At 61.8% G+C, this 55,365-nt stretch carries 56 protein-coding genes and 1 pseudogene (2 of these 57 cut by a window edge); 28 read left to right on the forward strand and 29 right to left on the reverse strand.

Annotation, left to right across the window (positions count from 1 at the left end):
• A protein-coding gene (alr, locus tag AC244_RS00495; RefSeq protein ID WP_053246909.1) for an alanine racemase crosses the window boundary here: on the reverse strand, positions 1–183 show its start. It extends 957 nt beyond the left edge of the window; only the first 183 of its 1,140 coding nucleotides appear in the window; the start codon lies at positions 181–183; its stop codon lies off the left edge, out of view.
• A 155-nt stretch (positions 184–338) separates the two neighbouring features.
• Here alr and AC244_RS00500 point away from each other — a divergent pair, with 155 nt between their 5' ends.
• From AC244_RS00500 to AC244_RS00510, 3 genes are all read left to right on the forward strand, one after another.
• Positions 339–1,196 carry an AraC family transcriptional regulator gene (locus AC244_RS00500; protein ID WP_053246910.1) on the forward strand — a complete coding sequence of 286 codons (858 nt, stop codon included), beginning with the start codon at positions 339–341 and terminating at the stop codon, positions 1,194–1,196.
• Between the two features lie 123 nt (positions 1,197–1,319).
• Positions 1,320–1,973 carry an AzlC family ABC transporter permease gene (locus AC244_RS00505; RefSeq protein ID WP_053246911.1) on the forward strand — a complete coding sequence of 218 codons (654 nt, stop codon included), beginning with the start codon at positions 1,320–1,322 and terminating at the stop codon, positions 1,971–1,973.
• The gene (locus AC244_RS00510) at positions 1,970–2,275 is read left to right on the forward strand and encodes an AzlD family protein (protein ID WP_053246912.1); all 306 of its coding nucleotides are present in this window, start codon (positions 1,970–1,972) and stop codon (positions 2,273–2,275) included. Before AC244_RS00505 ends, AC244_RS00510 begins: the two co-directional genes overlap by 4 nt.
• 18 nt (positions 2,276–2,293) lie before the next feature.
• Here AC244_RS00510 and AC244_RS00515 read toward each other — a convergent pair whose 3' ends face one another.
• Positions 2,294–3,796 carry a replicative DNA helicase gene (locus tag AC244_RS00515; protein WP_025426442.1) on the reverse strand — a complete coding sequence of 501 codons (1,503 nt, stop codon included), beginning with the start codon at positions 3,794–3,796 and terminating at the stop codon, positions 2,294–2,296.
• 331 nt (positions 3,797–4,127) lie between these two features.
• Here AC244_RS00515 and AC244_RS00520 point away from each other — a divergent pair, with 331 nt between their 5' ends.
• The 3 genes from AC244_RS00520 to AC244_RS00530 all read left to right on the forward strand — a co-directional run bounded on the left by AC244_RS00520 (position 4,128) and on the right by AC244_RS00530 (position 7,357).
• Positions 4,128–4,571: a MarR family winged helix-turn-helix transcriptional regulator gene (locus AC244_RS00520; protein ID WP_053246913.1), complete on the forward strand. Its 444-nt coding sequence runs from the start codon at positions 4,128–4,130 to the stop codon at positions 4,569–4,571.
• A gap of 134 nt (positions 4,572–4,705) precedes the next feature.
• A complete protein-coding gene (locus AC244_RS00525) occupies positions 4,706–6,274 on the forward strand; it encodes an MFS transporter (protein WP_152975842.1) in 1,569 nt (522 codons plus the stop codon).
• A gap of 18 nt (positions 6,275–6,292) precedes the next feature.
• Positions 6,293–7,357, forward strand: coding sequence for an HlyD family secretion protein (locus AC244_RS00530; protein ID WP_053247619.1), 1,065 nt, complete (start codon positions 6,293–6,295; stop codon positions 7,355–7,357).
• 73 nt (positions 7,358–7,430) lie between these two features.
• On the opposite strand, the gene rplI is transcribed toward AC244_RS00530, so the two are convergent.
• The 6 genes from rplI to AC244_RS00560 all read right to left on the reverse strand — a co-directional run bounded on the left by rplI (position 7,431) and on the right by AC244_RS00560 (position 11,765).
• Complete coding sequence (rplI, locus tag AC244_RS00535; protein ID WP_053246914.1) at positions 7,431–8,006, reverse strand: 50S ribosomal protein L9; 576 nt, start codon at positions 8,004–8,006, stop codon at positions 7,431–7,433.
• 33 nt (positions 8,007–8,039) lie between these two features.
• On the reverse strand, positions 8,040–8,993 hold the full coding sequence (locus tag AC244_RS00540; protein WP_053246915.1) for a hypothetical protein: 954 nt from the start codon (positions 8,991–8,993) through the stop codon (positions 8,040–8,042).
• Positions 8,994–9,187: 194 nt separating this feature from the next.
• The gene (gene rpsR / locus AC244_RS00545) at positions 9,188–9,436 is read right to left on the reverse strand and encodes a 30S ribosomal protein S18 (RefSeq protein ID WP_025426448.1); all 249 of its coding nucleotides are present in this window, start codon (positions 9,434–9,436) and stop codon (positions 9,188–9,190) included.
• Positions 9,437–9,463: 27 nt separating this feature from the next.
• Complete coding sequence (gene rpsF / locus AC244_RS00550) at positions 9,464–9,910, reverse strand: 30S ribosomal protein S6 (RefSeq protein ID WP_025426449.1); 447 nt, start codon at positions 9,908–9,910, stop codon at positions 9,464–9,466.
• A gap of 284 nt (positions 9,911–10,194) precedes the next feature.
• Positions 10,195–10,707 (reverse strand): ClbS/DfsB family four-helix bundle protein, encoded by a 513-nt coding sequence (locus AC244_RS00555; RefSeq protein WP_053246916.1) that lies wholly within the window; start codon positions 10,705–10,707, stop codon positions 10,195–10,197.
• A gap of 14 nt (positions 10,708–10,721) precedes the next feature.
• Entirely contained in the window at positions 10,722–11,765 is a 1,044-nt protein-coding gene (locus AC244_RS00560; protein ID WP_053246917.1) for an aldo/keto reductase, read from the reverse strand.
• Positions 11,766–12,014: 249 nt separating this feature from the next.
• Between AC244_RS00560 and fabD the strand changes: the two genes are divergently transcribed.
• The 7 genes from fabD to gmk all read left to right on the forward strand — a co-directional run bounded on the left by fabD (position 12,015) and on the right by gmk (position 18,991).
• Positions 12,015–12,959: an ACP S-malonyltransferase gene (fabD, locus tag AC244_RS00565; protein WP_053246918.1), complete on the forward strand. Its 945-nt coding sequence runs from the start codon at positions 12,015–12,017 to the stop codon at positions 12,957–12,959.
• A gap of 27 nt (positions 12,960–12,986) precedes the next feature.
• Positions 12,987–13,724: a 3-oxoacyl-[acyl-carrier-protein] reductase gene (gene fabG / locus AC244_RS00570; RefSeq protein ID WP_053246919.1), complete on the forward strand. Its 738-nt coding sequence runs from the start codon at positions 12,987–12,989 to the stop codon at positions 13,722–13,724.
• A gap of 336 nt (positions 13,725–14,060) precedes the next feature.
• A complete protein-coding gene (locus AC244_RS00575; RefSeq protein WP_003531676.1) occupies positions 14,061–14,297 on the forward strand; it encodes an acyl carrier protein in 237 nt (78 codons plus the stop codon).
• Positions 14,298–14,518: 221 nt separating this feature from the next.
• Positions 14,519–15,784, forward strand: coding sequence for a beta-ketoacyl-ACP synthase II (gene fabF / locus AC244_RS00580; RefSeq protein ID WP_053246920.1), 1,266 nt, complete (start codon positions 14,519–14,521; stop codon positions 15,782–15,784).
• A gap of 364 nt (positions 15,785–16,148) precedes the next feature.
• Positions 16,149–17,336 carry an endolytic transglycosylase MltG gene (mltG, locus tag AC244_RS00585; protein WP_053246921.1) on the forward strand — a complete coding sequence of 396 codons (1,188 nt, stop codon included), beginning with the start codon at positions 16,149–16,151 and terminating at the stop codon, positions 17,334–17,336.
• 104 nt (positions 17,337–17,440) lie between these two features.
• Positions 17,441–18,328, forward strand: a complete 888-nt coding sequence (locus tag AC244_RS00590) for a YicC/YloC family endoribonuclease (RefSeq protein ID WP_053246922.1) — start codon at positions 17,441–17,443, stop codon at positions 18,326–18,328.
• A 3-nt stretch (positions 18,329–18,331) separates the two neighbouring features.
• Positions 18,332–18,991, forward strand: coding sequence for a guanylate kinase (gmk, locus tag AC244_RS00595; protein WP_053246923.1), 660 nt, complete (start codon positions 18,332–18,334; stop codon positions 18,989–18,991).
• Positions 18,992–19,194: 203 nt separating this feature from the next.
• On the opposite strand, the gene rsmA is transcribed toward gmk, so the two are convergent.
• From rsmA to lptF, 6 genes are all read right to left on the reverse strand, one after another.
• Positions 19,195–20,022 carry a 16S rRNA (adenine(1518)-N(6)/adenine(1519)-N(6))-dimethyltransferase RsmA gene (rsmA, locus tag AC244_RS00600; protein WP_053246924.1) on the reverse strand — a complete coding sequence of 276 codons (828 nt, stop codon included), beginning with the start codon at positions 20,020–20,022 and terminating at the stop codon, positions 19,195–19,197.
• The gene (gene pdxA / locus AC244_RS00605; protein WP_053246925.1) at positions 20,022–21,050 is read right to left on the reverse strand and encodes a 4-hydroxythreonine-4-phosphate dehydrogenase PdxA; all 1,029 of its coding nucleotides are present in this window, start codon (positions 21,048–21,050) and stop codon (positions 20,022–20,024) included. The genes rsmA and pdxA overlap by 1 nt, the downstream gene beginning before the upstream one ends.
• Before the next feature lie 16 nt (positions 21,051–21,066).
• The gene (locus tag AC244_RS00610; RefSeq protein ID WP_053246926.1) at positions 21,067–22,008 is read right to left on the reverse strand and encodes a peptidylprolyl isomerase; all 942 of its coding nucleotides are present in this window, start codon (positions 22,006–22,008) and stop codon (positions 21,067–21,069) included.
• 185 nt (positions 22,009–22,193) lie between these two features.
• Complete coding sequence (locus tag AC244_RS00615) at positions 22,194–24,545, reverse strand: LPS-assembly protein LptD (RefSeq protein WP_053246927.1); 2,352 nt, start codon at positions 24,543–24,545, stop codon at positions 22,194–22,196.
• Positions 24,545–25,627: an LPS export ABC transporter permease LptG gene (gene lptG, locus AC244_RS00620; protein ID WP_053246928.1), complete on the reverse strand. Its 1,083-nt coding sequence runs from the start codon at positions 25,625–25,627 to the stop codon at positions 24,545–24,547. Before lptG ends, AC244_RS00615 begins: the two co-directional genes overlap by 1 nt.
• Positions 25,624–26,793, reverse strand: coding sequence for an LPS export ABC transporter permease LptF (lptF, locus tag AC244_RS00625; RefSeq protein WP_053246929.1), 1,170 nt, complete (start codon positions 26,791–26,793; stop codon positions 25,624–25,626). Before lptF ends, lptG begins: the two co-directional genes overlap by 4 nt.
• Positions 26,794–27,118: 325 nt before the next feature.
• Here lptF and AC244_RS00630 point away from each other — a divergent pair, with 325 nt between their 5' ends.
• Both AC244_RS00630 and AC244_RS00635 read left to right on the forward strand, forming a co-directional pair.
• Positions 27,119–28,609, forward strand: coding sequence for a leucyl aminopeptidase (locus AC244_RS00630; protein WP_053246930.1), 1,491 nt, complete (start codon positions 27,119–27,121; stop codon positions 28,607–28,609).
• 41 nt (positions 28,610–28,650) lie between these two features.
• Positions 28,651–29,100 (forward strand): DNA polymerase III subunit chi, encoded by a 450-nt coding sequence (locus AC244_RS00635; protein WP_053246931.1) that lies wholly within the window; start codon positions 28,651–28,653, stop codon positions 29,098–29,100.
• Positions 29,101–29,178: 78 nt separating this feature from the next.
• Here the strand turns inward: AC244_RS00635 and AC244_RS00640 are convergent, their stop codons facing one another.
• Positions 29,179–30,105 carry a Gfo/Idh/MocA family protein gene (locus tag AC244_RS00640; protein WP_053246932.1) on the reverse strand — a complete coding sequence of 309 codons (927 nt, stop codon included), beginning with the start codon at positions 30,103–30,105 and terminating at the stop codon, positions 29,179–29,181.
• A gap of 227 nt (positions 30,106–30,332) precedes the next feature.
• On the opposite strand from AC244_RS00640, the gene AC244_RS00645 reads away from it, so the two are divergent.
• Positions 30,333–31,175, forward strand: coding sequence for a GNAT family N-acetyltransferase (locus tag AC244_RS00645; protein ID WP_053246933.1), 843 nt, complete (start codon positions 30,333–30,335; stop codon positions 31,173–31,175).
• A 42-nt stretch (positions 31,176–31,217) separates the two neighbouring features.
• Here the strand turns inward: AC244_RS00645 and AC244_RS00650 are convergent, their stop codons facing one another.
• Positions 31,218–33,107: an ABC-F family ATP-binding cassette domain-containing protein gene (locus AC244_RS00650; RefSeq protein ID WP_053246934.1), complete on the reverse strand. Its 1,890-nt coding sequence runs from the start codon at positions 33,105–33,107 to the stop codon at positions 31,218–31,220.
• Between the two features lie 325 nt (positions 33,108–33,432).
• Between AC244_RS00650 and AC244_RS00655 the strand changes: the two genes are divergently transcribed.
• From AC244_RS00655 to AC244_RS00665, 3 genes are all read left to right on the forward strand, one after another.
• Positions 33,433–33,720: a hypothetical protein gene (locus tag AC244_RS00655; RefSeq protein ID WP_053246935.1), complete on the forward strand. Its 288-nt coding sequence runs from the start codon at positions 33,433–33,435 to the stop codon at positions 33,718–33,720.
• Positions 33,721–33,789: 69 nt separating this feature from the next.
• A complete protein-coding gene (locus AC244_RS00660; protein WP_053246936.1) occupies positions 33,790–34,068 on the forward strand; it encodes a hypothetical protein in 279 nt (92 codons plus the stop codon).
• 88 nt (positions 34,069–34,156) lie between these two features.
• A complete protein-coding gene (locus AC244_RS00665) occupies positions 34,157–34,627 on the forward strand; it encodes a MarR family winged helix-turn-helix transcriptional regulator (protein ID WP_053246937.1) in 471 nt (156 codons plus the stop codon).
• 221 nt (positions 34,628–34,848) lie between these two features.
• On the opposite strand, the gene AC244_RS00670 is transcribed toward AC244_RS00665, so the two are convergent.
• Positions 34,849–35,484: a GGDEF domain-containing protein gene (locus tag AC244_RS00670; protein WP_082366694.1), complete on the reverse strand. Its 636-nt coding sequence runs from the start codon at positions 35,482–35,484 to the stop codon at positions 34,849–34,851.
• 320 nt (positions 35,485–35,804) lie between these two features.
• Between AC244_RS00670 and AC244_RS00680 the strand changes: the two genes are divergently transcribed.
• On the forward strand, positions 35,805–38,465 hold the full coding sequence (locus AC244_RS00680) for an AMP-binding protein (RefSeq protein WP_053246940.1): 2,661 nt from the start codon (positions 35,805–35,807) through the stop codon (positions 38,463–38,465).
• Here the strand turns inward: AC244_RS00680 and AC244_RS00685 are convergent.
• The gene (locus AC244_RS00685; RefSeq protein WP_053246941.1) at positions 38,406–38,918 is read right to left on the reverse strand and encodes a DinB family protein; all 513 of its coding nucleotides are present in this window, start codon (positions 38,916–38,918) and stop codon (positions 38,406–38,408) included. The genes AC244_RS00680 and AC244_RS00685 overlap by 60 nt on opposite strands.
• A gap of 141 nt (positions 38,919–39,059) precedes the next feature.
• Here AC244_RS00685 and AC244_RS00690 point away from each other — a divergent pair, with 141 nt between their 5' ends.
• Together AC244_RS00690 and ndk are read left to right on the forward strand one after the other, a co-directional pair.
• Complete coding sequence (locus AC244_RS00690) at positions 39,060–39,749, forward strand: glutathione S-transferase family protein (RefSeq protein ID WP_053246942.1); 690 nt, start codon at positions 39,060–39,062, stop codon at positions 39,747–39,749.
• Positions 39,750–39,852: 103 nt separating this feature from the next.
• Positions 39,853–40,275 (forward strand): nucleoside-diphosphate kinase, encoded by a 423-nt coding sequence (gene ndk, locus AC244_RS00695; RefSeq protein ID WP_053246943.1) that lies wholly within the window; start codon positions 39,853–39,855, stop codon positions 40,273–40,275.
• A gap of 76 nt (positions 40,276–40,351) precedes the next feature.
• Here ndk and AC244_RS00700 read toward each other — a convergent pair whose 3' ends face one another.
• Both AC244_RS00700 and AC244_RS00705 read right to left on the reverse strand, forming a co-directional pair.
• On the reverse strand, positions 40,352–40,852 hold the full coding sequence (locus AC244_RS00700; protein ID WP_414735878.1) for a hypothetical protein: 501 nt from the start codon (positions 40,850–40,852) through the stop codon (positions 40,352–40,354).
• Positions 40,853–40,857: 5 nt separating this feature from the next.
• Positions 40,858–41,418: a CGNR zinc finger domain-containing protein gene (locus tag AC244_RS00705; RefSeq protein ID WP_053246945.1), complete on the reverse strand. Its 561-nt coding sequence runs from the start codon at positions 41,416–41,418 to the stop codon at positions 40,858–40,860.
• Positions 41,419–41,485: 67 nt separating this feature from the next.
• Between AC244_RS00705 and AC244_RS00710 the strand changes: the two genes are divergently transcribed.
• Positions 41,486–42,382: a branched-chain amino acid ABC transporter permease gene (locus AC244_RS00710; protein ID WP_053246946.1), complete on the forward strand. Its 897-nt coding sequence runs from the start codon at positions 41,486–41,488 to the stop codon at positions 42,380–42,382.
• A gap of 28 nt (positions 42,383–42,410) precedes the next feature.
• Here AC244_RS00710 and AC244_RS00715 read toward each other — a convergent pair whose 3' ends face one another.
• The 5 genes and pseudogenes from AC244_RS00715 to AC244_RS00735 all read right to left on the reverse strand — a co-directional run bounded on the left by AC244_RS00715 (position 42,411) and on the right by AC244_RS00735 (position 46,740).
• Positions 42,411–42,875, reverse strand: coding sequence for a molybdenum cofactor biosynthesis protein MoaE (locus AC244_RS00715; protein ID WP_053246947.1), 465 nt, complete (start codon positions 42,873–42,875; stop codon positions 42,411–42,413).
• Positions 42,876–42,879: 4 nt separating this feature from the next.
• Entirely contained in the window at positions 42,880–43,140 is a 261-nt protein-coding gene (moaD, locus tag AC244_RS00720) for a molybdopterin converting factor subunit 1 (protein WP_053246948.1), read from the reverse strand.
• Positions 43,137–43,724, reverse strand: a complete 588-nt coding sequence (pgsA, locus tag AC244_RS00725) for a CDP-diacylglycerol--glycerol-3-phosphate 3-phosphatidyltransferase (RefSeq protein WP_053246949.1) — start codon at positions 43,722–43,724, stop codon at positions 43,137–43,139. The genes moaD and pgsA overlap by 4 nt, the downstream gene beginning before the upstream one ends.
• Before the next feature lie 230 nt (positions 43,725–43,954).
• Positions 43,955–45,838, reverse strand: a pseudogene (uvrC, locus tag AC244_RS00730) (excinuclease ABC subunit UvrC); the annotation flags it as partial.
• Between the two features lie 137 nt (positions 45,839–45,975).
• Positions 45,976–46,740: an SDR family oxidoreductase gene (locus AC244_RS00735; RefSeq protein WP_053246951.1), complete on the reverse strand. Its 765-nt coding sequence runs from the start codon at positions 46,738–46,740 to the stop codon at positions 45,976–45,978.
• 365 nt (positions 46,741–47,105) lie between these two features.
• On the opposite strand from AC244_RS00735, the gene AC244_RS00740 reads away from it, so the two are divergent.
• Positions 47,106–47,744 carry an outer membrane protein gene (locus AC244_RS00740; RefSeq protein WP_053246952.1) on the forward strand — a complete coding sequence of 213 codons (639 nt, stop codon included), beginning with the start codon at positions 47,106–47,108 and terminating at the stop codon, positions 47,742–47,744.
• A 48-nt stretch (positions 47,745–47,792) separates the two neighbouring features.
• Here the strand turns inward: AC244_RS00740 and AC244_RS00745 are convergent, their stop codons facing one another.
• The 4 genes from AC244_RS00745 to AC244_RS00760 all read right to left on the reverse strand — a co-directional run bounded on the left by AC244_RS00745 (position 47,793) and on the right by AC244_RS00760 (position 50,570).
• A complete protein-coding gene (locus AC244_RS00745) occupies positions 47,793–48,383 on the reverse strand; it encodes a glutathione S-transferase (RefSeq protein WP_053246953.1) in 591 nt (196 codons plus the stop codon).
• A gap of 101 nt (positions 48,384–48,484) precedes the next feature.
• A complete protein-coding gene (locus tag AC244_RS00750; protein ID WP_152975807.1) occupies positions 48,485–49,201 on the reverse strand; it encodes a ribonuclease T2 family protein in 717 nt (238 codons plus the stop codon).
• A 2-nt stretch (positions 49,202–49,203) separates the two neighbouring features.
• Positions 49,204–49,650, reverse strand: a complete 447-nt coding sequence (locus tag AC244_RS00755) for a hypothetical protein (RefSeq protein WP_053246955.1) — start codon at positions 49,648–49,650, stop codon at positions 49,204–49,206.
• A gap of 47 nt (positions 49,651–49,697) precedes the next feature.
• On the reverse strand, positions 49,698–50,570 hold the full coding sequence (locus tag AC244_RS00760) for a 23S rRNA (adenine(2030)-N(6))-methyltransferase RlmJ (protein WP_053246956.1): 873 nt from the start codon (positions 50,568–50,570) through the stop codon (positions 49,698–49,700).
• Between the two features lie 69 nt (positions 50,571–50,639).
• Between AC244_RS00760 and AC244_RS00765 the strand changes: the two genes are divergently transcribed.
• The 4 genes from AC244_RS00765 to mprF all read left to right on the forward strand — a co-directional run.
• Positions 50,640–52,775 (forward strand): molybdopterin-dependent oxidoreductase, encoded by a 2,136-nt coding sequence (locus AC244_RS00765; protein WP_053246957.1) that lies wholly within the window; start codon positions 50,640–50,642, stop codon positions 52,773–52,775.
• Positions 52,776–52,790: 15 nt separating this feature from the next.
• A complete protein-coding gene (locus tag AC244_RS00770; protein ID WP_053246958.1) occupies positions 52,791–53,684 on the forward strand; it encodes a cation diffusion facilitator family transporter in 894 nt (297 codons plus the stop codon).
• A gap of 48 nt (positions 53,685–53,732) precedes the next feature.
• Complete coding sequence (locus AC244_RS00775) at positions 53,733–54,329, forward strand: NUDIX domain-containing protein (RefSeq protein ID WP_053246959.1); 597 nt, start codon at positions 53,733–53,735, stop codon at positions 54,327–54,329.
• A 103-nt stretch (positions 54,330–54,432) separates the two neighbouring features.
• Positions 54,433–55,365, forward strand: the beginning of a protein-coding gene (mprF, locus tag AC244_RS00780; RefSeq protein ID WP_053246960.1) for a bifunctional lysylphosphatidylglycerol flippase/synthetase MprF. Its footprint extends 1,677 nt past the window's final position; only the first 933 of its 2,610 coding nucleotides appear in the window; its start codon is at positions 54,433–54,435; its stop codon lies off the right edge, out of view.

The raw sequence follows: 55,365 nt of genomic DNA on the forward strand, positions 1-55,365 counted from the left end.
GGCGCCGGCGGCATAAAGCGCGGGCGCCGCCTCGTCGATGCCGAGGCCGTAAGCATCGGCCTTCAAGACGGCAGCGGCACGAGCCTTGCCCGAGCGGGCATTCATCGAGCGCCAATTGTCTGCCAATGCGTTGAGGTCGATCGTGAGCCGGTTGGAGGCGGAGAGAAATTCTGGACTGAGCATGCCTGGCACTCTGCGTGGACGATGAAAAGAGCAATACAGCCAACCACGCTTGCCCGCAAATGCCCTGCTGTCGCATCGCGGCGTTCGGTTGGACCGGACGGGCGAAGAGCACTTTTGTGCAAGACGCGTGTCGTTGCGGACGCTAGGATCGCGGCATGCACACGATTTCGCAGGAACAGGCCATCGATGCCATGCCGCTGGAAGGCGCGGAACGGACCCGATTCTGGCGGGATCCCCGGTTCGATGGCATGGAATGCCTGACAGCCACCTTCATCACGCACGAATTTGCGCCGCACGCGCACGACACCTTCAGCATAGGCGCGATCGAAGCAGGCTCGCAGATCAGCAAGATCAGGGGCGAACGGTCGCAAGCAGGCCCCGGCGACTTCTACCTCATCAATCCCGACGAGATCCACGATGGTCATCCCGGCGGCAGCGGCTATCGCTATCGCATGGTCTATCCGAGCACGGAACTGCTGGTGAACATCCTTGAGGATGTCACGGGGCGGCCGTTCAAGGGAACGCCGTCCTTTTCCAGGCGCATGCTGCGTGATCCGGATCTGGCCCAGTCCTTCTATCACGCACACAAGGCGCTTGAACACGCGACTGGCGCGCTCGAAGCCGAGGAACGCATGTTCGGTGTGCTTGCCACCATGTTCGAGCGGCACGGCAGCACGATCATCGTACCGGTCGAAACGAAGGAACAGTCTGCGGTGCAGCGGGCGCGCGATTATCTCACCGAGAACTACACGCAGGACATCGGCCTCGAGGAACTGGCGAGGGTCGCTGGCCTCAGCCGCGCCCATCTGATCCGGGCCTTCCGGCGGCAGTTTCACATCACGCCGCATGCCTTCCTGACCGACAAGCGCGTGCGGGCGGCAAAGACGCTGCTGCGGCACGGCTGGTCGGCCGTCGACACGGCCTATCAATGCGGTTTTGCCGACCAGGCGCATTTCAGCCGCCACTTCAAGGCCCGAACCGGCGTCACGCCCGGTGCCTTCCGCGCCGGTTGATCACTTTCGTTCAATACGCCTCGTCCTGGCGCGTTTAGGTGTGCTCCGTTCGTTATCGGTCGGGAGGCATGAACTTTGAGCGACACGGGATTCATTCCAAACTTTCGAGCCGGGGCCACGGCGATGGCGCCGCTCATCGTGGCGGTCATGCCGATTGGGCTCGTTTTCGGCGCCGTTGCCGCGGGCAAGGGGCTATCGGGCGCGGAAGTGACCTTGATGAGTGCGCTGGTTTTTGCCGGTGGCTCGCAATTCGTCGCCATGGACATCTGGACGCATCCGGCGTCCTGGGCGGCGCTGGCGTTTTCGGCCTTGCTGGTCAATGCCAGGCATGTGTTGATGAGCGCGTCGCTCGGAGCCAAGCTGCAAGGATTCTCCGGTCCGGCGAAATACGCCTCGATGCTTTTGCTTGCCGACGAAATATGGGCGATGGCCGAGATGCGTGCGAAAGAGGGCAAGCTGACGCCAGCCTGGTTCGCAGGCGTCGCCGTGCCCTTCTATTTCGTCTGGGTGACGACGAGCCTTGCCGGCGCCTTGCTGGGCGCTTTCCTTGGAGATCCCAAAGTGACGGGGCTTGATTTCGCTTTTCCCGCGGTTTTCATCGTGCTGGTGCTCGGTTTCTGGAAAGGCCGCGAGACCGGGGCGGTGCTGGCGGCCAGTGCCGCTGCAGCAGTGCTGACGCACCAGTTTCTCCCAGGCGTCTGGTACATCGCCGCCGGTGCTGTCGCCGGGGTCGCGGTCGCGCTGTTTGCCAGCCGCAGTCAGGAGGTGCGCGCATGACGGTTGATCCGAACACTCTTCTCGCCATCGTCGCGATGGCAATCGCGACCATTGCCACCCGCATCGGCGGGCTGGTGCTCATTCGGTTTGTGACGATCGGAGAGGCGCAGCGGCGAGCCCTGGAGGCGATACCGCCGGCCGTATTGATGGCGGTGATCGCGCCGACGGCGCTGGTCACCGGGCCGGCGGAAACGATCGCTGCGGTGGTAACGGCCCTCGTCGCCATGCGGTTGCCTTTGCTCGCCGCAGTCGCGGCCGGCGTTGTGACCGTGGCGATCCTCAGAATGGCGTTGGGGGCGTAAAGACGCCCCCAGCCGTTCTCAGTGTTCTTCGTATTGGGTGAACGACGGGTCGGCCAGATCGGTAAAGCGGGTGAATTCCGACTGGAAGGCGAGCTTGACCGTGCCGGTCGGTCCGTGACGCTGCTTGGCGATGATCACGTCGGCCGTGCCCTTCACCTGCTCCATCTTCATCTTCCACTCGTCGTACTTCGGATCGAACTCGTCGCGGGGCTCGAGGTTCTTGACGTAATATTCTTCGCGGAACACGAAGAGCACGACGTCGGCGTCCTGCTCGATCGAGCCCGATTCACGAAGGTCAGAGAGCTGAGGGCGCTTGTCTTCGCGGCTTTCCACCTGACGGGAGAGCTGCGACAGCGCGATGATCGGCACGTTCAGCTCCTTGCCGAGCGCCTTCAGACCGGTGGTGATCTGGGTGATTTCCTGCACGCGGTTGTCGCTGGACTTGCCCGAGCCGGTCATGAGCTGGATATAGTCGACGACCAGGCAGTCAAGACCGCGCTGGCGCTTGAGGCGGCGCGCGCGGGCGGAAAGCTGGGCGATGGAGATGCCACCGGTCTGGTCGATGAATAGCGGCACTTTCTGCATCATCTGTGAGCAGGCGACCAGCTTTTCGAAGTCAGCTTCGGAGATGTCGCCGCGGCGGATCTTCGAGGAGGAGACTTCGGTCTGCTCGGAAATGATACGCGTGGCGAGCTGCTCGGACGACATTTCCAGCGAGTAGAAGCCGACGACGCCGCCATTCTTGGCCTTGAACGAACCGTCCGCCTGGACCTCCGGGTCGTAGGCGGCGGCGATGTTGTAGGCGATGTTGGTGGCAAGCGAGGTCTTGCCCATGCCCGGACGTCCCGCAAGCACGATCAAGTCCGAACGCTGCAAGCCGCCCATGCGGGCGTCGAGCGACAGGATGCCGGTCGAAATGCCGGACAGGCTGCCGTCGCGTTCGAACGCCGCACCGGCCATGTCGATGGCAAGCGCCACTGCGTCGTTGAAGGATTGGAAGCCGCCGTCGTAGCGGCCAGTTTCGGCAAGCTCGAACAGGCGTCGTTCCGCATCTTCGATCTGGCCCTGCGGCGGCATGTCGAGCGGTGCGTCAAAGGCGATGTTGACCATGTCCTCGCCGATGGTGATCAGCGAGCGGCGCAGCGCCAGGTCGTAGATTGCACGGCCGTAGTCTTCCGCATTGATGATCGAGACGGCGCCGGCCGCAAGGCGCGCAAGATACTGCGCGACCGTCAGGTCGCCGACCTTTTCGTCGGCTTTCAGAAAAGTCTTGATCGTCACAGGGTTGGCGGTCTTGCCCATGCGGATGATGTCGCCGGCGACCTCGTAGATGCGGCGATGCAGGGGTTCGAACAGGTGGACCGGCTTCAGAAAGTCCGAGACGCGATAGAACGCATCGTTGTTGACGAGGATAGCGCCAAGCAGCGCCTGTTCGGCTTCAAGGTTGTTCGGCGCCTCGCGGTAGTGCTGGTCCGACTGGTCCTTGCCGATAGGGGCGAGCTTTCGCGCTGCGTCGTTCATGGTCGTTCGTCTCTACCTCTTCTGGTGTGCACCCGGTTTGATGTCTGCGTCTTTGCGGGTCAAGTGCAGCAGTGCCACAGTCGTTGGCCATGTGACGCGGCCCATTGCCTTTGCCCGTTGTTCGACTGATCCACAGGCCGGCGCCGCAAAAGCGCAAAAAATAAAATCTGCATGAAAAACGACATTGACGCTGCGAATCGCTGCGACCCGCGATTGCACCGAATTCTAGCGCCGTTTGCCGTTCCGCTCAAAACGCCGTCTTGAAAGTTTCCACCACATAGATTAGATAGTGGCAAAATAATTAGCATGCTACTAATATGGAAAAGGTACTATGTATCAACCCATCGTGAACCGCGAATTGTTCGACGCCTTGTCGATGGTCAATCGCAAGCTGCGGGCTGTCTTCGATGCCCGCGTCAAGGAGCGCGGCCTGACCCTGGCGCGGGCGAGGGCGCTGTTTGCCCTGACCAAGAAGGACGGCTTGAACCAGCGCGAGCTGGCCGACGAACTCGACATCGAAACGCCGACGATCGTGCGGCTTCTGGATGGCATGGAAAAGCAGGGTTTCATCGAGCGTCGGGTCGAGGTGTCGGACCGCAGGGCCAAGCAGATCCACATGACCGAGCTTGGACGAACCATTGCCGACGAGATCCTGAAGCTTGCCGATGAGATCCGGGCAGAAGTGCTGCAGGGCGTCGACGCTGACGAGGTCGCGGCCGCCCTGAAGGTCGTTCGCACCATCGCCGACAACGTCCAATCGCTCGCGAAGGAATGATGTCGATGAGTGCCGCCGCAAGCGCTGCAGCAAACGCCAACAGGGGTGCCCTTGTCGAAGACGAGGCGGAGGTGCCCGCAGACGACCCCACGCCTCAACAAGTACCGGCGGCGGCAGCACCAGCGCCACAGCCGATGAGTGTTACCAGGTCGGCGATTTACGTGGTCTGCTCGGCACTGCTGTTCCTAACCCAGGGCCTCGGTATGAACCTGGCGCTGGCCAATCTCACCCAGGTTCAGGGATCGCTTTCCGCGACCTCGATCGAGGCGGCGTGGCTTTCGGCGGCTTACATGGCGCCGAATGTCTCGCTCTCGATCGCGCTCGTCAAAATCCGCGCGCAATACGGCCTGCGGCGGTTTGCCGAAATCGGCATCGTCGGCTTCGTGATCGTCTCGTTGATGAACGTCTTCGTTTCCGATCTGCATTCGGCGATCGTCGTTCGCTTCATCAGTGGCATTGCGGCCGCGCCGATGTCGACGCTCGGTTTCCTCTACATGCTGGAGGCCTTTCCGCCGGCGCGCAAGCTGACGGTCGGCCTTGCCCTGGCGCTGACATGCACGACCATTTCGGCGCCGATCACCCGGTTGATTTCGCCGACGCTGATCGAATACGGCCAATGGCATGGGCTCTATACGCTCGAGATGGCTCTCGCGCTGATGGCCCTGCCGATCATCTACCTGCTGCCGCTGACACCGGTGCCGCACGCCAAGATCATCCAGCGCACCGATATCCTGAGCTACCTACTGGTGGCCCTCGGCTTTGGCTGCATCGCTATCGTGCTGACGATGGGCCGGCTCTACTGGTGGTTCGAAGCGCCATGGCTCGGCGTGCTTCTGGCCGTCGCGATCGTGGCCCTGACGGCGGTGGTACTGATCGAACTCAACCGCGAGCTGCCGCTGATCGACGTTCGCTGGCTCGCCTCTAGGGAGATCCTGCACTTTACCGCCGTGCTGCTGATCTTTCGTCTGGTCGCGTCCGAGCAATCCGCCATCGCCGCAAATTTTTATCAATTGCTCGGATTGCAGTTCGAGCAGGTCGCGACGCTTTACTGGATCATTCTTGGCGCATCGATCGCCGGTGGCATCCTGTGCGCCGCGCTGATGAAGCCGGATCATGCCGAGTTCGTGCATGTTCTGGCCCTGAGCCTCCTGGCGGGCGGTGCCTATATCGACAGCCAGGCGACCAATCTGACGCGACCCGAGCAGATGTATCTCAGCCAGGCGATGATCGCCGCTGGAACCGCCCTGTTCCTGCCGCCGGCCATGGCCAGCGGTTTCAAGGCGGCGCTGATGAAGGGGCCGAGCTACATTCTCAGCTTCATCGTCATCTTCCTCTTTACCCAGAGCATCGGCGGACTGATCGGCACCGCGACCTTCGGCAGCTTCGTCACCCTGCGGGAGAAGTTTCACTCCAATGTGCTGGCCGAGCAGATCGTGATGTCGAACCCGGCCATCGCCCAGCGCATCAGCCAGCTGGCTGCAAGCTATGGCCGGGTGATCGGCGATCGGGCCTTGTTGAACGGCGAGGGCGTCGCGCTGCTGGGGCAGCAGGTGACCCGCGAGGCGAACATTCTCGCATACAACGATGCCTTCCTGCTGGCGTCAGTCATCGCCCTTTGCGCGCTGACCGGCCTGCTGGCGCATATCCTTTACAAGCGGATTGCGGCGCGCATGGCGCCTCCCGCAACCGCCTTATCTTCTTGACGAACAGAGTTGACGACCATGCTGAAATTCTTGCGCTCACCGACCACCATCATCGTGTTGCTCGCTGGCCTCTCGGGCCTGACCCTGGTGCTCTATGCCTGGCGTCTGCCGCCGTTCCACAGTTCCGTGGAGATGACGGAGAACGCCTATGTCAGGGGTTACCTGACCATCATGAGCCCGCAGCTCTCCGGTTACGTCGCCGAGGTTCCGGTGCACGACTACGAAGAGGTCAAGGCCGGGCAGTTGCTCGTTAGGATCGACGATCGCATCTACGCGCAGAAGCTGGCCCAGGCGGAGGCGACACTTGCCGCCCAGAAGGCGTCGCTCGCCAATTCACGTCAACAGGAATTGTCCGCCAAGGCGGGCATCGCTGCCAGTGACGCACAACTGGACAGCGCGAAGGCGGCGCTCAACAGGGCGAGCGCATCCTGGGGCAGGATCCGGCCGCTGGCGGAAAAAGGCATCTCGACGCGCAGCGACGCCGATCAGTCGCGCGCGGCGTTCGAGCAGGCAGAAGCCGCCGTCAACCAGGCTGAAGCCGGGCTGGAGGTTTCTCGCCAGGCGCTGGCCACCACGCTTGGCGCCCGTGCCGGTCTGCAGGCGGCCGTCGCCGGCGCCGAGGCGGCCGTGGAACTGGCGCGGATCGATCTCGAAAACACCCGGATCGTCGCCCCTCGCGATGGCAAGCTCGGCGAGATCGGTGCGCGCCTCGGCCAATACGTCACCGCCGGCTCGCAATTGCTGGCCGTCGTGCCGCATGACGTGTGGGTGCTCGCAAACTTCAAGGAAACGCAGCTCGACGGCATGAAGACCGGTCAGCCGGTGACCATTTCGGTCGACGCGCTGCAGAAGAGCATGCTGACCGGGCATATCGAGCGCTTCTCGCCCGCCGCGGGCTCCGAGTTCAGCATCATCCGCCCGGACAACGCTACCGGCAACTTCACCAAGGTCGCCCAGCGCGTCGGTGTCCGGATCGCCGTCGATCCCGGCCAGCCGCTCGCCGATCTGTTGTCGCCGGGCCTGTCGGTTGTCGTGCGCGTCGATAAGGACGCCGCTCCCGTCGCTGAGCTTGCCCATAGCTGAAGCCGAGCCGACGGCAAAGAAAAAGCCCGGATCCAAGGATCCGGGCTTTCGCATTCAGAATGGCCTGTAAGGCTTATTCTTCTTCGCCTTCGAATTCGGCTTCCGGGTTGAAGAAGTCTTCCGGCTTCAGCGCATCTTCGTCAACGCCGTAGATGGCGTCGGCCGAGGTCAGGCTTTCGCCCTTGGACTGGCGCTCAGCTTCTTCAGCCGAACGGGCAACGTTGACTTCAACTGCGATTTCGACTTCCGAATGCAGGTGCAGCGTGACGTTGTGCAGGCCGATCGACTTGATCGGGTGGTTCAGGTCGACCTGGTTGCGGCCGATGTTGAAGCCGGCGGCAGCCAGGACTTCGATAACGTCGCGAGCAGCAACCGAACCGTAGAGCTGGCCGGTTTCGCCAGCCGAGCGCACGATGATGAAGGACTTGCCGTCGAGCTTCTCGGCAACCTTCTGGGCTTCCGACTTGCGCTCGAGGTTACGGGCTTCGAGCGTCGAGCGCTCGGATTCGAAACGGGCCTTGTTGGCAGCGTTGGCGCGCAGTGCCTTGCCGAGCGGCAGCAGATAGTTGCGTGCGAAGCCGTCGCGAACCTTTACGGTTTCGCCCATCTGGCCGAGCTTTGCGATACGTTCGAGAAGAATGACTTGCATGTTCGTTTCCTTTCAGAGTTCAGGTTTCGTAGGTCAGTTTTTTTCCACCGGGGTGACCGCGATGGTGCGTCGCGTATCGGTCAGGCCCGTGAGGAGGAAGAAGATTGCCGGGATCGTGAACACGAGCACCGACAGGTATGCGATCCACAGCACGGGAAGCCGCCAGGACTTGCCGCGCGTGCGGAAATGGAAGGATGCAAAGCCGGCGAGCAGGAAGCCTGCGCCGAAGGTTCCGCAGACCAGCGCGCCGATTGTCGCCGGGGCGCCGCCCACAAAGGTCAGGACCAGGCCGCCGAGAAAGATGAAGATCGCGTTGCGGTGCATGCGCAGCGTCGACGGAATGTCCTCGCGCGGGCGCAGCGACCGGCCCGACATCTGCACGATGCGGGTGGCGACATAATAGGCGGAAAACAGCATCACCACCCAGACGGCACCCTGGATGAGGGGTAGCGCCAGCGTGAAGATCGACTTGATCTGGGCAATTGCTGCGGCGTCCGGATTGTAAAGCGGTTCCTGCGCCTTCACGGCCTGGATGACGATGTCGACCATGCGGTCGGACACACCAGAATCATATCCGACGATGAAGCCGACGATGATCATGCCGGCGGTCACCAGACCGGCGAGGTGGCTGAGAATGTCGGAAAGTGGGTACCAGGCAAGCGCGCCGTCCGGGCCGCCGAGTTCGGTGGCCGGGCGCGCCAGATTGGCCAGGTGGCTGAGCCAGCCGGCCGGGATCAGCGTCACGACGAGGATCAGCAGCGCGAAATAGGGCGACACCAAAGCGGCAGCCGTAGCGCCGGCGCTGACGATGGCGGTGATCGCGGCTGCATTGCCCCAGCCGAGGCCGGCAATGAGAATGGGGAGCGCCGAAGCGGCATAGAGAACGATCGCAAGCGACGACTGCGTGTTCGCGCCCATCGACAGGAGGGCAGCGGTAAAGCCGGCGAGAACGCCGGTCAGCAGCGATGTCTTGTTCAAGTTCTTCACGTTTGCTGTCCTGCTTCGTGCAGTTAGGGGATGGCCAGGCTCAGCCCCAACATGGGATTTCTGCGTGTTTCCACACAGGGTTCCGATCCGCGCCCAACGCGGAAGGGAGAGGGCAAGGCGATCACGTAAAGAGAGCGCCTTGCCCTTGAGTCGGTTTCCGTTGAGTCAGGCGACCAACGGAAGGTCAGCCGTTGTTACGAAACGACGTAGGGCAGCAGGCCGAGGAAGCGGGCGCGCTTGATCGCCTGGGCGAGTTCGCGCTGCTTCTTCTGGGAAACGGCCGTGATGCGGGAAGGAACGATCTTGCCGCGCTCGGAAATGTAGCGCTGCAGAAGACGGATGTCCTTGTAGTCGATCCGCGGAGCGTTTGCGCCCGAGAAGGGGCAGGTCTTGCGGCGACGGTGGAACGGGCGACGAACCGGAGCGGAAGAAACTTCAGCCATTGTCTTTAATCTCCTAAAGCTTCTTGATTACGCGCGGTCTTCGCGCGGACGACGCGGGCGGTCTTCGCGGTCGCCACGGTCCGGACGCGGACCACGGTCGCCGAAGCCACGCTCCGGACGGTCGCCATCGCGGCGCGGACGGTCGTCGCGGTCGCGCTTCTGCATCATGGCAGACGGGCCTTCTTCGTGCTTCTCGACGGCGATCGTCATGTAGCGCAGGACGTCTTCGTTGATGCGCATCTGACGCTCGATTTCGTGAACAGCCGCTGCCGGAGCATCGATGTCCATGAGAACGTAGTGAGCCTTACGGTTCTTCTTGATGCGGTAGGTGAGGGACTTGAGGCCCCAGTTCTCGACGCGACCGACCTTGCCGCCGTTTGCTTCGAGCACGCCCTTGTACTGCTCGACGAGACCGTCGACCTGCTGCGGCGTGATGTCCTGGCGGGCCAGGAATACGTGTTCATAAAGAGCCATTGTGGCTTACCTTTCTTGCGTTAATCAGCCCGGACATCGGCGGCTAAGCCTCAACGACTGTTCTTATTGGCTGACAGGCAGCCGGCAAGAAAGTGTTGTATCGAGACGGTCGAGAGCGGAGACACGGGAGGCCGGAAAGACTTGCAATCCTAACGGCTCCCCTCGAGGAAGCCGGCCCTCCGTTCAGCCACCAGCCAGAAGACCGGGCATTTCGAACAGCGCGCTTATACGCATATTTCAGCGAAAGGCAAGGCTTGCTCGGCCTTTTCGCCTCGCTTCGCCCTCTAAGCGGCTCCTATGACCTTCTTCCACTTGCGCAAGCGACCTCGGGCATTGGCATAGGGCGAGGACGTGTTGAACTGAATCATCCGGCCGAGCGGCCATTTGTCATACCACGCCTGAGCATAGAGCGCTTGATCGTCACGCGCCTCGATCAGGGCGACCAATGCCGCCTTGCTGCCTGCAAGGCGAGACAGGAGTTCAGAGGGCGGGAGCGCTCGGTAGTCGCTATAGAATTTCTGCGCGAGCCGACCGAGTTCGTTCCACTTGAACCCCGTCTCCGGAAAATCGACGGGCAGACCTTGTTCGTCCCGTTCGATCCACTTGATCACCAGTTCGCCCCAGCCGATGAGGTAGGCGACGAGGTCGCCGACGCTCATCATCGTGCCCTTGGCGTGGCCATCGAGCGATGGCTCGGCGAATCGCTCCGGCGGTATGCTGTCGAGTTCGCGTTCGAGCTTGGCGAACTCCGTCTCGATCGCGCTCAGAAGTTCGGCTTTCGTCCGGGGCACGGCCATTTGCTGTTTCGCGCTCAGATCGGCATGGGATAGAGCCGGTGCAGGCGGCGAATGCCGTTCATGACGTCCTGAGACAGCGTCATTCCCGCCGCGCCGAGATCCGTCTTCAACTGCTCCATCGAGGTTGCGCCGATGATGACGGAGGCCATGAACGGACGGGCGAGGCAGAAGGCGATCGCCAACTGCGCTGGGTCGATCCCGTGTTCGCGGGCAAGCGCCACGTAGCCGGCGACGGCCGGCTCCTGGTGCGGCGTGAAGCGGCCGCCGAGGTCGCCGTTGATCGCGAGGCGCGACCCCGTCGGCCGGGCGCCGTCAAGATACTTGCCGGTCAACAGGCCGGCGGCGAGCGGAGAATAGGCGAGCAGCCCGACATCCTCATGGTGCGAGAGTTCGGCAAGGTCGAGATCGTAGGCTCTGTAGAGAAGATTGTATTCGTTCTGGATCGAGGCGACACGCGGCAGGTCGCGCCGCTCCGCCATGTCGATCATCTTCATCGTACCCCAGGCGGTGTCGTTCGAAAGGCCGATCGCGCGCACCTTGCCTGCCTTCACCACTTCGCCGAGCTTTTCGAGGATAGCCTTCAGGTCAGCGGCCACATGGGCCTTGTCCTGCCTGGCGGGCTCATAGGACCAGGCGTTGCGGAAATGATAGTGGCCGCGGTTCGGCCAGTGGATCTGGTAGAGGTCGATATAATCCGTCTTTAGCCGCTTGAGGCTGGCCTCGACCGCCGCACCGATACCTTCCGGGGTGATCGGGCCGCCGTTGCGGATGTAAGGCCGGCCGGAGCCGGCGACCTTGGTGGCGACAACGACGTCGTCGCGACGGCCACGCTTTGCCAGCCACTCGCCGATGATGCGCTCGGTATTGCCGTAGGTCTCGGCGGAAAGCGGCGTCGTCGGATAAAGTTCGGCGGTGTCGATGAAGTTCACGCCCTTGTCGAACGCGCAGTCGAGTTGTTCGTGCGCCTCGGCCTCCGAGTTCTGGGAGCCCCAGGTCATTGTGCCCAGGCAGATTTCGGAAACCTTGATGCCGGTCCGGCCAAGCGTGTTGTAACGCATTGAGTGGTGATCCTTGTGAAAGGCGAGCCTCGACCAGGGAGGAAAGGGGTGCCCGCGCCAGAATTGGGTGAAGGCCGCAAGCCCAGGGGACGGTCGATCGGGCAGGGCGGCGATGCGCGGCAAACTTACGCCTTGATTGGCGAAGATCAAGGGCAAAAGGCCGTGCGAAGCCCGCAAAGCCGGGCCTGCGCGCTTGACTCGCCGTTCAGGAATGTGAATGGAGAGGAAAACTAGGGAAGGGACAATCCCATGAGTATTGCATTCACGTTCCCGGGCCAGGGCAGCCAGGCTGTCGGCATGGGCAAGGATCTGGCGGACGCGTTTCCGGAAGCAGCGGCAGTGTTTGCCGAGGTCGACGAGGCGCTCGGCGAGAAACTCTCCGAAACCATGTGGAACGGCCCCGAGGAAACGCTGACACTGACGGCCAACGCCCAGCCCGCGCTGATGGCCGTATCGATGGCGGTGATCCGGGTGCTTGAGGCCAAGGGTCTCGATCTCAAGAGCAAGGTCTCGTTCGTGGCTGGTCATTCGCTCGGCGAATACTCCGCGCTCTGCGCCGCCGGAACCTTCTCGATCGCCGACACGGCGCGCCTGCTGCGCATCCGCGGCAACGCCATGCAGGCGGCCGTGCCCGTAGGCAAGGGCGCGATGGCGGCAATCATCGGTCTTGAGCATGCGGATGTCGACGCCATCTGCCGCGAAGCCTCCGCGCTTGGTTCCTGCCAGATCGCCAACGACAATGGCGGCGGCCAGCTGGTGATCTCCGGCGAGAAGGCGGCTGTCGAGAAGGCTGCAGCACTTGCGTCGGAAAAAGGTGCCAAGCGCGCCCTGATGCTGCCGGTTTCGGCTCCCTTCCATTCAAGCCTGATGGCGCCCGCGGCCGAGGCAATGCGCGAGGCGCTCGCCAAGGTCGAAAAGCACAATCCGTCGGTGCCTGTCATCGCCAACGTCTTGGCCGCTCCGGTCAGCGACGCGACCGAGATCGCGCGCCTTCTCGTCGAGCAGGTCACCGGCCAGGTTCGCTGGCGCGAGACGGTGGAATGGTTCGCCGCCAACAACGTCGCGACACTTTATGAAGTGGGCTCCGGCAAGGTTCTCACCGGGCTTGCCCGCCGGATCGACAAATCCGTCACCGGCATTACCGTCAACACGCCTGCCGATATCGACACCGCGCTCTCGGCGCTTCTGGCCTGAGTGCTCCAGTTATAAGGAATCAATCCGATGTTCGATCTTTCCGGCCGTAAGGCTCTTGTAACCGGTGCATCCGGTGGTATCGGCGAGGAAATCGCCCGCATGCTGCACGCTCAGGGCGCAATCGTCGGCCTTCACGGCACGCGTGTCGAAAAGCTCGAGGCGCTTGCCAACGAGCTCGGCGAGCGCGTTCAGTTGTTCCCGGCCAATCTGTCCGACCGCGCCGAAGTCAAGGCGCTCGGCGAGAAGGCCGAAGCTGAACTGGGCGGCGTCGACATCCTCGTCAACAATGCCGGCATCACCAAGGACGGCCTTTTCGTTCGCATGAGCGACGAGGACTGGGACAATGTTCTGGAGGTCAACCTGACCGCCGTGTTCCGCCTGACCCGCGAGCTGACCCATCCGATGATGCGCCGCCGCTTCGGCCGTATCGTCAACATCACGTCGATCGTCGGCGTCACCGGCAACCCCGGCCAGGCCAACTACTGCGCCTCAAAGGCCGGCATGATCGGCTTTTCGAAGTCGCTCGCCCAGGAAATCGCGACCCGCAACGTCACGGTCAACTGCGTCGCTCCCGGCTTCATCGAGAGCGCCATGACCGGCAAGCTGAACGACAAGCAGAAGGAAGGCATCATGGGAGCGATCCCGATGAAGCGCATGGGCACTGGTGCCGAGATTGCATCTGCCGTCGTTTATCTCGCTTCGAACGAGGCAGGCTACGTGACCGGCCAGACCATTCACGTCAACGGCGGCATGGCGATGATCTGACGGGGTGTCCGGGGCCAGCATGCCATGCACGCGAAACCGGCGCGATCGTGGCCTTCAATGCTCCGGCATACCACCTGCCAAATGCCTGAAATTCAATGTTGAGCAAGCGATTGTCAGGCATTTTCGCACTTTGCGACAGACTTAAACCGTGTTAATCGGGCCATGACTGTTAGCAGTCGACCGGCCCCGCCAGGTGTCCGGCAGCCTTGGCTGCCCTGGGTTTGCCGCGGTTCTGGTTGGATGGATTGCCCGTTGGACCGTCTTGGTCTATCAGGCTTATTGAGAGTACCGGTGCCAGAAAGGCGCCCAGAGAAACGAAGGTCGAGGAACTCCGACATGAGCGATATCGCAGAACGCGTAAAGAAAATTGTTATTGATCATCTTGGCGTCGACGCCGAAAAGGTCAGCGAAGGCGCAAGCTTTATCGATGACCTCGGCGCGGACTCGCTCGACACCGTCGAACTGGTCATGGCATTCGAAGAAGAATTCGGCGTCGAAATCCCGGATGATGCCGCGGATTCGATCCTGACTGTCGGCGACGCCGTCAAGTTCATCGAAAAGGCTCAGGCCTAATCTTTCACGGCCAAGCCGTAGACGGGCCGCGTTCAGCGGCCCGTACCAGCCCAGGGGAAGTGGGCTGTCTCGCGCTGAGCGCGGGTTTCTCGATCAGCAAAGCGGTCCCGCATTTCCCTCTGATCGTTGCTACAAGAACTTAAAATGGATGCACGGATCGGGTTCGTCACGCGTGGTCCGATCCGGCTCTGAAATTGAACAGTCAGGGTGGGTCGCGGACTATGAGACGTGTCGTTATCACCGGTACCGGCATGGTATCTCCCTTGGGTTGCGGAACCGAGGCAACTTGGGCGCGCCTGATCGCAGGCGACAATGCTGCGCGCAAGGTCACGGAATTCGAAGTCGAAGATCTTCCCGCGAAGATCGCGTGTCGCCTTCCGTTCGGCGATGGCTCGAACAACACTTTCAATGCCGATAACTGGATGGAACCGAAGGAACAGCGCAAGGTTGATCCTTTCATCGTCTACGCCATGGCCGCTGCCGACATGGCGCTGGCCGACGCCGGCTGGAAGCCCGAAAACGACGAAGACCAGATTGCAACCGGCGTCCTGATCGGCTCGGGCATTGGCGGTCTCGAAGGTATTGTCGAAGGCGGCTACACGCTGCGCGACAAGGGCCCTCGGCGCATTTCGCCCTTCTTCATCCCCGGCCGTCTGATCAATCTTGCCTCCGGCCAGGTTTCGATCCGCCACAAGCTGCGCGGTCCCAATCACTCTGTTGTCACCGCCTGCTCGACCGGCGCCCATGCTATCGGCGACGCAAGTCGCCTGATCGCGCTCGGCGATGCCGATGTCATGGTGGCCGGTGGCGCCGAATCGCCGATCTGCCGCATCTCGCTGGCGGGTTTTGCCGCCTGCAAGGCGCTCTCGACGCAGCACAACGACGATCCGCAGAAGGCGTCGCGTCCCTATGATGTCGACCGTGACGGTTTCGTCATGGGCGAGGGCGCCGGCATCGTGATCCTGGAAGAACTGGAACACGCCAAAGCGCGCGGCGCGAAGATCTATGCCGAAGTCGTCGGCTACGGTCTCTCCGGCGATGCCTACCACATCACAGCGCCGTCCGAAGACGGCGACGGCGCCTATCGCTGCATGCAGATGGCGCTGAAGCGTGCCGGCCTGACCGCGGCTGACGTCGACTACATCAACGCCCATGGCACCTCGACCATGGCCGACACGATCGAGCTTGGCGCCGTCGAACGGCTCGTCGGCGAGCACGCCTCGAAGATCTCGATGTCATCGACCAAATCGGCAATCGGCCACCTGCTGGGCGCTGCCGGCGCGGTGGAAGCGATCTTCTCTGTGCTGGCGATCCGCGACAACATCGCGCCGCCGACGCTGAACCTCGACAACCCCTCCGTCGAGACCAAGATCGATCTGGTGCCGCATGTTGCGCGCAAGCGCGAGATCAACATCGCGCTGTCGAATTCCTTCGGCTTCGGCGGCACAAACGCTTCGCTGGTTCTGCGCCGCTACACCGGCGTTTGATATTACCGAGGTTATCAACGGGGCGATGCTCGTCACCGCCCCGTTGATCCTGCTTTTGCCGCATTGCTCGCTACAAGCATGTAGCAGGAGGACGTGCCGCCTTTCACAGGGATTGGCGCTGCCCGACGGCTATGTTCGCGCAAGGCACATCTGACAGTTTGTTGTATTGCTATTGCCGGGCGCATGCTGGCTGTCTTCGAGCGAAACGCCGTTGACCGGCGGATGCGCCGAGACCATTTATTCCACTGCCAACCCCAAGGGATGGCTGCGGCTCAAACGTTTTGTTTATACCTGCCACGGTCCAGGCCGAAATTCGCACCGCGGCAGCTAGAATGAGGATGCGAATTTCGGGTTCGGGACAATCGTGAGCGACTCAAACGAGAACGGCGCGGCGCAATTCGGCCGCAGTGACACCGGGAACAACGGGCCGATCATTCCGAAATCGGCCAGCGAAGCCTTGCGGCCTGAGAAGGCGCCGCAGCCGCCGAAGCGTTCGCGCAAGGCGCGCAGCCAGGTCGTGATCTTCCTGAATTTCGTCATGACCGTTATCGTTTTCGTCGCGCTCGCAGCGGCGGGCACGGTCTATTATGCGATGCACCAGTACGAAAGACCGGGCCCGCTCGAAGCCAACAAGAACTTCATCGTCAGAAGCGGCGCCGGTATCAGCGAGATCGCCAGCGGCCTCGAGCGCGGCAACATCATCACCGATGGCCGCGTCTTCAGGTTCGTCTCGGAGGCTTACCTTGACAACGACACGCTGAAGGCCGGCGAATACGAGATCAAGGCTGGATCTTCGATGCAGGAGATCATGCAGCTGTTGAAATCCGGCAAGTCCATTCTCTATTCCGTATCGCTGCCCGAAGGTCTGACGGTCAAGCAGATGTTCCATCGCTTGTCCGATGACGGGGTTCTGGTCGGTGATCTGCCGCAGGAACTGCCTGCCGAAGGTTCGCTGAAGCCGGACACCTACAAATTTACCCGTGGTACCAAGCGCATTGAAATCGTCCAGCAGATGGCGGCTGCGCAGAAGATGCTGGTCGACCAGATCTGGGAAAAGCGCGATCCGAACCTCCCCGTCTCGACCGTCGAGGAGTTCGTGACCCTGGCGTCGATCGTGGAGAAGGAAACCGGGCGGGCCGACGAGCGCCCGCGTGTTGCCTCTGTCTTCATCAACCGCCTCGATAAAGGCATGCGCCTGCAGTCGGATCCGACGATCATTTACGGCATTTTCGGCGGTGAGGGGAAACCGGCGGACCGGCCGATCCTGAAGTCGGACCTGGACAAGGATACGCCCTACAACACCTACATCATCAAGGGCCTGCCGCCGACGCCGATCGCCAACCCAGGGCGCGCCGCACTGGAAGCCGTTGCCAATCCGTCGCGCACGCCAGAGCTCTACTTCGTTGCCGATGGCACGGGTGGCCACGTCTTTGCCGTGACATTGGATGAACACAACGCCAATGTTCGCCGCTGGCGCAAGGTGGAAGCCGAGAAGGCAGCCGAAGCGGCGAAGGCCGCCCAGGACGCGGCAACGACGGCGCAGCCTCAGTAACAACCGCCTGCATTGTGGACGGACGAATCACGGCGCGGATATCCCTTGCGGGATGCCGCGCCGTCGCCTTATTGCTTCTTTCAGAAAGCGCAACGGAGGTGAGGATGCCGCTCCAATCAATGACCGGCTTTGCCCGGAGAGAAGGCAGCAGCGGCCGCCATCGCTGGGCCTGGGAACTGCGCTCCGTCAACGGCAAGGGCCTCGATGTCAGGCTGCGCCTGCCGCAAGGCCTTGAACGGTTCGAGCCGGACGTGCGCCGGCTCGCTGCGGAATTTTTCTCTCGTGGAAATCTGCAGATCAGCCTGTCCGTCAGCGGGGGGGAGAGCGCGGTCGAAGCGGTGGTGAACCAGGCTGCGTTGACGGCTGTCTTGAACCTGCGCGAGCAGCTCGGCGACCTCGTGGATCCCGCGCCGCTCAAGTTCGATACGCTGCTGGCGATCCGCGGCATTGTCGACTTCCGCGAGCCCGAGGAAAGCGAAACGCAACGCGCGGCGCTCGACGACGATATTCTGACGGGTCTCAAGCTCGCTCTGACCGATCTGCGCGAGATGCGCGAGGAGGAGGGAGGGGCACTCTGTCAAATCCTGTTGGCGCAGGTCGACACCATCGAAAAGCTGACGGGAACGGTCGAGGCCGATCCCTCGCGCGGCGCTGCGGCAATTGCTGAAAGGCTGGCGCAGCAGGTGGCACTGGTGATGGGTAACGGCTCTTCGCTCGACCGGGACCGGTTGCATGCCGAAGTGGCATTGCTTGCCACCAAGGCAGACCTGAGAGAAGAGCTGGACAGGCTCGGTTCTCATATCGTCGCTGCCCGCGATCTGTTGTCAAAAGGCGGGCCGGTTGGCCGAAAGCTCGATTTCCTGGCACAGGAATTTAACCGCGAATCGAATACGATCTGTTCCAAGTCGAATGCCGCTACGGTATCCGCAGCCGGCATCGAGTTGAAGGTTGTGATCGATCAGTTCCGCGAACAGGTTCAGAATCTGGAGTAACGCATGAAATCGGCGACCCCTTCGCCCATCAAGATCGCCCGACGCGGGCTGATGCTCGTCATCTCCTCACCCTCGGGTGCGGGAAAGTCGACGATCGCGCGCAACCTGCTCGAAGCCGATCCCGAGATGAGCATCTCGGTGAGCGTCACCACGCGTCAGCGTCGCCCGAGCGAAATCGATGGACGGCACTATCACTTCAAATCGATTCGCGAGTTCGAAGCGCTGCGGGCGACCGACTCGCTGCTGGAATGGGCCGAGGTTCACGGCAACTTCTATGGCACCCCGCGCGACGCCGTCGAAGCGGCGATGGCCGCGGGTTGCGATATGCTCTTTGATATCGACTGGCAGGGCGCGCAGCAGCTTCAGGAGAAGATGGCCGGCGACGTCGTCTCGATCTTCATCCTGCCGCCGTCGATGGCCGAGCTGCAATCGCGGCTGCATCGTCGGGCCGAAGACAGCGAGGAAGTCATCGCCACCCGCCTGGCCAACTCGCGTGCTGAAATCGAACATTGGCGCGAATACGACTATATCGTTCTCAACGACGATCTCGATCGTGCCTTCTCGGCGGTGCGCGCGATCGTCGAGGCCGAGCGTCTGCGTCGAGACCGCCGCCCGGGCCTGTTCGAATTCGTCAATGGACTTCTGACGGAAAACCCGTTCTGACGGGAGGGCGTGGCCGGCGATGCCGGCCACCGCCGATATCGGTATTTGCCGGTACGCTTGTCGCGCCCGCGAAGCCGCAGCGCCCCTTCGGGCGACATGCCCTAGAGCGTTTCCGGTTTAGACGGAGTCGCAGAAACGCTCTATCTCTTTGTTTTTACGCATTTCCTGACGGAAAACCGCTTCGCACTTTTCCTGGAAATGCCCTAGAGGCAGTTTGCCAGCCGGCAGAATTCTTCAACGGAAAGTGTTTCAGCGCGCCGCTGCGGATCGATATCGGCTTTTGCCAGCAGCGCTTCGCCACCGACCGGCTTCAAGCTCTGGCGGAGCATCTTGCGGCGCTGACCGAAGGCCGCATGCGTCACTTTCTCCAGCGACGACACCGTGCACGGGATAGGATTGGTCACCGGCTCCAGATGCACCACTGAGGAGGTTACCTTGGGCGGAGGCGTGAAGGCCTGCGGCGGCACGTCGAAGGCCATGCGGGCGTTCGTCCGCCAGCCGCAGAGGACCCCCAGGCGTCCATAGTGATCGTCGTCGGCGTCCGCGACGATCCTCAAGCCCACCTCGCGCTGGAACATCAGTGTCAGCGACTGCCAGAAGGGTGGCCAGGTCTTTGGCAGGAGCCAATTGACGAGAAGCTGCGTGCCGACATTATAGGGTAGGTTGGCGATGATCTTGACGGGGCCGCCACCGCCGATCTCCTCGAAATCGATCTTGAGCGCATCGCCTTCGATGACGTCGAGCCGGTTCGGATAATGATCGGAGATTTCGGCAAGCGCCGGCAGGCAACGAGCGTCCCGTTCGATCGCCACGACCTTCTTGGCGCCAAGCGCCAGGATCGCCCGCGTCAGGCCGCCGGGGCCGGGGCCGACTTCGATGACAGTCACATCCTCGAGCGGGCCTGCCGTCCGGGCGATCTTCTGCGTGAGGTTGAGGTCGAGCAGGAAGTTCTGCCCAAGCGCCTTCTTGGCGTCGAGGCCATGGCGCTGGATTACATCCCGCAGCGGCGGGAGCCCGTCGAGAGCGGCCATCAGACGATAACTCCTGCGGCATTGTTGGAAAGCTGTGCCGCGAGCTTCAGAGCTGCAAACAGGCTCTCGTCCCGGGCGATGCCCTTACCCGCGAGGCTGAAGGCGGTACCATGGTCTGGCGACGTCCGGATGAAAGGAAGGCCGAGAGTGACATTGACGCTGTCGTCGAATCCAAGTGCCTTGGCAGGGATCAGTGCCTGATCGTGGTACATGCAGATCGCCACGTCATAGGTCGCACGGGCGCGGTCGTGAAACATCGTGTCGGCGGGCAGTGGCCCGGTCGCGTCTATGCCTTCTAAGTGCAGCCGTTCGACAACCGGACGGATGACGGCATCATCTTCGGCACCGAGTGCCCCACCTTCGCCTGCATGGGGATTGAGCCCGGCGATTGCCAGCTTCGGCCTCGATAGGCCGAAGCGTGTGCGAAGGTCCGCCGCGGTAATGATGCAGGTCCGATAGATCAGATCCGCCGTCAATTGGGCGGGCACGTCTTTCAGCGGGATGTGGATGGTCACCGGCACGGCGCGAAGCTTGGGGCCGGCCAACATCATTACCGGCAACAGGGTCTCGCCGGTGGCCCTCTCCGCGAGATCCGCAAGGTATTCGGTATGCCCCGGGAACCGGAAACCGGCTTCGTAGAGCACGGCCTTGGCGATCGGGTTGGTGACAAGGGCCGAAGCTTCGCCATCCATGACCAGCTTTACGCCTGTGTCGATCGAGCCCGTTACAGCCGGAGCATTGGCAGAATCCGCCTCGCCAGCAATGACGGGAGAAGGGCAGCGCACCGGCAGAACGGGCAAGGCATCGGCAAACGTGGAGACGGCATCCGCGCAGTCGGTCTCGCGGATAGCAACCGTATGGCCGAGCAATGCTGCCCGCGCCGCGAGAACTGTAGGGTCGCCGATGAAAACGAATGGCGGCGTCGAGCGTTCGCGGCGGCCAAGCCAAGTGGTCAGACTAAGATCCAGTCCGATCCCGGCGGGATCGCCCATGGTCAGGGCGAGGGGCCCGCCGGTCGTGTCACGCATTTTTGCCCGCTCGATCCTACTTGTTGACGATCTGCGCCTTCTTGCGCAGCTCCTCGAGGTACTTCTCGCTGTTCGGATCTTCGCCGCCAGCCTTCTTTTTGCCGATGTCCTCGGCGCGAAAGACGATCTCTGCCGCGGTGTCGTCATTGACCTGGCGCTTCTTGCAGATCGCCAGGAATTCGACGCCCTTTTCGGTCACGCGCGTTCCCGTCGTGTTGCCGTCGCCGGCCTTTTCGACGAGCGGCTTCCATTCGTCCGGCAACTGCTGGACGAGCATGCGGCCGAGATCACGGACAGAAACGTCACGGTAATTCGCCGCGAAGACCTTGGCGGTATCGCATCCCGGGAACTGGCCACGCGCCGCGTTGGCTTCCGCTTGACGCTTGCCGGTGATGGCGCCGCGCTTCTTCTCCGGAATGACGAAGATGACCTGCTTGAGATAGTATTCCGTTGTGACCGGCTTGGTGCCGCCGCCTTCCATCATCCGCTTGACGAGATCGGCGCCCTGCAGGCGATTTCCACTGCCGAAACGGAAGTTGACGGCTCGCGGCCAGCTCATCTGCACGGCGATGAACTGTTTGAAATGGTCGGAACCAACGCCGGCCTGATCGAGAATCTTCCCGAGTTGCTCCGGCGAGAGCTTGTTGCCGGCGGCAAAGCGCGCATAGGCCGCATCAACGTCCTGCGTACTGACCGACTGGCCGATCCGCGCGATCTCACCACGCTTCAGCACTTCGTCGACGAGCTGCTTCTTGGCTTCCTCTGCACCGCCACTCTGGCGTTGCAGGCGGAGGAAGGCGACGCGCTTGGCAATGTCTCCGGAGGTGATCACGGTATTGTTGACCGTTACCTTCACCTGGCTTGCAGCCTGCGCGCTCGCGCAAACGGCAATGCTCAGGCTGCCGGCCAAAGCCAGTGCCGAAAGCGTCCTCAAGATCGACATTTTCCCGCCCATCATCTTTTCCTGTCCTTCGCGCGGCCGAAGCCCGGTGCTTCGATCCGCATCCCGGCTCACGCCGTTGTTTTATCTTGTCGGAGGGAATGCATAATACATGCGGCCAAACGATGACAAGACCGTTTGGCCGGCCCCGATAGCGGGCAGAGGGGCAAACACGTGGCGAATGCCCCTCCGATCGAAGCGTCTCAATAGTAGTCCAGCTCTTCGAACCTCGTGTCGCCGACATTAACGTCGCCGAGGGTGCGGAAGCTGATGCGGGCACCGATCGACCAGTCGTTCGCAATCGTGCTGTCGGTATCGCGTTCCTCTTGGTAGACGAGCGAGAACAGCGTGTCCTGATCGTCATAGGTGATGCCGAAGCCATTGCGCGAGATGACATCGTTGTTGATGTCATAGGTTATCGCGCCGAAGACAGACCAGTAATCGTGGAACTTGTAGGCTGCCGCGGTCTGGATTTCGTCCTGGTCAGTGAGCGAGCCGTAAAGCGGCTGCGCCTCGATGCGCGTATAGGTCATTGCGGCCTGCCAGGTCAGGCCGAGATAACCCACAGTGGCATCGGCGCGACGCAGCGCCAGATCCTCTTCATCGAGGCGGCCGGAAAGGCTGGCCATCAGACCGGACGGTGCATCGACACCGAACATGGCGACGTAGTCCGAGCGCGTCGTTTCCAGACCGGAGTTCGCGCCGGCCTGCACCAGGTCTTCGGTTGCGAACGAGTTCAAGCCGCCAAGTTGGTAGGACTGGCCGACGATGCCGCGCAAGCCGTAGCCGCTGTCGAACGTTCCGGTATAGCGAAGACCGACGTTGGCGCGTGTGCCGCCTTCGATGCGGTCGAAGCCGGAGAACTTGTCGCGATCGAACAGGTTCGTCGCGTCGAAGACAAAGCTCTGCGCATCTTCGTTGGGCAGACCGCCAGCAAGCTGTTCGTCGGGGCGGGCATAGACCTGGGCGACCGGCTCGAGAACGTGGCTGCTGTTGCCGCCGACGAACAGGATCGGATAGCGCGCCTCGAGACCTGCCGTCAGCATGCGCCGTGTCGCGGCGTCACTGTTGTGGTAGTCCCCGGTATAGCCCGGACCCGGATCGGTCATGTTCAGGCCGAGCGCATCCCCGCGTGCCGCGAGCAACGGCGTCAGGACGATCCCGCCCGGAGCGATGTAGGTCCGCTTCCATTCGAGTTCGGCCGTCAGGCGATGCGACGTGCCCTCGAGGCCACGGAACCGATTGACCACGCCTGGAACGGCATCGAGATCGAGCCGGTTGCGCTTGATGTTGGTGAGGTTCACCGTTGCGGAAAGCTCGCCGCCGAGCACCGGTTGGGGTGCCTTGTAGGAATAGTCCAGAACCTGCGCGGCAGGCTGCTGGTTTTCAGCGATGCTGTTGGCGTCCGCGTCCTGGATATCGAAATAGAAGGCGCGCAGGTCGAAGTAATTCCGCTTGCCAAGCCCGGTGAGATAGGCCTGGTTGACGTAGGTCGTCCCGTCGAATGTCGACAGTTCGTAGGTCTTGGCGAAATTGTTGTCGGATTGGACGAGAACGTTCCAGCCGAAGGTCCAGCGTGGGTTGATCTCGAATTTGCCCCTGGAAGCGACCATGCCGCGGTTCGTTTCGAGCGCGTCGACCGTACCGGGTGTGAAGCGGCCCTTGTCGAGCTGGCTGATGCCGGCGAAATTCAAGGTGTGAAGGCCGTTATGGAAGCTCTGGCGGAATTCGCCTTCGAGCAGGAAGCCCTGGCGGGTCAGACCCGTCACGGTGGCGGTCGCGTCCATATAGGGCGAGATCGCCCAATAGTAGGGGACGCCCACGCCCGCGCCGAGCTTCTGCGTGTACTGAAACCTCGGGAACAGGAAGCCGCTCTTGCGCTTGACCGTGTGGTCCGGCAGTTCCATCACCGGAATATAGGCGATGGGCTTTCCGAAAAGCTCGAAGCGGGCGTTCTCCAGCCTAATCGTCCGCGTTCGTCCATTCTGGATAACGCGTTGGGCCTTGATGTGCCACAGCGAGCGGTGTTCGGGCTTCGTCGTGCAGGGCGTGCACGCCGTGTAGACAGCCTCGTTGAGGATGAACTCTTCGCCGTTCCGCCGCTCGCCGCTGGTCGCGGCAAGCCGTGTCAGATCGGTCGTCTCGATGCGCATGGCCTCGACGAAGCCGTTGCCGAAGTCATCGGTGACGTCCATCTTCTCGGCGTAGACGATATTGCCACCCGGCTCGATCAACTGGATTTCACCGGTGGCATGAATGCGGCCCGACTTCTGGTCGTACTCGACCTGCCGGGCAACCATCTTGTAGCCGCCGTAGTCGATCTGCACGTTGCCGCGCACGATCACCTTCTCGGCGTCCTTGTTGTAGACAAGCTCATTGGCGGACAGAAGCAGCTTGGCATCTTCCGGCATGTTCGGGCGCAGCGAATCAAGGCGCTCCGAAGTCTGCTGTGCGAGCGCGGGCGCGCTCATTCCCATGGCAAGTGTCTGCAGCGCCACGCCTGCGAACAGGGCAGCGTTGATCAGCTGTGTACGTTTGCGGTTGCCTACCGCCACTAGCCATCCTCCTGATTTAAAAGAATCGTCGAGCCCAGCGCCATCGCTACAACAACTGGCAACCAGGCTGCAACGAAAGGAGGCACAATACCGCTGCTCCCGAATGCTTTGACAAGCACGGTGACGACATAAAGCACGAAGCCCGAGAGGATTCCACCGAGAATTACCGAGCGCGATTGGTTGAACCGGCTAAATTTCAGCGACACGCACGCGGCGATGAGCGTCATGGCGACAAGCAGCAGCGGCAGTGACAACAGGGAGTGGAATTGGGTTTCCATGCCGTTGGTGGAAAAGCCAAAGGAGCGAGCGACTTCGATCTTCCGCGGAAGGTCAAAAAACTGAATGGAATCAGCCTTTGCAAGCCTTTCCTGAACAAACTCAGGCTTCAGATTGGTGCGCAGTTGTGCCGTTTGCAGACGGCGAGGCAGCTGTCCACTGCTCGTTTCCGTGACGTCGTTAAGAAGCCAGTAACCATCTTCGAGTTTCGCCGAGGCCGCATCCTGTCTCAGAATGATCGAACCCTGTGGATCGAAGTGGATGACGGTGACGTTCAGAAGCGTGGTGCCGCCGTCCTGAACCGAGCGCGCGCCGATGATCGTATCGGTGCCCTGATAGATCTGTCGCAGCCACGGGATCGAGCCGGCATCCGAGGTGCGCGATGAACCCAGGGCAGCAAGCAGGGCCTCTTCCTTCTTCGCGCCCCAGGCTGCGAGTGGGTTGAGCGCGAGTACGGCGAGCACGCCGAACAGGAAGGCGCCAAGGACGAAGGGGCGCAGGAACTGCCACACCGAAATGCCCGCGGCCCGTGTGACCACCAACTCGTAGCGCCGGTTGAGCGAGATCAGGGCCGCCATCGCCGAAAAGAGCGCGACGAAGGGCACCGTCTGTTGCAGGATGGTCGGGATCCGGAACGCGCTGATCAGCAACGCGCCGGTGATCGAGTAGCGCGGGAGATTTGACAGGCGGCTCGCCTGCTCGCTGAAGTCGATGATGAAGACCAGCGAAAAAATGCCGACCAGAAACCAGAAGGTTGTGACGGCGTAGCGGGTCAGGAAATAGCGGCCGAGCGTAGTGAAGATCACGATGCATTGCTCCCGTCGGATGCGGGACGAACGAGGCGAAGGCGTACCATCAGCTCGGACAGTTTTTCCTGCCAGGTCATCGGAATGTCGAGGCGACGGTTGCTGACGAGCTGGTGAATGGCCAGTGCGCCGGTCGCAAGAGGCACGATATACATCAGCGGAACGAACCAGACGGAATCTTCGGCGCTGTTGCCCGCATAGAAAGTCATCCAGCGAATGACGAGCGCAGAGCCGAGCGCGCTGACCATCGGATGGACGCGCGCCTCGCGGTGTGAGCGTGCATCGCTGCAGAAGACAAGCGCGATGAGGCCGAACAGCAGCGGGAACGTCCATTCCGTTAGACGACGGTGCAGTTCGGCGGTGAAGGCAAGTGGGTTGCCCTGATAGACCGGATCATTGGGGTCCGGATTGAAAAGATTGGGAAGGTCACGATCCTTGGCGCGGATCGTCGCTTCGCGCGTCGCCTTCGTCATGTCGGCCAGATCGAAGGCATAGGAATCGAACTTGATGATCGACACGCCGCCGTCCGGCAGTTTGCGCTGGACTTCGCCGTCCTTCATCACCAGCGCCGAGCTCTTCTCGTCCACCGCACCTTCGCGCGCGTAATAAACGAGCTCGAAAGCCGGGTTACGCGAATCGGCAACGAAAATCCCCTCAAGCACGCCGCCGCCGCGCCGGCCGCCCACCTGCACATAGAGGCCGTCGGTAATCTTGCGGAAAGCGTTCTCCTGGACAACGGAAGAAAGCAGGTCGGCGTTGGCCGTGGCCAGCATCTTGCGCACGGCGACGCGCGAATAGGGCTCGACGAAATTGTCGACCGCGAAGGAGAGGACGCTAAGGCCGGCGGCGAGATAGATGATCGGCCGGATGATCGTCATGCGCGAGCTTCCGGCGGCATTCAGCACCGTCAGCTCCGAATCGGTATTCATCGTCGTCAGCGTCTGGGTCACGCCGATCACCAAGGCGAAAGGCAGAATGATCGGCACGACCGAAGGCAGAATGAGCGTTGCCAGCTTGAGGAAGGCAAAGACGGACTGCCCGCTATCGGTAACCAGATTGACGTTGGTAAGGGCCTGCGTCGTCCACACGATGCCGAGCAACGGCAAAAGTGTCGCGAGGAACATGGTCAGGGCACGCCGGAAAATGTAGCGTTCGATCAGCTTCATGTCCGTTTCCGGTCCAAATCCCTGCTCATGTTTCTGTGCCGCACCGCTGCATCGAAACGCCTGTTTCTGCCGCCGCCATCAGCGGGAACCGAGCTTCCGTCTTACGTCCGGCGTTGCTCGAATTGTAAAGCAACTGGGATAATCTAAGGCAAAGAACCTCGGTTAACCGCATGTAAACATCTGCGGGCATCTTGCCAAGCCGTTGAAAAGCGAGAAGGGTGCGGACCACAGCTTTGACGGTGGTAGGCGCAGCGAATGTTTGTCACTGTAACCGCCCGGTAACAGGGTGGGTCGAGTAAGACCGAGAAATGCCCGGAGTTTTGTAATGTCTATGAAATTTGAGTTCACCTTTGCCAAGTCCCATCGTCCGGCAGGTGGTGTCGCCGTCCTCCTAAAGGCTGCCGCAGGCCAGGCAGCCGGCGCCGATGTCGCCGATCCGGAAGGCGTGCTGGCCAAGGCGACGAAGGTCAAGAAGTTCAGCGGCAAGGCGTTCTCCACCCTCGATATCATTGCCCCGCATGGCTCGCCGTCTGACCGGATCATCGTTCTTGGCCTCGGTGATGCTGATGCCTTGACCGATCATGATTGGCTGAAGGCAGGCGGTGCCGCAGCGGCGAAGTTGCGTGGAGCCGACAAGGCCACGATCTTCATCGACGTTCCCGATCTCGACGTCACCGGCAAGGCGGCCGCCGACTTCGCACTCGGCATGGAAATGAACGCCTACAGCTTCGACGGCTACAAGACGAAGAAGGCGGACGACGATGCCAAGCCGGCGGGCAAGCCGGTGAAGGTCACCATTGTTACCGGCACGGTGATTGCTGCGAAGAAGGCTTTTGCGACGGCGCAGACGGTCGGCGAGGGCGTCTTCCTCGCCCGCGACCTGGTCAACGAACCGGCAAACGTCCTCGGCCCGCTGGAGTTCGCCGCCAAGGCGAAGGAGCTGGAAAAGCTCGGCGTCGAGGTTGAAATCCTCACCGAAAAGGAAATGAAGAAGCTTGGAATGGGCGCACTGCTCGGCGTTGCCCAGGGCTCGACGCGTCCGCCGCGGCTGGCCGTGATGCAGTGGAAGGGCGGCAAGGCCAAGGATCGGCCGGTTGCCTTCGTCGGCAAGGGCGTCGTGTTTGACAGCGGCGGCATCTCGATCAAGCCCGCGGCCGGCATGGAAGAGATGAAGGGCGACATGGGCGGCGCCGCCGCGGTCACCGGATTGATGCACGTGCTCGCTGCCCGCCATGCCAAGGTCAATGTCGTCGGCATCATCGGGCTTGTGGAAAACATGCCGGATGGCAGCGCGCAACGCCCGGGCGACATCGTTACTTCGATGTCCGGACAGACGATCGAGGTCATCAACACCGATGCCGAGGGACGTCTCGTTCTGTGCGATGCGCTCTGGTATTGCAACGACCGCTTCAAGCCGCAGGCCATTATCGACCTTGCGACGCTGACGGGTGCCATCATGGTCGCGCTCGCGACCCATCATGCCGGGCTGTTTTCGAATGATGACCGCCTTGCCGGTCAGTTGCTGGCCGCCGGCATTGCCACGCAGGAGCGCCTGTGGCGCATGCCGCTCGGCAAGGAATACGACAAGATGATCGACAGCAAGTTTGCCGACATGAAAAACACCGGCGGACGTCATGGCGGCGCGATTACGGCGGCGCAGTTTCTGAAGCGCTTCGTTGGGGATACACCCTGGGCGCATCTCGATGTTGCCGGCACCGCCATGGGATCGCCGACCGACGAAGTCAATCAATCCTGGGGCTCGGGCTTCGGCGTTCGCCTGCTCGATGAGTTGGTCCGCGCGAGCTATGAGTCCTGAGCGGCTTTGCGAGCCGTGGTGAAGGCCGTGGAGAGATCGGTATGACCGAGATCCTTTTCTATCACCTGACGGAATCGAAGCTCGAGGATGCGCTTCCGCCGCTGCTCGACAAGAGCGTCGAGCGCGGCTGGAGGGTGGTGGTGCAGACGGTCGATGCCGAGAGGCGGGACGCGCTCGACACGCATCTCTGGGTTTACCGGGACGAAAGCTTCCTGCCGCATGGGACCGACGCCGGTGAACTGGCTGCCGAGCAACCGGTTCTGCTGGTGGCCGACGACGGCAACCACAACGCAGCAACCGTTCGCTTCGTCATCGATGGTGCCAATCCGCCACCGGTGGAGACTTACGAGCGGATTGTGTTCATGTTCGACGGCTACGACCAGGAACAGCTCGAAGCCGCCCGCGGTCACTGGAAACGGCTGAAAGGCGAGGGCCACAGCCTCACCTATTGGCAACAGAACCGCGACGGGCGCTGGGAAAAGAAAGCCTGAACGACGCAACCGAACTGCTTCATGACGAAAAGGCCCGCGGTAAACCGCGGGCTTTGTCTTTCCATCTCTTGCCTACGCTTAATCGTGGAAGGCTTCGACGAATTTGCGTCGGCCAAGCATGAACGCATCGGCGACGTGGCGCAGCGGCGCCAGATCGACGTCCGAGGTCTTGGCCCTGATGATTTCGGCGAAACGCTTGTAGAGCATCGGATATTCCTGTTCCGGCTCCTCATGCACGATCTTGCCGTCGAGCGAGAGCTTTGCACCACCTTCCGAAAGCACCATTTCTCCGGCATCGGTCTCAGCGACGATGTCCCAGCTCTGTTTGCCGGTCTGGCGCCAGTCGAACTCTGCAGAAACGGCCAGCTTGTTCGCATCGGTGAAGGCGATCGTGGCAGCGATCGGGGCGTCGCGGTTTTCCGGGAATTCCAGCGTGGCTGCGGTAATGAACAGCGGCCGCGGCAGGATGTGCGTCACGATCGACAACGCGTTGATGCCCGGATCGAAGATGCCGAGGCCACCCGCGGCCCAGATCCATTCCTGGTTCGGGTGCCAGTGGCGCACATCTTCCTTCCAGATGATTTTTACATCGCGGATTGTCGTTGCCGCGAGAAACGATTTCGCCGCCTCTACGGCCGGCGCATAACGCGAATGCCAGCTTGCAAACAGCGACAGCCCCTTGGAAGCAGCCAGGGCTTCCAGATCCGCGACTTCGCTCAACGTGGCGCCGGGCGGTTTTTCGAGGAAGACGTGCTTGCCGGCATCAAGCGCGGTGCGCGCCGCCTCGTATCGGTATTGCGGCGGCATGCAGAGCGATACCGCTTCGATTGCTGGAACGGCCTCCAGCATCGCCTCGATCGACTTGAAATTATCGATGCCATCGACGGTGCCGTGGCGGCTTGCTGCGGCAATCAGATGGTAGTCGCCGTTCTTGGCAATGGCCGGCAGATGCTGGTCACGAACGATCTTGCCGACGCCGACAAGCGCGATTTGAATTGGAGGCATGGTGTTTCGCTCATATTAGTATGATTTATTGTCGGTTCTTGTAGCAGATTGCGCGGCGCGGGCAAGCACTGCCGAAGAGATGTGAGCCCGGTTTGCCGAACGGCAAACAAACGGGACCCGGCCCATTCTCTCTGGCCTCCTGTGCCCTAGCTTCTACAATCCATGATGCCGATCCACATGGCCAGCAAACGCGACACGCGTGGAAGCCGGCAGAACGAGGAGAGATTATGCACCATCAAATCCGTCATGCCAGCCGCGACGAGCTCGATGCCATCATCGATTGGGCGGCCCGCGAAGGCTGGAACCCGGGGCTAGACGATGCGGCGGCATTCTGGGCGGCGGACTCGGAAGGGTACTGGGTGGCGGAGCGCGAGGACAAGCTGGCTGCCTCCATTTCGCTGGTGCGCTATGACGAGAACTATGCCTTTCTCGGTTTCTACATAACGGCACCGGATTTTCGCCGGCAGGGCATCGGCAGCCAGATGTGGCAGCAGGCTTTGGCGGCAGCCGGACAACGCATCGTCGGTCTCGATGGCGTCGTTGCCGAGCAGGAGAACTACCGCCGGTCCGGCTTTGTCCTCGCCCACGCCAATATTCGCTATGGAGGCATCATCGACGTGGTCGAACCTCCGGGCACGGACCTGGTGGAGGTCGCGCCCGTCCACATGCCGATGCTGATCGACTACGACCGCGTCTTCATGCCAGCCCGGCGCGACGCCTTTCTCACCGAATGGCTGAGGCAGGGCCGGACGCGTCGAAGCATTGTGTTGCTTCGGGACGGCGCGATTGCCGGCTATGGCACGCTGCGCGCCTGCCGGCAGGGCTACAGGATCGGCCCGCTCTTTTCCGAAAGCGAGACGACCGCCGACCTGGTGTTTCGCAAGCTGGCCGCGACGGTGAAGGGGGAGGAAGTTTATCTCGACATTCCCGAGCCGAATGTCTCGGCGCGGGCACTGTGCGAGCGCTACAACATGAAGCCGGTTTTCGAAACGGCGCGGATGTATCGCGGCATCGCGCCCGATCTGCCGCTTGCCCGGATCTACGGCATCACCACGTTCGAACTCGGCTGACCGGCGATCACCCGTCGGAAAGGCCAGTTCGAAAGCGTGGCATCAACTGGCCATCGCGTCTTCGTATTCGGCCGAGAGCTCAAGCCATTGTTCCTCGGCATGCGCAAGCTTTTCGACTGCGTCGGAGCGCTCCTTGGCCTTATGTGCGGCTTTCGCCGGCGACTTTTCGTAGAGCGCGGGGTCGGCGAGTTCAGTGTCGAGCGCCTGAATCACTTTCTCCAGTTTTCCTGTCAGCGATTCGATTTCGTTGATCTTTTTCCTCAACGGGGCAAGCGACGCGCGCTTGTCCGCATTGGCCTTGCGCTGGTCCGCCTTGGACAGGGAGTCGTCCGCTCCGTTAACCTTCGGCTTGTCTTCCTTCGCCTTCGGGCCGCCAACGATCAGGCTTCGATAGTCTTCCAGGTCGCCATCGTAGCTTGTCACCGTTCCGTCCCGCACGAGCCACAGCCGGTCGGCAGTGGCCTCGATCAGGTGGCGGTCGTGCGAAATCAGGATCACGGCACCGGAATAGTCGTTGAGCGCGGTGATCAACGCATTGCGGCTGTCGATATCCAAATGGTTGGTCGGCTCGTCGAGGATCAGGAGGTTGGGTGCGTCAAAGGCAGCAAGCCCCATCAGCAGGCGCGCCTTTTCGCCGCCCGAGAGGTCCTTGGCGGGCGTCTCCATCTTCTCGGTCGCCAGCCCCATCTGCGCCACGCGGGCGCGCACCTTGGCTTCCGGCGCTTCCGGCATCCGGCGACGCACGTGCTCGACGGCGCTTTGCGTCGGGATCAGATCGTCCAGCTGGTGCTGGGCGAAGAAACCGACCTTGAGGTTCGGCGCGATCTTCAGTTCGCCGGATTCAGGCGCAAGCCGCCCGGAGATGAACTTGGCGAAAGTCGACTTGCCGTTGCCGTTTGACCCGAGCAGGGCGATGCGATCGTCGGTGTCGATCCGGAGATTCAGGCGCTTGAGGATCGGTTTGCCGGGCTCGTATCCGACGGTGCCGCCGGTGGCGGCGATGATCGGCGACGCGGCTTCCTTCTCCGGGTCGGGGAAGGAAAAGCCCTGGACGTGATCCTCGATCACCGCCGCGATCGTGCCCATACGCTCCAGCGCCTTCACGCGGCTCTGCGCCTGGCGGGCCTTGGTGGCCTTGGCCTTGAAGCGGTCGATGAAGCTCTGAAGGTGCTTGCGTGCGGCGTCGTTCTTGGCCTTCGCCTTCATCTGCAGCTCGTCGGCTTCCGCCTTCTGCCGCTCGAACTGGTCGTAGGGCCCGCGATAGAAGGTGAGCTTCTTCTGGTCGAGATGCACGATGGCATTGACCGCCGTGTTCAACAGGTCACGGTCGTGGCTGATGATGATGACGGTGTGCGGATAGCGGCGAATGTAATCCTCGAGCCACAGCGTGCCTTCAAGATCGAGATAGTTGGTCGGCTCGTCGAGCAGCAGCAGGTCCGGCTCGGAAAAGAGTACGCCTGCGAGCGCCACCCGCATCCGCCAACCGCCGGAGAAGGAAGAGGCCGGGCGCAGCTGTGCTTCGTGATCGAAGCCGAGACCGGCGAGAATGCTCGCGGCACGCGCTTCCGCCGAGTGGGCGCCGATATCGGCAAGCCGCATCTGAATCTCGGCAATGCGGTGCGGATCGGTCGCGGTCTCCGCTTCAGCGACCAGCGCCGTGCGCTCCTTGTCAGCCTTCAGCACGATCTCGATCAGCGGCTCCTCGGTGCCGGGCGCTTCCTGGGCGACCTGGCCGATCCGCGCGTTCTTGGGCAGCGAAATCGTACCGGCTTCCGAAGCGAACTCACCGGTAATGATGCGGAACAGCGTCGATTTGCCGGCGCCGTTTCGTCCCACAAGCCCGGCCTTCGTGCCTGACGGCAGCGTCACGGATGCGTTTTCGATGAGGAGACGGCCCGCGATGCGGGCGGAAAGGCCGGAAATCTGGATCATTGCGGCCTTTTGCCCGGACTCAGGCCGGAAGGCAAGAGCTGCGTGGCGACTGCTATTTCGGCCAAGCGCGTGGAGGTCTGGTTCGTGGTTTTCAAGGGGCCATTGTTATCAATTCATGAACAACGCGTTCCGACAATCGATACTACACATCCTCATCGTGAGGGACCATCTGTTTAAGCGAAGGGCAGCGAAAGGCTCTTCCGGCCGCCTCGATCGACTGAACGCCATCGGCAAGGCCACCGCGTTCCAGAAAAGACCGATCCGGCCAGACGTAGTTTTGATGAAACCCTCGTTCAAGCGAACGAGCCTCCCAGGAGCAAAGACGATGAAATCCACGATCCACACCGCACTCGCCGCAGCCCTCGTTGCAACTGCCGTTCTCGGCGGCGCCTCCGCGGCATTTGCTGGCGGCAGCTATTACGAAGGCATCAGCCCGACGCCGCTCTTTACCGAACGCGCTCCCAAGGCGGCCGGTAGCTCCACCCTGAATATCCGCGGCTCGGAAGCCGGGTACGTCGACCGCACCTCCACCGGTTCGGTCAACAATTACGACGCCAGCCCGCGGGTTGTTCAGGGTGGCGAAGGCGAATACTACCAGGGCATCTCCCGCTAAGGCGCATTCCGTCGCCGGTCATGGGGCCACCAGCCCCGTGACATTTCATCCCGATCAAGGAAGAGACCTATGAACAAGTCCATCGCAACGCTTCTCGTTGCAGCGGCGACGTTGGCCGGCACATCTGCCGCATTTGCCGGCGGCAGCTACTATGAAGGCGTCAGCTCGACGCCGCTTTTCACCGGCCGTGCTGCAGCTTCGGCAGGTGCCGGCGCATCGGCAAGCACGATCGACGGTGGTGATTACTACGCCGGTATCGAGAACAAGTCGGTCGACGGTACGGCGACAGGCGCGATTGCCAGCGGCCGCGCAAAGGCCTTCGGCAAGGCCAGCCAGGACAGTCAGTAACCCACGCCAAACGGACGACCAAACAACCCGGTCCCGCCAAGCGGGGCCGGGTTATCTCGTTTTGGCGTTGCCAATGAGGTGATTTGCCATGACAGAAAAAATTCAAGTCGCGGAGCGGCTTTTTGAGCTTTATCACCGCGTCCATCGCCTGGTGAACGCGTCCATGAGTGAAGAAGGCGTCTCGCTCGCGCGCAGCAAGTTCCTGTTCTATCTCAGCGAACTCGGGCCCTGTCGTTGCGCGGACATCGCTTCGGCACTCAGCTTTGCCCCGCGAACCGTAACCGAGGCGATTGACGGGCTGGAACGGGACGGGATGGTCATCCGCGAGCCGGACCCCGAGGACCGGCGGGCGAAGATCATTTCGATTACCGATCTTGGACGGGCCGGTCTCGAAGCGGCCCTCCAGCCACGTCGCCAGGTGATCGAGGAGCTTTTCTCGGCTCTTGATGATGGTGAGCGCACGGATCTTTATCGTCTGCTCGGTCGGCTCGGCGAGAAGGCTTGCGAAATCGGCGCTAGCCGGATGGCCGTGCATGAACGGCAGTCAGAGGCCGCGTAGGGAAAGCCGCACGCGATTACAGCGCCGCGCGTCAAATATGACGCGCTAAGGACGCTGTAACACTTTAAACTTGCTGCATAATTTTATCCTTAAATCGGATCCGATTTAAGGAATTATGCAGTAGGCATATCGCGCAAAAGTGTGCAGCGGTTTTGCGATTACGACATGCGCAAAAAAGAGCTTAAAGCGCAGCAAGCGAATCCTAGAGATTGCGACGCGCTTTAAGCAGCGTGCGGCGCATAGATCTTTGCCCGGTTGCCGCCAAGCTCTGCCGAATAGGCAAGTATACCTGACCGAGAGCCCGCGCGAGCGGCCGCAAGCGCCAGCTCGGCCTGCTGCATGAAATCGGTGGGCGTCGCCGTCGGCTGTGCTATCGCGATGCCGGCCGAGAGCGAAAGCGTTTCGGTGGTGAAGGCACGGCTGGGCAGGGCGACGCGCAACGCCTCCACCGATTGCCGAATGCGCTGCGCAATCGCTTCAGCGTTTTCCTGAGTGACATCGCTGCAGAGGAACGCGAATTCCTGGCCGCCGACGCGTGCGACGAAGTCGCTCTTCTTGATCGACTCGCGAAACAGCGTCGAAAGCTTGCCGAGCGCCTTTTCCGCGGTGGCGGCGCCGTGCTGCTCGGCGATACCGCGCAATCCCTCGACCGACACAACAAGCAGGGCGACCGGCTCTGCTTTGCCTTCGGCTTCAAGCAGTGTTTTTAAACGTGCCGTCAGAGCCAGGCGATTTGGCAGGCCGGTGGCGGGGTCTCTCGTCAGCGGTTTGCGGCTTTCGGCGAACTCGCCTTCCAGCGCCGCGAAGCGCTCGGCGCTTGCCTGCAAAGCCGTTTGAAATGCCTGTTCCTCATTCATCAGCAGGCCGGCCGCGTCCCGCAGCCTTGCTGCGTCATCGGCGAACTCCGAGATCGCGGCAACCGGGTCGGCGGCCAGGCGGTCCTTGAAGCGGTCAAGCTGGCTTCTGAAGGCATGTTTTTGCGCCAGGCTGTGCCTCAGCTGCAGAGCGAGCTCGCCGAGCGCGTCCTGCGCCGCCGCCCTTGCTCTGTCGGGGAGGGGAAAGCGGTGCAGCCGGTCGGAGCAGGAGCGTTGAAAGCTGCTATTTTAATTCATGTTTATAGTTGACGCAGCTTGTCAGGAATTATATGCCGCCTTGCTAAATTGGGAGGGAGGCTCGAATGCAATGCGACGGTTTGACCATGCCCCCTTCCTTCATTGCGGATCTGGCGGCGTGGGGCGAGCGTCCCGCTCTGGTTCTTCCCGGCCAGCGTCTCGTGACCTATCGCGAACTGCATGAAAGGGTCGATCGTCAGGCGGCACTTTTTCCGCGCAGCCGCGCGCTGGTAACGCTCGAGCCCGAGCTTTCCGAACATGCAATCATTGCCTATCTTGCGGCACTGAAGGCCGGACATGTGGTTGCCATGCAGGCGCCGCGCGGCGCCGGTGCCGTGGCCTGGACCGACATGTTCGAGCCGGACTGTGCCTATCGCCGGATGGACGGCCGCTGGCGAACGGAACATCTGGCGTGCAGCGATAAACCGCTGCATCCGGACCTTGGCCTGTTGCTGTCGACCTCCGGCAGCACTGGTTGCGGCAAGGCGGTGCGGCTTTCCACCACCAACATTTCGGCGAACGCCCGCTCGATTGCCGCGTATCTGGAGCTCGGCGCCGACGATTGCGCCTGCCTGATCCTGCCGCTTCATTACTCCTACGGCCTTTCGGTGCTGAATGCCCATCTGAGCGTCGGCGCCAGACTTTATATCCCCAACGGCTCCATCCTTGACCCCGGGTTCCTTGACGGTCTCGCCGCCAGCGGCTGCACCAATCTTTCCGGTGTGCCCTATTCCTATGAGCTCCTGGAAAAGGTCGGGTTTCGCAATCGCGCGTTCCCGCAACTGCGCTTCATGACGGTTGCCGGCGGACGTCTGGCGCCGGAGCGCGTTCGTGTCTATGACGAGCATCTTCGCGCCCGGGGCGCTTCCTTTTTCGTCATGTACGGCCAGACCGAAGCGACGGCCCGCATCGCCTATGTGCCGCCGGCTCGGCTCGAGGGCAACGAAGACCGGATCGGCATCGCCATTCCCGGAGGCGCGTTGTCGCTCGAGGACGAGCAGGGGCGAGCGGTTGCCGGTGCCGGTGTCGTCGGCGAACTCGTCTATCGCGGCCCCAATGTGATGATGGGCTATGCCTCGTCGCGGCAGGACCTGGCTCGGGGGGCAGACCTTACGGAACTGCGTACGGGCGACCTGGCGGTCCGCGAAGCCGATGGTCTTTTCCGCGTCGTCGGGCGCATGAAACGCATGTCCAAGATCGCTGGCCTGCGCATCGGCCACGATGCCCTTGAGCAGGCTTTGGAGCAACGTGGTCTGGTGGCGGCGATCGTCGGCGATGACGACGGGCTGCATGCCTTTTTTCAGGGGGAGGGCCGACCCGAGGATGTCCGCCGCCTGCTTGTTGCTGCGAGCGGCCTGACACTTGCCCATATCAGGGCCACGGGCGTGCCGGAAATCCCGAGATTGCCGTCAGGCAAAGTCGATTACAGCGCGCTGAATCTTGCAGCAAAGCAGGAGATCGCCGCCGACGGCGGCGATCGTGAAGGCATCGAAAGCCTTTTCCGACAGGTGTTCTATCCCGCACGGGTGAAGCCCGAGGATAGTTTCCTCTCGCTCGGCGGTGATTCGTTGCGTTTCGTGCAGCTCTCGATCGGTCTCGAAACGGCGCTCGGGCAAGCGCCGGAGATGTGGGAGGCCATGCCGATCGCAACGCTTGCGGCGCTGGAAAAGCGGGAAGCGACGACGACACGGATCGGAATGGACCTCATCATCCGTGCCTTGGCGATACTGCTCGTCGTTCTTCATCATGAGACCCTTTGGCCGCTGCCGGGCGGGTCGGCTGCCATGGTCATCCTTGCCGGTTTCAGCCTCGCCCGGTTCCAGATGGGACAGCTTCTGGCCGGTGACGGCTTTGCTATTTTGCGACCGCTCACGCAGATCCTCGTGCCCTATTATCTCATCGTCGGCGCCTATGCTGCGGTTTGGGGCGAGGTCCCCTGGGCCTCCGTCTTCCTTGTCGGCAATTTCGGGTTTGCCGATCCGGAGACCCACGGCATGGTGCCCTATCTCTATTGGTTCATCGAAGCCTATTGCCAGATGATGCTGGTCTTCGTGTCTCTGTTCGCGATCCCGCGCTTCCGGCGGTTTGCGGCTCGACACCCCTTTGCGACGGGTATGCTGCTGCTCGGCGTGGCGCTGGTCGCCCGGCTGGCGCTGCCGATGCTTTGGCCGATGGGCAACCGACAGATCTTCACCTTGCCCTGGATCTTCTATCTCGCGGTGATCGGGTGGTGCGCGGCGATCGCCGAGACCCATCTGCAGCGATTGTTGCTGGTGGCAGCGGGAACAGGCGCTTTCCTGTTTTTCGGCCTCTACGAGGGCGTGTGGATCGGCACGAAGATCAAGTATCTGCTGTTGATCGCGGTGCTCGTCGCTCTGGTCTACGCGCCGCGCATCAGCGTTCCACGATGGACGGCACAAGCCGTGCTGCCGCTATCGGCCGCCGGTTTTCATATCTACATCCTGCACCGGTTCGTGCCGGAACTGCTGATCGCTCCGTTGCAGGCGCATCTTCCAACCGTGCTCTTCTCCACTGTGTCGATCGTAGGCGGCCTCGCGCTCGGGCTCGCTGCCTGGCTCTTGCAGCGCCAGCTGCTCAAAATTGCTGCGGGAAGGCAGGCCTGGCAACCGCTCGATCGTCTTCGGCCGATCGCCATATGGGCTGTTCTAGCTCGCCCACTTCTCGCCTTCGGCCCACAGAAAGAACGCGAGATCCAGCACAATTGACGGCCGGCCAAGGGCTGTCAGCGTCGCATGCACCTGGCCGCGGTGATGGGTCTGGTGGTTGAAGACGTGGGCGAGCGTCGGTCCGAGCTTTTGCGTGATGCTGACGGGCGTACTAAGCGGCGTGTAGGTGAAGGTGGCCGTAAGCCGCGCCTCGTCGAGGCCGGCGAGCCAGGCGATCATACGCGCATCTTCCCGTTCGCGGGCGCTGGCAAGACTGGCCAAATCGTCATGGAGCGTGGCGTCGAGCGCCGTCGGCGCGTCGCCTTCGCCGGTGAAGCGCTTCATCCAGATCCGATCCGCGGCGAGGATATGATTGAGCGTTGCAAGCACCGAGCCGAAGAAGGCACCCTTGCTCTGCCGCAGCTCACTGTCCGGGAGGTCTGCCGCTGCCGCATAGAGCCGGCGGTTGGCCCAGTTGTTGTAATCGGCGAACATGCGAAAATGATCGAGCATCTGTTTCTCCTAAGCTGTCGCAAGGCTAGCGCAGATCCGCATTCCTGTGACGAATGCCACCTATGAAATTTAATGATTTGATCGTTCGACCTGTCTGGCGTCGAATGGAGTAAGACGACCTAATTCTCGCCGGGAGATCACGTGAGCAGGAAACTCTATTCGCTTTGCGGTGCCGACAGGGCCCGACCTTTCTCGCCGCATGTCTGGAAGACCAAGCTGTCGCTTGCGCACAAGGGGCTCGACTTCGACGTCGTGCCGATCGGTTTTACCGAGATCCCCAAGGTGGAGGAGGGCGCTACCAAGCTTGTGCCGCTTCTGCGCGACGGCGAGCGGCTGGTACAGGACAGTTTCGCGATCGCCGTCTATCTCGATGAGAACTACCCGGACCGACCGTCGCTCTTTGGCGGATCGGGTGGAATGGCCATGGCCCGCTTCGTCGAGGGCTGGTCGCAGACGACGCTGCATCCGGCGATTGCCCGCATCATCATTAGGGATATCCACGACAGCCTCGATCCGGTCGATCGCGTCTATTTTCGAGAAAGCCGGGAGGCGCGTTTCGGCACGTCGCTCGAAGCGGTCGCGGAAACCGGCGCTGCCGCCCTTGCGACCTTCTCCGACAAGCTCGAGCCGTTGCGCCATATGCTGAAGTTTCAGCCCTATCTTGGCGGCGAACGGCCACTCTTTGGCGATTACATCGTCTTCGGCGCGCTGCAATGGGCGCGGATCGTGTCGCCGCAACGCCTGCTTTCTCCCGCCGATCCGGTCGCCGCCTGGTTCGAGCGCTGCCTCGACCTGCACGGTGGCATAGGCCGCTCTGTGACAGCGGCGTGAAACCCGCAACGGTCGCGGCGAATCGTTAGCGAGCCCCCTTGTTTTGCGCAGAATTGGCGGCTAATGAACCGCCACTTCTCAAGAAAACAAGGGATTTGAGCCAATGGCGATTGAACGTACCTTTTCGATGATCAAGCCGGACGCAACGAAGCGTAACCTGACCGGCGCCATCACCAAGATGCTCGAAGACGCCGGCCTGCGCGTCGTCGCTTCCAAGCGCGTCTGGATGAGCCGCCGCGAAGCTGAAGGCTTCTACGCTGTCCACAAGGAGCGTCCGTTCTTCGGCGAACTCGTCGAGTCCATGTCCTCCGGCCCGACCATCGTTCAGGTTCTCGAAGGCGAAAACGCCATCGCCAAGAACCGCGAAATCATGGGCGCCACCAATCCGGCAAACGCTGACGAAGGCACGATCCGCAAGGTTCACGCACTTTCGATCGGTGAAAACTCGGTTCACGGTTCTGACGCTCCGGAAACGGCTGTAGAAGAAATCGCCTACTGGTTCTCCGGCACCGAAATCGTCGGCTGATTCAAGATCTCCATTTTTAGCCATAACGGCTTGAAATGACTTGAATTTGAACCGGAGCGGAAACGCTCCGGTTTTTTCATATCGGGCATTTCGCCGTTTCGAAATGTTCGGGTGCCCTGCCGTCTTTGAAAACGGCTGGATTCTTGTCGTAGCCGGGCCCTTCGACGAGCGGCTTCGCCGGCAGGATATCTTGGTCGACATCGGAGACCACTGTGATCTCCAGTTTCTGCAGCGTTTCGCCGGCAGGTCCTTTCACCTCGATCGTTACCGCATAGGGCCTTTCCTTTTTCACACAGGTCAAATCAGGGCTTTCCAGCACCACCCTGTCGAGCTTTGGAAAAAGCTTGCGCGTCAGCGTGAGCGGCTTTCCGCCCACCGGGTTCTCGAAGGTGGCAATGACGACGCTGCCCTCGGGCACGGGCTCTGTTTTCTGAAGCGTGATCGTGTAGACAGCATAGGCGAGGCGATAGTTGAAGACGAACATCTTGCCCGTCAGCTTCAGCGGATCAGGGCCGGTCTCGCGCTGACAGCCGCCGGCGGTGAGTGCGACGATGGTCGCTGCCAATATACCGATCATCCTCGTCATCGGCCCGTTTCCTCCTTGTTGCGTTGGTAGTGGCGCTTGGCCTTGTTGCGATTGCCGCAGACGGCCATGTCGCACCACGTCCGGCTGCTGTTGCGGCTGCGGTCGAGAAACAGCCACCCGCAATTCGGACAAATCTTCAGCCGGTCAGGCTCGGGGCTGGCGGCAAGGCTGAGGGCGGATTGCGCCGTCGCCGTGTCGAGCGGAAGCGGGCCGCCAGGATGCACCGGACCGCGCAGAACGGCGGCGATCGCCTCGAGCAAGTCGGCGAGCAACTCCGGTCGTCCGTTAGCCGATATCGCCGCGCGAAAGTGCCGGTCGGTCGCCTCGCGCAGCCTCAAGAGCCCGGCCCGGCTTTCTGCAACAACCGGGGCCAGCGGACCGAAGCGGGTGCTTTCCGCTCCGAAACGGTTCGCAGCATCCGCAAAGGAATCCATCGCGGCAACGTCGGCGAAGCGATCTATACGCCTTGCGGCATCAAAGCGCAGAATGACGGAGTTGGCGACATCCAGCGCGAGCGCGCCGCCGGCAAATCGGTGTGCGGTCCAGGTGAAGGTCATGAGTCATTCCTAACTAGCAAAAACGATTTTACCAGTTATATTGATGTTGTCACGCTCCGGATGTGCCATGCTCTATTTCCTGCAGCAGATCGCCAATGCCGTCCCGATCGCCGCGCTCTATGCGGCGCTGGCCTTCGGCTATGCCATCGCCTTCGCCGTGACCCGCCGGGCCGATCTCACCTACGGCGCCCTCTTTGCCTTCTCCGGCCAGATGTTCGTGCTGTTTGCGGATTTCGGCTGGAACCGGCTGTGGCTGGTGCTGCCGGCAGCGCTCGGCCTCGGCGCTGCCGCCGGTTTGACGCTCGGTGTTGGGGCAGGGCTTGTCGCCGGGCGTTACGTGATGCGCCCGCTCGCCTTCTCGTCAGCCAACACTGTCGTCGTCGCATCGCTCGGCAGCCTGCTGGTGCTGATGGAAACGGCGCGGCTGGCCTCCGAAACGAAGAGCCTGTGGCTGCCGCCGTTTCTGAACGGCAACATCGTCTTCTGGCCCGATCCGCGCTTTCCGGTGACGCTGACCGTTATCCAGTTGCTCAACACGCTGTTGATGGTGGCGCTGGTCGCTGCCGGTCACTGGTTCCTGACGCATTCGCGCGCGGGCCGCTCATGGCGAGCGGTCTCCGAAGATCGTGGCGCGGCCGCTCTTTGCGGCATCAATGCGGCCAGCGTCTATATCGCTGCTTATGGTGCCGCGTCGCTGATCGCCGCCTGCTGCGGTATCCTGGCTGCGTCCTATTATGGCAACATGGATTTCGGCACCGGGCTCACGTTCGGTGTCAAAGTGCTGTTTATCGCCGCGATCGGCGGCCAGACATCGCCGCTTTACGCCGCGCTCGGCGCAGCCGCCATCGGCCTTCTCGAAACACTCTGGGGGGCCTATGGCCCGATGCTCTGGCGGGATTTTGCGATCTTCGGCTTCCTCGTCATCGTGCTCGCCGTGACGCGACAGGAAAAGGCCATCCCGTGATCCGCGCGTGGAGCATCGATCCCGCGCGTCAGCGCTTCCAGCGATCGCGCGCCGTATCGTCGGCATCCTTGGCGCTGACCCAGCTGCCGGTCGTGCCATCGGTCAAGTGTTCCTTCTTCCAGAAGGGCGCAGATGTCTTCAGGAAGTCCATGATGAAGTTGGCGCCATCGAAGGCCGCCTGGCGATGGGGCGAGGCGGTGACCACGAGCACGATGTTTTCGCCAGGATTGATCCTGCCATAGCGATGGATCGCCGTTGCTGCCTGCAGCCCGAAGCGTTCGACCGCCAACCTGCAGATGCGTTCGATTTCGGCCTCGGCCATCCCGGGGTAATGCTCTAGTTCGAGAGCGGCAAGCGTGCCCGCTTCGTCGCGGCAGAGGCCTGAAAACGTCACGACCGCCCCGATGTCAGGGCGGTCGGAAGAAAGCTTGGAAACCTCGGCCGAAAGGTCGAAATCCTCGCGCTGCACACGCACGGTGACGGGCGCGCCCATGGTGTCAGCCACCGGTCATCGGCGGGAAGAGGGCGATCTCGCGCGCACCGGCGATCGGTTCGCCATGCTCGACATGTTCCTGGTTGATCGCCGCGCGGATGACGTTCTGGTGCTCGAGCGCCGTCTCGTATTCCTCCCCCAGTGTCTTCAGATGCGCAAGCAGGTCGGCAACGGTGACGACATCAGCCGGAACCTCCAGCGTTTCCTCACCCTTGCCGATGCGTTCGCGCACCCAGGAGAAATAGACGAGATTGACGGTGCTCATTCGTTGACCACGTGCTTCAGGCCGGCGCGGAAATAGTCGTAGCCGCTGTAGAGCGTGATCGCCGCGGCGATCCATAGCAATACGATACCGGCCTCTGTCGTATAGGGCAGGATCTTGTCGCCAGCGGGGCCAGCCAGCAGGAACACGATCGCCACCATCTGAATCGTCGTCTTCCACTTGGCGATGCGGGTTACCGGAACGCTGACCTTGAGTGCAGCCAGATACTCGCGCAGGCCCGATACCAGGATTTCACGGCACAGGATGATGATCGCGGCCCAGATCGACCAACCGGCGATTGTCTGGTCAGCGGCGACGAGCAGCAGGATCGAGGCGACCAAGAGCTTGTCGGCAATCGGGTCGAGCATCTTGCCGATGTTCGAGGTCTGATTCCAGATGCGGGCGAGATAGCCGTCGAAGAAGTCGGTGATCGAGGCGATGGCAAAGAGAATGACCGCCGTCCAGCGTGCGAAATCCGAACTGTGCAGCCGGCCTTCGATGAAGAAGCAAAGCACGATCAGCGGCACGATCAGGATTCGGAAATAGGTGAGCAGGTTCGGGATGCTGTAGGCGACGGGCTTGGCCATGGATTCGGGTTCTCTGTCTTCCTCGGAGGTACAGAATGACTTTGCGGCCCTCAGGTCAACAAATCATTGTGCGAAGGTTGTCATAATTGGCGCATCTCACCTGAACGTCGGGTGAATTGCCATCGCGTAATTCTTTAAATCGGCGTCGATTTGACGGCGAAATTATGCAGCAAGTTTGAAGCTTTACAGCGTCCTTTGCGCGTCATCTTCGACGCGCGGCGCTGTAAAGGTCATTTTGCCGCGTCCTCGTGGAAGTGCTCGTAAACCAGCCGGGCGACGGCCTCGGAAATGCCGTTGACCGCCATCAGGTCGTTCATCCCGGCGCGGGAAACGGCCTTGGCGGTACCGAAATGGGTGAGCAGAGCGCGTTTACGCGTCGGCCCGACGCCGGCGATCTCGTCCAGCGGGTTCTTGACCATCTCCTTCTTGCGTCGGGCGCGGTGCGAGCCGATGGCAAAGCGGTGCGCTTCGTCGCGCAGACGCTGGATGAAATAGAGCACTGGGTCTCGTGGCGGCAGCGTGAAGCTGTCGCGCCCGAGCGCAAAGAAACGCTCGCGCCCAGCATCGCGGTCGACGCCCTTGGCAACGCCGATCGCCGTCACGCAGTCCTCGACATCAAGTTCTTTGAGGATCGCACGCACGGCGGTCATCTGTCCCTGGCCGCCGTCGATCAGGATGACGTCCGGCCAGGCCGGGAAGGCGGCGTCGTCGGCGATCTCGGCTGTCCGGTCCGGCTTGCCTTCTTCCTTGAGCAGGCGCGAGAAGCGACGGGTCATCACCTCGCGCATCATGCCGAAGTCGTCGCCGGGCGTGATGTCGGTCGATTTGATGTTGAACTTGCGGTACTGGCCTTTGACGAAGCCTTCGGGGCCGGCGACCACCATGCCGCCGACGGCATTGGTGCCCATGATGTGCGAGTTGTCGTAGATCTCGATCCGGCGTGGTGCGCGCTCAAGCTTGAACGTTTCGGCAAAGCCTTCGAGCAGTCGCGACTGCGATGCGGTTTCCGCCAGCTTGCGGCCATGCGCCTCGCGGGCGTTGGCAAGCGCATGGTCGACAAGGTCCTTCTTCTCGCCGCGTTGCGGCACCTGGATCGACACCTTGTAACCGGACTTTTCGCTGAGCGCCTGGCCGAGCAACTCCTGTTCCTCGACAGCCTCGCACAAGAGGATCTGTCGCGGACAGGGCTTGTCGTCATAGAACTGCGCGAGAAACGCCGAAAGCACTTCCGCGGTCGGCAGCGATGGGTCCGCCTTCGGGAAATAGGCGCGGTTGCCCCAGTTCTGTCCGGTGCGGAAGAAGAACACCTGGATACAGGAGGTGCCGCCTTCGTGGTGGATCGCAAAGACGTCGGCCTCTTCGACGCCGGCCGGATTAATGCCCTGGTGGCTCTGCACGTGGCTGAGCGCCGCGAGCCGGTCGCGATAAAGTGCTGCGCGTTCGAAGTCGAGATTTTCGGAGGCCTCGCCCATCGCCGCCGCGATCGTCGCCTTCACAGCCTGGCTCTTGCCAGAGAGGAAGTCCTTGGCCTCACGCACGAGTTCGGCATAACCCTCATTGCTGATTTCGCCCGTGCAGGGCGCCGAACAGCGCTTGATCTGATGCAGAAGACAGGGACGCGTGCGCGTCTCGAAGACGCTGTCGGTGCAGGTCCTTAAAAGGAAGGCGCGCTGCAGCGAATTGATCGTGCGCCCGACGGCGCCGGCCGAGGCGAAGGGGCCGAAATAGTCGCCCTTTCGGCTGCGCGCGCCGCGATGTTTGTAAAGGGCGGGTGCACGGCTGTCGCCGGTGACCAGAATATAGGGAAAGGATTTGTCGTCGCGCAGAAGCACGTTGAAGCGCGGCCGCAGGCGCTTGATCAGGTTGGCTTCGAGCAGAAGCGCCTCGATCTCGGTGCGGGTCGTGACGAACTCCATGTTCGCGGTTTCGCGAATCATCCGCGAAATGCGGTTGGAGTGGCCGCGGCCCTGGGCGTAGTTGCCGACGCGCTTCTTCAGGCTGCGTGCCTTGCCGACATAAAGGACGTCGCCGGCGTCGTTGAACATGCGATAGACGCCGGGGCCATTCGGAAGCCGCTTCACGAAGGCCTGGATCAATTCGGCGCCTTTGAGCCCCTCGACCTCATTGCGATTCTCGGCCCATTCGATAGCCGGACCTGCGGGCGCGCCTTCCGGCGCCTCGATCAGGTCGTCGTCGTCTTCGGCATCATTGCCGTCATAGAGGATGCCGCCGTCGGTCGGCACGCGTCCGTTCATTCCACTATCTCCCTGATGTCGGGCGTCTCCCAGGCGAGGTGCTGGCCGCCGTCGAGCGCGATCATCTGTCCGGTAATCGACGGTGTGCCGAAAAGGAAGCGGATCGTCCGCCCGAATTCGCCAAGCGCCGGACCGCGCCTCAGAATCAGCGCATCGACCTGTGCCTGGAAATCGCGAGGATCCTGCCGCTCATTCGGCAATGTCGGCCCTGGGCCGATGCCGTTGACGCGAATATCCGGCGCAAGTGCCTGAGCCATCGTTTGTGTTGCCGTCCACAGCGCGGACTTGGATAACATATAGGAATAAAAGCGCGGGTTTGGAGACCAGACGCGCTGGTCGATCACATTGATGACGAGGCCCGAGACGCCGCGCGGCAATTGGCGGGCAAAATCGCGAGCGAGCAGGGACGGGGCTTTCACGTGCAAAGCGAAATGGCGATCCCATACTTTCTCGTCGAAAGCGTCGAGGCTATCCTTCTTGAACAGCGAGGCATTGTTGACGATCAGGTCGATCGGACCGATCGCCTCATTGACTTGCGCCATCAGTGCCGCGGTTTCCCGTGTGTCGGTCAGATCGGCCTTCACCGCAACGGCGCCGACTCCTCTTTCCGTCAATGAGGCCGCAATAGACTTCGCCTCATCAAGCGAGCCATTGGCATGGATTGCGACCGCGAAGCCATGGGCCGCGAGGTCTTCAACTATAGCCTTGCCGATCCGTTTGGCGCCACCGGTTACGAGTGCCGCCTTCAGTGCTTTCTTCAACGTTTTATCCCGCTTTTCGAATCTTCGCGCCCGCGGACGAAGATATAGGCAAGAAACGCTGCCCTGAAACTCTCCCTGACGATTCATTTCGCAAAAATTAATGGAATTCGCGTAAATTGTATTATTTTGAAGGTGTATAGTATAGCTTTCGTTAATCTTGAAAGATGGTTAATAAAATCCCTGTGGCGTGAAAGCAACATCAAATTTTGGGCATGTTTGTGCCACCAAAATTTCACATTTTGGCTCTTGTGAATCCTCATTTGCTGGCCAATTTCAGCTCAACCGGGCGGGTTAATTGAAAGTTGTCCGATGTTTCATTGAGGGATCCCAAACCTCGGGGCATCGGTTCGTAAAGGAGAATATTTATGCGTACGCTCACCACCACCCTCATGGCTTCGGCCGTATCCCTCATCGCCTTCCAGGCCGCCCAGGCTGCAGACGCGATCGACGAAGTTCCGGCAGCTCCGGCAGCCGAGTACACCGAGCCGGCAGTCAAGAACTGGTCGGGCGCCTATGTCGGTGGTACCGCTGATTGGCACCATGGCGAGGCTGACGCGACCGGCAGCAACACGGCAGCCGGTTTCGGCGGCGGTCTCTACGGTGGTTACAACATGCAGAGCGGCCAGATCGTATACGGCGGTGAAGCCGACGTCGGTTACTCCGGTCAGGACTCCACCCGTGGCAACCTGCGCATGAAGCAGGGCGTCAGCGGTTCGTTGCGCGGTCGCGTCGGTGTCGATCTGAACCCGGTCCTGGTCTACGGTACGGCAGGTCTCGCCGTTGGTCAGGCCAAGGCATCGACCTCGGCTGGTTCTGACAAGAACACCATGATCGGCTGGACGGCTGGTGCCGGTGCGGAAACCTTCGTCACTGACAACATCACCGCACGCGTTGAATACCGTTACACGGACTACGGCTCGAAGGACTTCAACGTCGGTGGCACCAACGTGTCTTCCGGCTACGACGAGCACAGCGTCCGCGTCGGTATGGGCGTAAAGTTCTGATCGGCTTCTGTCTGATCAAAGAAAAGGCCGGGGAGACCCGGCCTTTTTTCATGCTTTGAATTTCGAATAATCCGGGAAGTGCTTTTCGAATTTCGCCGGCCAGTTTTTCAACTTGGCCCGTCCCCTTTGCCATTCGCCGCTGAAGCGCAATTCGATGTAGCGAAGCAACGCCGCGAGCGCGAAATGCCCAGCGTGCAGCTTGGCTCCTGTCTTGGGCAGATTCTCATTCAGGTGATCGAGGCTCCGTTCGACCTTTTCCCACTGCCTGTCGATCCAGGGCTGATGCACCTTTTCCGGCGGATGGAAGCGCTTCTCGTAGACGATCGCCAGCAGGCTGTCGCAGATGCCGTCGCACAGCGCCTCGAAGATTTCGATATCCAAACGCTTGCCGGCATTCTTCGGGTAGAGCTTGCCCTTCGTCTCCCGGTCGATGAAATGCATGATGGTGCGGCTGTCGTAGATCGCCTTGCCGTCGCCGGTAACCAGCGTCGGGATCTTGCCGAGCGGATTGCTGCCGATGAGTTCGGGCGAGTTGGCGTTGGTATCGGTCAAGACGCTTTCGGCCGACAGCCCGGCATAGTGCGCAGCCATGCGGACCTTGTTGGAGTAGGGGGACGATGGCGAGTAGAGTATTTTCATCGAGCATCTTTCTCTTTTGCGCATAACTCCCAAAGCGAATGTCGGAAGAGCAGGCGCAGTTTCATAATATCGAGCCGCATGTGGTCGGCCCACGGATCGGCCTAGGATGCCGGAGGCAGCGTCACGGTGTCTCTTCGGCAGGCTTGGTGATCCACTTCAGGGCAAGGGCGGAAATTCAGCGCCTTGTCGAAGCAGATCCTGATTTCCTCCAGCCGCTTGCCCTCGCAGGTAACAGCGACGGCGTTTGTCGTCATGCCCGGATTTCTGGCCACGAACCCGGCCTCGATCGCGCTGACGGACAGTGAGTTTTCTCGGCGTGATGCGCTGAGTTCCGCCGGCAACGCGACGCGCTCGCGCGCCGTCCGGGTCACGGCGAAATAATCCTGCTGGCTCAGGCCCGAGCAGGTCCCATGCTTGCGCCACTGATGGCCGATCAGCCCCATGGACGGAATGAGATCGAGATATTGGCGGCCGAGCGCTTCCGGCACGCGATCGGATTGGCGCGTCGGGCAGAAATCGGGATAGCCGCGGTCGTTCTGCGGCCAGAGCCCGTGCACGATCAGCCCGCGATTGCTGCCGATCTTGCACTGGCCGGTCTTGCCGGACGGATCGTTGTCGTCGCACCAGGTCGGCGACCACGAGAGCGAGAGAACGTAGAAATCAAAGCCTTGGCCGACAGGGATGGCGACGTCCGATTTTGCACGGTCCGGCGCTTGCGGCAGCGGCTTTTTCTCGGCGCTGTCTTCGCTGCAGCCCGCGAGTGCCAGCGCAACGAAAAGCGCCGGCATGAGCCGGCGCTGTCGGCAATGTCTTGGCATGATCAGCGAAGCGAAGAGCAATGGGCGCCGTAGACATACCATGGGTCGAGGCCACCGACGCAGAACTCGATGTTCCGGCCGATACCGGCAAAGCCCCAGTTGCGCTCGATGAGGTAGTAGAGCGGCCGCTGCTCACCGTCGGTCATGACTGCCGTTGCACGGCAATATTCCCGCTCGACGGGATGGGTGTAGTCCCGCAACTCTAGCCGGTTCTGCCCCATGTTGCGGATCTCGGCGATCGAGAGATTGGCGTGCAGATAGTTCGCCGCCTTGTATTCGAACCGCGAGGTGATGAAGCCGAGAACCGAGGCGTCGCCGCAGACGCCCGTGCTATAGGATGTCGGCTGGTCGCGGTAGGTCCCGAGATAGTCGGCCGCCGAGGCGGCGGGCGCCGTGATAGTGGCGAAGGAAAGCGAGGCCAGAAGCGTTGCGGCGAGCTTGCGAGTCATGGGCGTCTCCCTGGATCGTCTCGCAAGATTGCGGCTTTCTGAGCCGTTCAGTCAAGGCCCCGGGTTGTCGCTTCTTCACCACGCAGCCAGAAGCAGCGTGCCGAAGCGAAACGATCCTGCCCCAGCCGGGTTTTCAGGAAAGGCAGCAGCACGTCGAGTTCGCTCTTGAGCGTGAACGGCGGGTTGACGATGATGAGGCCTGAGCCCGAAAGTCCCGTGGTCTCGCGATCGCTGCGCACGGAAAGCTCGGCGCACAGCATCTTGGGGATTTCGAGCGCCTTGAGGGCTTCGTGGAAGGCCTTGATCGGCGCATTCTTCTTCAGCGGGTACCAGAGGCAGAAGGTGCCGCCGGCAAAGCGGCGATAGCCCTTGGCGAGACCGTCGGCGAGCCGTTCGTACTCGCCTTCTATCTCGAAGGGCGGGTCGACCAGGATGAGGCCGCGCTTTTCCTTGGGCGGCAGGTGGGCGCCGAGCGCCAGCCAGCCGTCGAGCTCGGTGATTCGGCTCTGGAAGTCACCATCGAAAAGCCGATGCAGGGTCTCGTAATCATCCGGGTGCAGCTCCATCGCCGACAGACGGTCCTGCGGGCGAAAGAGCATGCGGACCAGCTTCGGCGAACCGGGATAACGTGTCAGCTCGGGGCCGGGATTGAGCTCGCGAACCGCCGCGAGATAGGGCTCAAGGACGGCGGCAACCGGCGCCGGCAGGTCGCCTTCGAGCAACCGGCCGATGCCGTCACGCCATTCGCCGGTCTTCTGTGCTTCTTCGCTGGAGAGGTCGTAGAGGCCGATGCCGGCGTGGGTGTCGAGAACCCGGAACGCCTTCTCCTTCTGCTGGAGATAGGTGACGAGGCGCGCCAGCACCGCATGCTTGAGAACGTCGGCGAAATTGCCCGCGTGATAGATATGCCGATAGTTCATGAGGGCCGCCGATGGCTGTGATCAATTGTTTCGATGGATGGGCGTTTGGCTCTTTGAGCCCGATTGTCGATGCCATATAGAAAAGCCATGAACGTTGCGACCCCTATCAAAGCAGAAAAGTCGATCGGCCACTCCGTCTGTCCGCACGACTGTCCCTCCGCCTGCGCACTGGAAGTGGATCTGACCGCCGAGGGCCGGATCGGCCGCGTGCGCGGTGCTGCCGCCAACACATATACCGCCGGCGTCATCTGCGCCAAGGTCGCGCGCTATTCCGAGCGCATCTATCATCCCGACCGGCTGATGGTGCCACAGCGTCGCGTCGGGCCAAAGGGCAGCGGCAACTGGCAGGAGATTTCCTGGGAGGCGGCGCTCGACGAGATCGCCGACCAATTCGTCAAGGCCGAGCAGAAGCATGGGGCCGAAGCCGTCTGGCCCTATTTCTACGCGGGCACCATGGGCCAGGTGCAGCGCGATTCCATCGACAGGCTGCGCCACGCCAAGCGCTATTCCGGCTTCTTCGGCTCGATCTGCACCAACATGGCCTGGACCGGCTTTTCGATGGCGACCGGTTCGCTGCGCGGCCCCGACCCGCGTGAGATGGCGAAATCCGATTGCGTGGTGATCTGGGGAACCAATGCGGTTGCCACCCAGGTCAATGTCATGACCCACGCGGTAAAGGCCCGCAAGGACCGCGGCGCCAAGATCGTCGTCATCGACATTTACGACAATCCCACGGTCAAGCAGGCCGACATGGGGCTGGTGCTGAAGCCGGGCACGGACGCGGCGCTTGCCTGCGCGGTCATGCATGTCGCCTTCCGCGACGGTTATGCCGATCGCGCCTATATGGCCGAATTCGCCGACGATCCGGCGGGCCTCGAGACGCATCTGAAGTCACGCACGCCGGAATGGGCGTCGGCGATCACCGGGCTTTCCGTCGAGGAGGTCGAGGCGTTCGCGAAACTCGTCGGCACGACGCCGAAAAGTTATTTCCGCCTCGGTTACGGCTTTACCCGCCAGCGCAACGGCTCGGTCGCGATCCATGCGGCCGCTTCCATCGCCACGGTGCTCGGCTCGTGGAAGCACGAAGGCGGCGGCGCGTTTCATTCGAACAACGACATCTTCAAGCTCGACAAGCGTGAGCTTGTCGGTACCGCGTTCCATGATCCTGATGTGCGCATGCTCGACCAATCGCAGATCGGCCGGGTCCTGACCGGCGATGCCGAGGCGCTGCGCCATGGCTGCCCGGTGACGGCGATGCTGATCCAGAACACCAATCCGGTGAATGTCGCGCCGGAACAACGGCTGGTGAGGCGTGGCTTCCTGCGGGACGATCTGTTTGTCGCGCTGCACGAACAGTTCATGACCGATACGGCGCTGCTTGCCGATATCGTGCTGCCGGCGACCATGTTCCTGGAGCATGACGACCTCTATCGGGGCGGCGGCCATCAGCACATCCTGATCGGGCCGAAGGTGGTGGAGCCGCCATCGACGGTGCGCACCAACCTCTTCGTCATCGAGGAACTGGCCAGGCGCCTCGGCGTTGCCGATCATGCCGGCTTCGGGTTGACCGAGCGCCAGCATATCGACCGGCTGCTTGCCAATTACGGCATGGGCTATGACGAAATGAAGCGCGAGAAGTGGCTCGACTGTCAGCCGGCATTCGAGGACGCGCATTATCTCAACGGCTTCGGCCACCCCGACGGTAAATTCCGCTTCAAGGCGGACTGGACCGGCACCCCTGCACCAAACCGCCCGCCGAAATCGATGGGCCCGCAGGGGCCGCATGCCGAGTTGCCGGAATTCCCTGACCATGTCGATCTGATCGAAGTCGCCGACGCGGAACATCCCTTCCGTCTCGCCACGTCGCCAGCCCGTTCCTTCCTCAATTCGACCTTCGCCGAGACACCGTCCTCGATCCAGAAGGAAGTCCGCCCGATGGTGATGATGAACGCGGACGATGCCGCATCGCTCGGCGTTGGCGACGGTGACATCGTCAAGCTGGGAAACCAACGCGGCGAGGTGCGCCTGCACGTGTCGGTCGGTGGCGGCGCCCGGCGCGGCGTGGTGATCGCCGAAGGCCTGTGGCCGAATGGCGCCCACCTCGACGGGGAGGGCATCAATGTGCTTACTGGCGCCGATGCCGTCGCGCCCTATGGTGGCGCTGCGTTCCACGACAACAGGGTCTGGGTGAAACCCGCCCCCTAGCCACCGGATGCCTTCATGAGCGGCGACCATCAACATGCAGACGTCAGCAACACGCCGGTCTCGCGTCTCTGGGGTGCGCTCGGCCTGACGGGTGGGTTCATGCTGGCCGAGGTCGTCGGCGGCATTCTGACCGGCAGCCTGGCGCTGATCTCGGATGCGATGCATATGCTGACCGACGCGGCGGCATTGGCGATCGCGCTGGTTGCCATCCATGTCGGCCGCCGGCCGTCGGATCTGCTGCGCACCTATGGCTATGCCCGCTTCGAGATTCTTGCAGCGGCCTTCAACGCCCTGCTGCTGCTCGCTGTCGCCTTCTACATCCTCTACGAGGCGTGGAAGCGCCTATCGCTGCCGCAGGAAATCCAGTCCGGCGGCATGCTGCTGATCGCTGTCGTCGGCCTCGTGGTCAACCTGATATCGATGCGGCTTCTGACCAGTCACAAGGACGAAAGCCTCAACGTCAAGGGTGCCTATCTCGAGGTCTGGTCGGATATGCTCGGCTCAGTGGCGGTGATAACAGGTGCGGCAATTATCTGGTTCACCGGCTGGCAATGGGTCGATTCGTTGCTCGCCGTCGGCATCGGCTTCATGGTTTTTCCTCGCACCTGCGTGCTGTTGAAGGACTGCGTCAACATTCTGCTGGAAGGCGTACCTCCAGGCATGCGCCTGGCGGATGTGCATGCGGCGATCACCACCGTGCCCGACGTCGCCTCGGTGCATGATCTGCATCTCTGGGCGATCACCCAGAGCCAGCCATCGCTGACGGCCCATGTCGTGCTGGCCGAGTTTGCCGACGGTGAGACCGTGCGCCGTGCGATCGAACAACGCCTGCGCGACGAGTTCGATCTGCACCACACAACGCTGCAGATGGAGCGCGAAAGCTGCGCGCCATCGGAACATATTCATTGACGGTCGACCGCGACCGCATTCTTTCCTCTCCGGACCAAGGACCCTGCCATGACGAAACACCACGATCCGCGTGTCAGGATCATCGAACGACGCACGCTCTCGGACGGTTTCATTCATCTGGAGGAAATCACCCTTGAGCAGGACATGTCCGACGGCGGCACGGCGACGCTGAAGCGTGAAGTGCATGACCATGGCAGCGCCGCGACCATCCTGCTGTTCGATCCTCGCCAGCAGAGCGTCGTGCTCGTCCGCCAGCTGCGCGTGCCGGTGCTGCTACAGGGCGATCCCGCCTATATGATCGAAGCGCCGGCGGGTCTGCTCGACGACGATACCCCGGAGGTTGCCATCTGCCGCGAAGCGCTGGAGGAAACCGGATATCACGTCGATAGGGCCACCCACCTCTTCGATGCCTATATGAGCCCTGGCGCGCTCACCGAGCGCACCAGCTTTTTCGTTGGGCTTATTGATGTCACCGAAAAGGCCGGTGATGGCGGCGGCCTGGCGCATGAGGGCGAGGATATCGAGGTTCTCGAAATTCCCTTCGATGAAGCCTTCGGCATGATTGCGACCGGCGAGATATGTGATGCCAAAACCATCATGCTGCTGCAGTGGGCTCAGCTGAACCGTAGTTCGCTTACGGTGTAAGATCTTGTTTTGTAAGCAAACAATACATTACGGATATTTCACTTTTTGATCGTTCTCCGGTAGGTTACAGCGCTGATGTCTTCATCAATGACATGGGCAACCCATGACGTCCTCCCTCACGGAACGTGCAGCCAACGACGATCAACAGATCGAGGCGGGGTGGAGGCTCTTCCTGCGCCGTAACCGGCGCTATCTGCAGGCACTTGCGACATTGCTGGTGATCGCCCTTTTCGGCCTGGCGATTTTCCATCTGACCTCCGAAGTGGAATATGACGACGTGGTTCAGGCGCTTGCCGATACCAGTTGGACCTCGGTCGCGGCGGCGGTCCTCTTCACCGCCTTGAGCTTCTTCGCGCTCACCTTCTACGACGTCGGCGCGCTCGATTATGTCAGGCGCAAGCTGCCTTATGCCGACGTTGCGTTGACGGCGGCCTGTGCCTATGCCGTCGGCAATACCGCCGGCTTTGGCGCCCTGAGCGGCGGCGCCATCCGCTACCGGTCCTATTCGCGCCTGGGCATCGAGCCGGAAAACATCGGCCGGATCATCGCTTTCGTCACGCTCGCCTTCGGTCTTGGGCTGCTGACGGTCACGTGTCTCAGCCTGCTCGCCGTCGGCGAATATGTGGCACCCTTGACCGGCCTCGAACCGTTCTGGCTGCGCATGATCGCGGTTGCCATTCTCGGCGTGGTGCTCGCTGTCTTCGTCAAGGCGCGTGACGGTCACGAGGTCAGCCTCGGACGCTTCACCTTGCGTCTGCCCGATTCGCGCACGTCCTCGCGCCAGTTCCTCGTAACCGCGCTGGATCTGGCGGCATCGGCAACGGTACTCTACGTTCTCCTTCCCGCAGGCACGATCGGCTGGCCTGCCTTTCTGGCGATCTATTCGCTCGCTGTCGGCATCGGCGTGCTCAGCCATGTGCCGGCCGGGCTCGGCGTCTTCGAAACGATCATCATCGCCACGCTCGGCCACAATGCCGATGTCGACACGATCCTCGGCGCGCTGGTTCTCTACCGCGTCATCTATCACGTGCTGCCG

It is taken from the genome of Ensifer adhaerens, from assembly GCF_001270265.1.
Classification (GTDB): Bacteria; Pseudomonadota; Alphaproteobacteria; order Rhizobiales; family Rhizobiaceae; genus Ensifer; species Ensifer adhaerens_B.

Bases quoted from the DNA above. Each gene is read 5' to 3' on its own strand.
- AC244_RS00610 (WP_053246926.1), bottom strand. From the start codon at position 22,008: ATGATGGGCGGGAAAATGTCGATCTTGAGGACGCTTTCGGCACTGGCT.
- AC244_RS00525 (WP_152975842.1), top strand. From the start codon at position 4,706: ATGAGTGTTACCAGGTCGGCGATTTACGTGGTCTGCTCGGCACTGCTG.
- AC244_RS00740 (WP_053246952.1), top strand. From the start codon at position 47,106: ATGCGTACGCTCACCACCACCCTCATGGCTTCGGCCGTATCCCTCATC.
- fabF (WP_053246920.1), top strand. From the start codon at position 14,519: ATGAGACGTGTCGTTATCACCGGTACCGGCATGGTATCTCCCTTGGGT.
- moaD (WP_053246948.1), bottom strand. From the start codon at position 43,140: ATGAGCACCGTCAATCTCGTCTATTTCTCCTGGGTGCGCGAACGCATC.
- AC244_RS00575 (WP_003531676.1), top strand. From the start codon at position 14,061: ATGAGCGATATCGCAGAACGCGTAAAGAAAATTGTTATTGATCATCTT.
- AC244_RS00645 (WP_053246933.1), top strand. From the start codon at position 30,333: ATGCACCATCAAATCCGTCATGCCAGCCGCGACGAGCTCGATGCCATC.
- ndk (WP_053246943.1), top strand. From the start codon at position 39,853: ATGGCGATTGAACGTACCTTTTCGATGATCAAGCCGGACGCAACGAAG.
- AC244_RS00715 (WP_053246947.1), bottom strand. From the start codon at position 42,875: ATGGGCGCGCCCGTCACCGTGCGTGTGCAGCGCGAGGATTTCGACCTT.
- lptF (WP_053246929.1), bottom strand. From the start codon at position 26,793: ATGAAGCTGATCGAACGCTACATTTTCCGGCGTGCCCTGACCATGTTC.
- AC244_RS00630 (WP_053246930.1), top strand. From the start codon at position 27,119: ATGTCTATGAAATTTGAGTTCACCTTTGCCAAGTCCCATCGTCCGGCA.
- AC244_RS00635 (WP_053246931.1), top strand. From the start codon at position 28,651: ATGACCGAGATCCTTTTCTATCACCTGACGGAATCGAAGCTCGAGGAT.
- AC244_RS00755 (WP_053246955.1), bottom strand. From the start codon at position 49,650: ATGACTCGCAAGCTCGCCGCAACGCTTCTGGCCTCGCTTTCCTTCGCC.
- AC244_RS00505 (WP_053246911.1), top strand. From the start codon at position 1,320: ATGGCGCCGCTCATCGTGGCGGTCATGCCGATTGGGCTCGTTTTCGGC.
- AC244_RS00530 (WP_053247619.1), top strand. From the start codon at position 6,293: ATGCTGAAATTCTTGCGCTCACCGACCACCATCATCGTGTTGCTCGCT.
- fabG (WP_053246919.1), top strand. From the start codon at position 12,987: ATGTTCGATCTTTCCGGCCGTAAGGCTCTTGTAACCGGTGCATCCGGT.
- AC244_RS00750 (WP_152975807.1), bottom strand. From the start codon at position 49,201: ATGCCAAGACATTGCCGACAGCGCCGGCTCATGCCGGCGCTTTTCGTT.
- AC244_RS00655 (WP_053246935.1), top strand. From the start codon at position 33,433: ATGAAATCCACGATCCACACCGCACTCGCCGCAGCCCTCGTTGCAACT.
- AC244_RS00775 (WP_053246959.1), top strand. From the start codon at position 53,733: ATGACGAAACACCACGATCCGCGTGTCAGGATCATCGAACGACGCACG.
- rsmA (WP_053246924.1), bottom strand. From the start codon at position 20,022: ATGGCCGCTCTCGACGGGCTCCCGCCGCTGCGGGATGTAATCCAGCGC.
- pdxA (WP_053246925.1), bottom strand. From the start codon at position 21,050: ATGCGTGACACGACCGGCGGGCCCCTCGCCCTGACCATGGGCGATCCC.
- AC244_RS00515 (WP_025426442.1), bottom strand. From the start codon at position 3,796: ATGAACGACGCAGCGCGAAAGCTCGCCCCTATCGGCAAGGACCAGTCG.
- AC244_RS00665 (WP_053246937.1), top strand. From the start codon at position 34,157: ATGACAGAAAAAATTCAAGTCGCGGAGCGGCTTTTTGAGCTTTATCAC.
- AC244_RS00650 (WP_053246934.1), bottom strand. From the start codon at position 33,107: ATGATCCAGATTTCCGGCCTTTCCGCCCGCATCGCGGGCCGTCTCCTC.
- rpsF (WP_025426449.1), bottom strand. From the start codon at position 9,910: ATGGCTCTTTATGAACACGTATTCCTGGCCCGCCAGGACATCACGCCG.
- AC244_RS00765 (WP_053246957.1), top strand. From the start codon at position 50,640: ATGCCATATAGAAAAGCCATGAACGTTGCGACCCCTATCAAAGCAGAA.
- AC244_RS00685 (WP_053246941.1), bottom strand. From the start codon at position 38,918: ATGCTCGATCATTTTCGCATGTTCGCCGATTACAACAACTGGGCCAAC.
- AC244_RS00710 (WP_053246946.1), top strand. From the start codon at position 41,486: ATGCTCTATTTCCTGCAGCAGATCGCCAATGCCGTCCCGATCGCCGCG.
- AC244_RS00745 (WP_053246953.1), bottom strand. From the start codon at position 48,383: ATGAAAATACTCTACTCGCCATCGTCCCCCTACTCCAACAAGGTCCGC.
- AC244_RS00555 (WP_053246916.1), bottom strand. From the start codon at position 10,707: ATGGCCGTGCCCCGGACGAAAGCCGAACTTCTGAGCGCGATCGAGACG.
- gmk (WP_053246923.1), top strand. From the start codon at position 18,332: ATGAAATCGGCGACCCCTTCGCCCATCAAGATCGCCCGACGCGGGCTG.
- AC244_RS00500 (WP_053246910.1), top strand. From the start codon at position 339: ATGCACACGATTTCGCAGGAACAGGCCATCGATGCCATGCCGCTGGAA.
- AC244_RS00560 (WP_053246917.1), bottom strand. From the start codon at position 11,765: ATGCGTTACAACACGCTTGGCCGGACCGGCATCAAGGTTTCCGAAATC.
- AC244_RS00510 (WP_053246912.1), top strand. From the start codon at position 1,970: ATGACGGTTGATCCGAACACTCTTCTCGCCATCGTCGCGATGGCAATC.
- AC244_RS00520 (WP_053246913.1), top strand. From the start codon at position 4,128: ATGTATCAACCCATCGTGAACCGCGAATTGTTCGACGCCTTGTCGATG.
- rpsR (WP_025426448.1), bottom strand. From the start codon at position 9,436: ATGGCTGAAGTTTCTTCCGCTCCGGTTCGTCGCCCGTTCCACCGTCGC.
- AC244_RS00700 (WP_414735878.1), bottom strand. From the start codon at position 40,852: ATGATCGGTATATTGGCAGCGACCATCGTCGCACTCACCGCCGGCGGC.
- AC244_RS00640 (WP_053246932.1), bottom strand. From the start codon at position 30,105: ATGCCTCCAATTCAAATCGCGCTTGTCGGCGTCGGCAAGATCGTTCGT.
- AC244_RS00770 (WP_053246958.1), top strand. From the start codon at position 52,791: ATGAGCGGCGACCATCAACATGCAGACGTCAGCAACACGCCGGTCTCG.
- AC244_RS00660 (WP_053246936.1), top strand. From the start codon at position 33,790: ATGAACAAGTCCATCGCAACGCTTCTCGTTGCAGCGGCGACGTTGGCC.
- AC244_RS00705 (WP_053246945.1), bottom strand. From the start codon at position 41,418: ATGACCTTCACCTGGACCGCACACCGATTTGCCGGCGGCGCGCTCGCG.
- pgsA (WP_053246949.1), bottom strand. From the start codon at position 43,724: ATGGCCAAGCCCGTCGCCTACAGCATCCCGAACCTGCTCACCTATTTC.
- AC244_RS00680 (WP_053246940.1), top strand. From the start codon at position 35,805: ATGCAATGCGACGGTTTGACCATGCCCCCTTCCTTCATTGCGGATCTG.
- fabD (WP_053246918.1), top strand. From the start codon at position 12,015: ATGAGTATTGCATTCACGTTCCCGGGCCAGGGCAGCCAGGCTGTCGGC.
- AC244_RS00760 (WP_053246956.1), bottom strand. From the start codon at position 50,570: ATGAACTATCGGCATATCTATCACGCGGGCAATTTCGCCGACGTTCTC.
- AC244_RS00670 (WP_082366694.1), bottom strand. From the start codon at position 35,484: ATGAATGAGGAACAGGCATTTCAAACGGCTTTGCAGGCAAGCGCCGAG.
- AC244_RS00590 (WP_053246922.1), top strand. From the start codon at position 17,441: ATGCCGCTCCAATCAATGACCGGCTTTGCCCGGAGAGAAGGCAGCAGC.
- rplI (WP_053246914.1), bottom strand. From the start codon at position 8,006: ATGCAAGTCATTCTTCTCGAACGTATCGCAAAGCTCGGCCAGATGGGC.